Consider the following 57,671-nt stretch of genomic DNA (forward strand, 5'->3'; position numbering starts at 1 on the left):
CACGCGTGAAAGCCCCCCTCCTGTGCCCAGCGCCCCCCCCCCCCTCCTCCCCCCCTTTTTCGTCCGGGGTTTGTTTGTACCCCCCCCCCCCCCGGCCCCCCCCCCCCCCCCCCACGGAACCGGGCCGGTCAGACGAGCGTCACGGTGATGTTGCCGCGGGTCGCCTTCGAGTACGGGCAGACCTGGTGGGCCTTCTCCACCAGCGACCGCGCGGTGGCGGCGTCCACCGCCGGGATCTCGGCGGAGATCTCGACGATGATGCCGAACCCGTCGTCGTTCTTGCCGATGCCGACCTTCGCGGTGACGGTCGAACCGGAGATGTCGGCGCCCTCCTGCCGGGCCACGACACCGAGCGCACCCTGGAAACAGGCGCTGTACCCGGCGGCGAACAGCTGCTCCGGGTTGGTGCCGGCGCCGTTGCCGCCCATCTCCTCGGGCGGGTTCACGACCACGTCGATCTTGCCGTCATCGGTGGCCACCCGCCCGTCGCGGCCGTTCTCGGCGGTGGCGACGGCGGTGTAGAGGACCTCGGACTGCTGAATGGGCATGCGGTTGTCTTCCTCCTCGGTCCGCCGTGACTCGCGCCCACGATCACGACGGATTCCGGAAAGACGCTACCGCATGGCGGAAACCCGGTGAAGGCCGCTCTGCCCGTACGGGGTCAGAGCTTGACGATCATCTTGCCGGTGTTGTCGCCGCGCAGGACGCCGAGGAAGGCCTCCAGGTTGTTCTCGATGCCCTCGACGACCGTCTCGCGGTACTTCAGCTCGCCGGAGCGGACCCACGGGCCGACCTCCTGGACGAACTGCGGCTGGAGGTCGTAGTGGTCGCCGACCAGGAAGCCCTCGATGCGGCCGCGGGTCTGGATCAGGCGGGCGAGGTTCTTCGGGCCGGGGGCGGGCTCGGTGTTGTTGTAGACGGAGATCATGCCGCAGACGGCGATACGGCCGTCCCGGTTGAGGGAGCCGATGGCGGCCTCCAGGTGGTCGCCGCCCACGTTGTCGAAGTAGACGTCGATGCCGTCCGGGGCGGCGGCGCGCAGCTGCTCGCTCACCGGGCCGTCCTTGTAGTTGAAGGCGGCGTCGAAGCCGTACTCGTCGACGAGGAGCTTGACCTTCTCGTCCGAGCCGGCGGAGCCGATGACCCGGGAGGCGCCCTTGAGCTTCGCGAGCTGCCCCACCTGGCTGCCGACGGCACCTGCGGCGCCGGAGACGAAGACCGCGTCGCCCTCCTTGAAGGAGGCGGTGCGCAGCAGACCGGCGTAGGCGGTGAGCCCGGTCATGCCGAGCACACCCAGGTACGTCGACAGCGGCGCCGCCTGCGCGTCCACCTTCACGGCGTTCCCCGCGTCCACCGCGGCGTACTCGCGCCAGCCGAGGAAGTGCAGGACGTGGTCGCCGACGGCGATGCCCTCGGCGTTGGAGGCGACGACCTCGCCGACCGCGCCGCCCTGCATGGGCTTGCCCAGCTCGTACGGGGCGACATACGACTTCGCGGCGCTCATGCGGCCGCGCATGTAGGGGTCGACGGAGACGTACAGGTTGCGTACCAGCACCTGGCCGTCGCCCGGGGTCGGGACCTCCGCCTCGACGAGGGTGAAGTCCTCGGGCTTGGGCCAGCCGACCGGACGGCTGACCAGATGCCATTCGCGGTTGACGGTGGGGAGGGCGGGGGAATCGGTCATGGGGGGCACCTTTCCGGGGAGCACAGATGCTTCAGGGTCTGAAACAACCATGCGACTGAACATTTCAGCTTGTCAAACAAATGGGTACCCTGGTTTCCATGGCCACACCACGCGACACGACCCGCCGACCCGACGCACTCACCCTGGAAGTCGTCGAGCTGATCGGTGAGGTCGTGGCCCGCTTCCACGCCGACTATGAGGAGGCGGCCGCGGACCGCGCCCTGACCGGGGCACAGGCCAGGCTGCTCAGCCTGCTGTCGCTGGAACCGCTGCCGATGCGGAAACTGGCGCAGAAGCTGAAGTGCGAGCCGTCGAACGTCACCGGGATCGTGGACCGGCTGGAGGCCCGGGGACTGGTCGAACGGCGCCCCGACCCCGGCGACCGCCGGGTGAAGGTGGCCGCGGCGACGGAGGAGGGGCGACGGGTGGCACGGGGGCTGCGGGAGTCACTGCGGTTCGCGCGGGAGCCGCTCGCAGGGTTGTCGGAGGGAGAGCGGGTGGCCCTGCGGGACGCGCTGCGGAGGATGCTGGGGGACTGAGGCCGGCGGGGCGGGCCGGCGTTCACCCGCGACCGGCGTCACCCTGAAGGGGACGGGCCCCCGGCCAGGCACGGCACGGCACGGCTCACGGGGGCGCACGCCCGGGATCGCGGGGCTGCGCCCACCACCGGCTGCCCAGCTACGTGCACCACCACAGGAAGCGGTCGCACGTTTCGGTCGGGGTGGGGTCCGGCGAGGCCGTCGGAGTGGGGGTCGTCGTCGGGGGCGGGGCGTCCGGGACCGTTGACGGCGAGCCGGGGGCCAGGGACGTCTCCGGCGCCGCCGCCGGGGGTGCCGACGGGGTCCCGGCCTCGTCCGCCCCCTCCGACTCCTCCGCGCCCGGGGACACCGAAGCCGACGCCGACACCGTTGTCGAAGCGGACGCGTCGGGTGACGGTGCGCCCGAGGCGGTGGTCGTCCTCGACGCCCCCTCGGCCGGCACGGCCGAGGACTCCCCCGCCTCACCGGCCTCCCCCACCTCCCGGCTCGCCCCGCCGTCCGTCGTCTCGCCCCCGGCGGCGGCCGGCTTCGCCGGGGAGCCCGGGGCGTCCGCGCCGAGTTCCGCGAGACTCAGTCCGCCGGCCGCCAGGACGAAGCCCGCGGTGACGAAGAGGGTCCGGCGGCGGCGTCGGCGGTGTGCCGCGGCTTTGCGGTCGCGGCGGCCGGCCCGCCCGCCGCGGGAGGCGTCGTCGGGCGTCCCGTCGGCCGCGTCCGCCTCTCCGGCCGCCCGCGCCGGGCTCTCCTCGCTCTCCGTCACATACGCGCCGGACACGCGGAGTTCTTCGGCCGGCGCGCCGCACCCCGGGCAGGCGAGGGCGCCATTGAGGTGCCGTCGGCACGGGTGGCAGTAGTCCATGACGCGGGAAGGTTAAGTTCCGCAACGGCCGCGTTCCTAGAGGCGCCTGTGAAGGTTGTGTGGGGAAGCGGCCGGGCCCGCTCCGCCCGCACTTTCGAAACTGCCGAAACCGTTATGTGTCCGACCCATTGACACCCCGACCGCACCCTCCTTACTGTCACGCCAGCATTTCGAACGAGTGACGAAATATCGAACACAGCGAAGGGCAGCCGCCGTGCGCATCACCGGAATCAGCACACACGTGGTCGGGACGCCGTGGCGCAACCTGACATACGTCCAGGTGCACACCGACGAGGGCATCACCGGAGTCGGCGAGACCCGGATGCTGGGGCACACCGACGCTCTCCTCGGCTATCTGAAGGAGGCCGAGGCCAACCACATTCTCGGCTCCGACCCGTTCGCTGTCGAGGACCTGGTCCGCCGCATGAAGTACGGCGACTACGGCCGCGCCGGCGAGATCGTGATGTCCGGCATCGCCGTCGTCGAGATGGCCTGCTGGGACATCAAGGGCAAGGCCCTCGGCGTCCCGGTCTGGCAGCTGCTGGGCGGCAAGGTCACCGACAAGGTGAAGGCGTACGCCAACGGGTGGTACACGACCGAGCGGACGCCCGAGGCCTACCACAAGGCCGCGCAGGGGGTCATGGAGCGCGGGTACCGGGCGCTGAAGATCGACCCGTTCGGCACCGGGCACTTCGAGCTGGACCAGCAGCAGACGAACTACGCCGTGTCGCTCATCGAGGCCGTGCGGGACGCCATCGGGCCGGACGCCGAGCTGATGCTGGAGATGCACGGCCGGTTCTCGCCCTCCACCGCCGTCCGGCTCGCGCGTGAACTCGCGCCCTTCAAGCCGGCCTGGCTGGAGGAGCCGGTCCCGCCGGAGAACCTCAAGGCGCTGCGGAAGGTCGCCGAGAAGGTCGACATCCCGGTCGCCACCGGTGAGCGCATCCACGACCGGATCGAGTTCCGCGAGCTGTTCGAGGACCAGTCGGTGGACATCATCCAGCCCGACGTCGGCCACATCGGCGGCATCTGGGAGACCCGGAAGCTCGCCGCCACCGCCGAGACCCATTACACGCTCGTGGCGCCGCACAACGTGGGCGGGCCGGTCCTCACCGCCGCCAGCCTCCAGGTCGGCTTCACCTCCCCCAACTTCAAGATCCTGGAGCACTTCAACGACTTCGCGGACGCGGAGATCAAGAAGGTCGTGAAGGGCGCGCCGCAGGTGAACCCGGAGGACGGGTGCTTCCACCTGTCCGACGCGCCCGGCCTCGGCGTCGAGCTGGACACCGACGCGGCGGCCGAGTTCCCGCAGCAGCAGGCGCGGTTCGACCTGTGGGCCGAGGGCTGGGAGCAGCGCAAGCCCAAGGGGACCGGGGCGTGAGCGGCGCGGTCGTCATCGAGGCGCCGGGCGAGCACCGGCTCGTGCCGCACGAGCCGCGTGAGCCCGGCCCCGGCGAGGCGCTGGTGAGGGTGCACGCGGCCGGGATCTGCGGCAGCGACCGCGAGGTCTACCAGGGCAACCGGCCCGAGGGATACGTGCGTTACCCGCTCACCCCCGGGCACGAGTGGTCCGGGACCGTGGAGCGGGTCGGCGCCGGAGTGCCCGCGTCCCTCGTCGGGCGCGGGGTCGTCGGCGAGGGGTTCCGCAACTGCCAGGTCTGCGACCGCTGCCACGCGGGCGAGACGACGCTGTGCACGGCGGGGTACGAGGAGACGGGGTTCACCCAGCCGGGGGCCATGGCGCCCACGCTGACGCTGCCCGCCCGCCTCCTGCACGCCCTGCCCGACGACGCCGACCTCACCGCCGCCGCCCTGCTGGAGCCCGCCGCCTGCATCGCCGCCGCCGCGCTCAAGGCGAACGCCCGCCCCGGCGAGCGGGTCGCGGTCGTCGGCACGGGGACGCTCGGCATGTTCGCCGTGCAGTTCCTGCGTGCCGCGTCCCCGGGCGAGCTGCTGGTCGTCGGCACGCGCGGGGACCGGGAGGCGCTCTCGCGGCAGTACGGCGCGACCGACTTCCGGACGAGGGACCAGCGCCTCCCGGACGACTTCGACGTCGTCATCGAGACCGCCGGGTCCGCCGGCGCCGCCCGCACCGCCGCCGGGCTGCTCCGCAGGGGCGGGCGGCTGGTGCTGACCGGCATCCCGGCGCCGGGCGCCGACGGGCTCGACCCGACCGACCTGGTCGTACGGCAGCTGGAGGTGCAGACCGTCTTCGGGGCGGCGCCGGACGCCTGGGCGCACACGGTGCGGGTCTTCGCGGCCGGGCTGCTCGACCCGCGGCCGCTGGTGACGCACGAGCTGCCCCTCACGGAGTTCCAGCAGGCCATCGAACTGGTGGGGTCCGGTGACCCGAAGGTCGGCAAGGTGCTGCTGCGCCCCTGACGCCCACCCCTGAACCGTACGCCGGCACGGGGGCGACCTGACGGCCTCCGTACCGGCGTACATCCATCCGCACGGGCTTCTTCCGCGGCTCGGCTCCCCTCTCCGGCCTCCGGCTCATCTCCGGCCTCCGGCCCCCTCTCCGACCTCACGTCCGGCTCCCTCTCCGGTTCCACCGCCGGCTTCTCCTCCCCTGAGCCGCGAACTTCGTCCGACATACCGAACACTAAGGACAGCTTGTGACCGACGCTTCCGCCAAGGCCGCCGCACGCAGGCCCGGTGAGCAGGCGCTCACCGCCCTCGGCCTGGCCGCGCCCGCCCCCGACCCCGCCGACGCCTCGCCGCACTCCTTCCCGGAGGGTGGCCGCTGGCGCACCGAGATCCCCTCCTGCGAAGGGCCGGAGGCGCTGGGAGTGGTGCTGAAGGAGTCCTCGCGGCTGGACGTGCCGATCCACCGGATCAGCCAGGGCAGCGGCGTCTGGATGCTGACCGACGCCGAGATCACCGAGATGGTCGAGGCCACCGCCGAACGCGACATCGAGCTCTGCCTGTTCACCGGCCCGCGCGGCACGTGGGACATCGGTGGCTCCACCCGGACCGACTCGGGCGGCGCGGGTCTGCGCGCCCGCGGCCACGACGCGGTCGCCGGGTGCGTCGAGGACGCCGTGCGGGCGACCGAGCTGGGCGTCAAGTGCCTGCTCGTCGCCGACGAGGGCGTGCTGTGGACGCTGCACCGGGCGCGGACGGCGGGCATCATCCCCGCCGACACCACGCTGAAGCTGTCGGCGCTCGTGGGGCCGGTCAACCCGGCCTCGTACGCGGTGTACGAGCGGCTCGGCGCCGACTCCATCAACGTGCCCAGCGACCTGACTCCGGACCACCTGACCGAAATACGGCGGGTTTCGGCCGCGCCCATGGACATGTACATCGAGGCTCCCGACGACCTCGGCGGCTACGTGCGGATGTACGAGGTCGCCGAGCTGGTCCGGCGCGGCGCCCCGCTGTACCTGAAGTTCGGTCTCTCCAAGGCGCCCGGGATCTATCCGTACGGCCACCACCTTCGGGAACTGACGCTGGCCACCGCCAAGGAGCGGGTGCGGCGCGGCCGGCTCGCGCTGGATCTGCTGGCGCGGCACGGGGCGGACGGGGACATGGCTCCGCTCGGCACACGACTGCCGGGCTCGCTCAACCGGTTCGAGATCTCGTCATAACGTTCCGGAAACTCCCTTCACAAAAGAAGACACAGCCGCGCACAATCCCACACACCTGTTCTCGGTCGTTCCACCCTCAGCTTTTCGCGTGCCGGCACCACCAGACCGAGCCCTGCACCCACATCAAGGATGATGACCATGCGCAACCGCAGAGCCGCACTCGCCGCCGTAGCCTCCGCCGCCTCCCTCGCCCTCACCCTGACCGCCTGCGGCCAGAACAGCGAGGGCGGCAGTGAGGAGGACAAGGGCGGTGGCAAGGGCGGCACCATCGGCATCGCGATGCCGACCAAGTCCTCCGAGCGCTGGATCTCCGACGGCGCCAACGTCGAGAAGGAACTGAAGGCCAAGGGGTACGAGACCAAGCTCGTCTACGGCGAGGACGACCCGGACCAGCAGGTCTCCCAGATCGAGAACATGATCACACAGGGCGTCGACGCCCTGGTCATCGCCGCGATCGACAACAAGTCCCTCAACAACGTGCTCCAGCAGGCCAAGGACGCCGACATCCCGGTCATCTCCTACGACCGGCTGATCCTCGGCACGGAGAACGTCGACTACTACGCCTCGTTCGACAACAGCAAGGTCGGCGAGCTGCAGGGCACGTACATCGTCGAGAAGCTCGGCCTGAAGGACGGCTCCGAGAAGGGCCCCTTCAACATCGAGCTGTTCGCCGGTTCCAACGACGACAACAACACCAAGTACTTCTTCAACGGCGCGATGAGCGTCCTGAAGCCGTACATGGACAAGGGCCAGCTGGTCGTCCGGTCCAAGCAGACCGCCCTCAACCAGGTCACCACCCTGCGCTGGGACGGCGGCACCGCGCAGAAGCGCATGGACGACCTGCTCACCTCCAGCTACCGCAGCGCCCGGGTCGACGCGGTGCTCTCGCCGTACGACGGCATCTCCATCGGCATCCTGTCCGCCCTGAAGTCGGACGGCTACGGCTCCGCGAACAAGCCCATGCCGGTCGTCACCGGCCAGGACGCCGAGGTCGCCTCGGTGAAGTCGATCATCGCGGGTGAGCAGACGCAGACCGTCTTCAAGGACCTCCGCGAGCTCGCCAAGGTCGCCTCGAACATGGTCGAGGCCTCCCTCAACGACAAGGAGCCCGAGGTCAACGACACCAAGTCGTACGACAACGGTGCCAAGGTCGTCCCCGCCTACCTGCTGCAGCCGGTCAGCGTCGACAAGGCCAACTACGAGAAGGTCCTCGTCGAGGGTGGCACCTACTCCGCGGACGACCTCAAGTAACCGGGCCCCCTCAAGGATTGGAAGGCACGACCATGGCGGGACCCGTCCTGGAAATGCGCTCGATCGTCAAGACCTTTCCCGGTGTCAAAGCGCTGTCGGACGTCACACTGACCGTTCGTCAGGGCGAGGTCCACGCCATCTGCGGTGAGAACGGCGCCGGCAAGTCGACCCTGATGAAGGTGCTCTCCGGCGTCCATCCGCACGGCAGCTACGAAGGGGACATCCTCTTCGACGGCGAGACCTGCCGGTTCAAGGACATCCGGGCGAGCGAGCAGCACGGCATCGTGATCATCCACCAGGAGCTGGCGCTGGTGCCGTACCTCTCCATCGCGGAGAACATCTTCCTCGGCAACGAGCACGCCAAGCGCGGACTGATCAACTGGAACGAAACCCTCCGGCACGCCACCGAACTGCTGCGCCAGGTCGGTCTCGACGAGCACCCGGAGACCCGTGTCGCCGACATCGGCGTGGGCAAGCAGCAGCTGGTGGAGATCGCCAAGGCGCTCTCGAAGAAGGTGAAGCTGCTCATCCTCGACGAGCCGACGGCGGCGCTCAACGACGACGACAGCGGCAAACTCCTCGACCTGATCCTCTCGTTGAAGGACCAGGGCATGACCTCGATCATCATCTCGCACAAGCTGAACGAGATCCGCCGGGTCGCCGACTCGGTCACGATCATCCGCGACGGGCGGTCCATCGAGACGCTCGACGTGAAGGCCGAGGAGACGACCGAGGACCGGATCATCAGCGGGATGGTCGGCCGCGACCTGGAGAACCGCTTCCCGGAGCGGACCCCGCACCAGCCGGAGGAGGGCACCGCACCCGCCCTGGAGATCCGGAACTGGACCGTGCACCACCCCATCGACCAGCAGCGCAAGGTCGTCGACGACGTCTCGGTCGAGGTGCGGCGCGGCGAGATCGTCGGCATCGCCGGGCTGATGGGCGCCGGCCGCACGGAACTCGCGATGAGCGTGTTCGGCCGCACCTACGGCCGGTACGCGGGCGGCACGGTCCTCAAGGACGGCACCGAGATCCGTACGAAGACCGTCCCGGAGGCGGTCGGGCACGGCATCGCGTACGTCACCGAGGACCGCAAGCACTACGGCCTCAACCTCATCGACACCATCAACCGGAACATCTCGCTGACCGCGCTGGGCAAGGTCGCCAAGCGGGGTGTGGTCGACGAGCACGGGGAGCGGCAGGTCGCCGAGGACTTCCGCAAGTCCATGAACATCAAGGCGCCGACCGTCTTCGAGCCGGTGGGCAAGCTGTCCGGCGGCAACCAGCAGAAGGTCGTCCTCAGCAAGTGGATCTTCGCGGGTCCCGAGGTGCTGATCCTGGACGAGCCCACGCGCGGTATCGACGTGGGTGCCAAGTACGAGATCTACACGGTCATCGACCAGCTGGCCGCCCAGGGCAAGGCGGTCGTCTTCATCTCCTCCGAACTGCCGGAGCTGCTCGGCATGTGCGACCGCATCTACACGATGGCCGCGGGGCGGCTGACGGGTGAGTTCTCGCGGGCCGAGGCCTCGCAGGAAGCGCTGATGCGTCAGATGACGAAGGACAAAGAGGTAACCCGATGAGCACGGACCTGACCGCCAAGACCCCGGCCCCCGCGCCGCCCGGCAAGGACGGGGCGGCCTCCGGCGGCGGCCTGCTGCAGCTGATGCTCGACGGCATGCGCCGCAACATGCGCCAGTACGGCATGCTGATGGCCCTCGGCCTGATCGTGGTGCTGTTCGCCGTCTGGTCCGACGGCGACCTGCTGCTGCCGCGCAACGTCTCCAACCTGGTGCTGCAGAACAGCTACATCCTGATCCTCGCGATCGGCATGATGCTCGTCATCATCGCGGGCCACATCGACCTGTCGGTCGGCTCGCTGACGGCGTTCATCGGCGCGATGGCCGCCGTGCTCATGGTCGACAACGACCTGCCCTGGCCGGTCGCGGTGGTGCTCTGCCTGGCCATCGGCGCGGCCGCGGGCGCGGTGCAAGGGTTCTTCATCGCCTATCTGGGCATACCGTCGTTCATCGTGACCCTGGCGGGCATGCTGCTCTTCCGCGGTCTGACGGAGATCTTCCTGAAGGGCCAGACCCTCGGCCCGTTCCCGAAGGACCTGCAGAAGATCGCCAACGGCTTCCTGCCCGAGGTCGGCCCGAACACCAACTACCACAACCTCACCCTGCTGCTGGGCTTCGCCCTGATCGCCTTCGTGGTGTTCCAGGAGGTCCGCGACCGCAAGCGGCAGCAGGAGTTCGCCCTCGAGGTGGTGCCGGTCAAGCTGTTCGCGCTCAAGCTGGTCGCACTGGTCTCCGCCGTCCTCGTCGTCACGCTGCTGCTCGCCAGCTACAAGGGCGCCCCGGTCGTGCTGCTCATCCTGGGCGTGCTGGTCGTCGGGTTCGGCTACCTGATGCGCAACGCGATCATCGGCCGCCACATCTACGCCATCGGCGGCAACCTGCCCGCGGCCAAGCTGTCGGGCGTGAAGGACAAGAAGGTCACCTTCCTGGTCTTCCTGAACATGGGCATGCTCGCGGCCCTGGCGGGTCTGGTCTTCGCCGCCCGCTTCAACGCGGCCTCTCCCAAGGCCGGCCTCAACTTCGAGCTGGAGGCCATCGCCGCCTCGTTCATCGGCGGCGCGTCGATGAGCGGCGGCGTCGGCACGGTCCTCGGCGCGATCATCGGCGGCCTGGTCCTGGGCGTGCTGAACAACGGCATGAACCTCGTCGGCATCGGCACCGACTGGCAGCAGGTCATCAAGGGCGCGGTGCTGCTGGCGGCGGTCGGGTTCGACGTGTGGAACAAGCGCAAGGTCGGTTCGTAACGGTCTGGGGCCCCGCCGCTCGAGGCGGGGCCCGCTTCTTCTCACGGAAGTACAGGAGCCGCACACATGGAACTGAGCAGACGCACGGTCATCGCAACGGCGACCGCCGCGGGCATCGCCGCCGCGACCGCCGGCGGCACGGCACACGCCACGGGAGGCAGGAAGCCGGTGAAGGAGCTCTTCGGCAAGCTCGCCGACGGCACGAAGGTGTACCGCTGGTCGCTGGAGAACGGCGGCACGCGGATGAAGGTGCTGTCGTACGGCGGCGTCGTCCAGTCCCTGGAGATCCCCGACCGCCGGGGCCGCCACGAGAACGTCTCCCTGGGCTTCGACAACCTCGACGACTACGTGGCCCGCAGCCCGCACTTCGGCGCCCTGATCGGGCGGTACGGCAACCGCATCGCCAAGGGACGCTTCACCCTGGACGGCAAGGAGTACCAGCTCTCCGTCAACGACGGCGAGAACTCCCTGCACGGCGGCGCCCTCGGCTTCGACTACCGGGTGTGGGACGTCGAGCCGTTCACCGAGGGCTCCGACGTCGGCCTGGTCCTGCACTACACCAGCGTCGACGGCGAGATGGGCTACCCGGGCACGCTCAGGGCGAAGGTGACGTACACCCTCACCCGGCGCGGCGAGTGGCGCATCGACTACGAGGCCACCACCGACAGGGCCACCGTCGTCAACCTCACCAGCCACGTCTACTGGAACCTGGCCGGCGAGGGCAGCGGCACCATCGAGGACCACGAGCTGTCGATCGCCGCGTCCCGCTACACGCCCACCGACGCGGGCCTCATCCCGACGGGCGAGCTGGCGAAGGTCTCCGGCACGCCCTTCGACTTCCGCCGGGCCAAACCGATCGGCCGGGACATCCGCGACGCCCACCCGCAGCTGGTCACCGCCAAGGGCTTCGACCACAACTGGGTGCTGGACAAGGGCATCACGGAGCGCCCCGAGCACATCGCCACCCTGCGCGACCGCGCCTCGGGCCGCACCCTGCACATCGCCACCGACCAGCCCGGCCTGCAGTTCTACTCGGGCAACTTCCTCGACGGCACCCTGACCGGCACCGGCGGCTCCCTCTACCGCCAGGGCGACGCCCTGTGCCTGGAGACACAGCACTTCCCGGACTCGCCGAACCAGCCGTCGTTCCCGTCGACCGTGCTGCGGCCCGGCGAGACGTACCGGACGACGACGGTGCACTCGTTCGACGCGTGAGGGCACACTTTCTTCACACGCGTTGAACGGTGTCTCATCCCCCTTCGTATGTAAGGGCGGTCCGCGCTCCCCGGCGCGGGCCGCCCACCTACGGAGGTCCACTTGTCCGGGAACGTCACCTCGCTGTTCCGCGGCACCGCGGCGCACAGCCCGTCGACGGCGGCGCTGACGCGGGTGAGCGGCGAGGCGGCGGGCGCCGGCCCGGTGGACTTCTGCATCCCCTGCAACCCGTACTTCCCCACCCCGGCGATGTTCGACGAGCTGGCCGGCCGGCTGCGCGAGATCATCACGTACTACCCGAGCGGCGCCGACACCATCACCGCCGAACTGTGCGGCCTGCTCCACCTCCCCCCGCAGTGCGTGGCGATGGGCAACGGCTCCACGGAGCTCATCACCTGGATCGACCACCTGCTGGTCCGGGAGTCCCTCGCCGTCCCCGTCCCCACCTTCGGCCGCTGGACCGACCAGCCCGCGGAGACCGGCAAACGGGTCGACATGTTCCCGCTCCAGGAGGCCGGCGGCTTCGCCCTCGACCTCGCGCGGTACGCCGAGTTCGTCCGGGCCAGGGGGACGCGGACGGTGGTGGTCTGCAACCCCAACAACCCCGACGGCGGCTACCTGCACAAGGAGGCGCTCGTACGGTTCATGGACGCGATGGCCGACCGGGACCTGGTCGTGATCGACGAGTCCTTCCTGGAGTTCGCCGACGCGGAGGCCGAGCCCAGCGTCGTCCACGAGGCGATGCTGCGCCCCAACGTCGTCGTCCTGCGCAGCCTCGGCACGAACTTCGGGCTGCACGGCATCCGCTTCGGCTACCTGGTCGCCGGCCCGGCGCTGGCGGGCCGGGTGCGCGCCATGCTGCCGAAGTGGAACCTCAACTCCTTCGCGGAGCACGTGGTGTTCATGCTGCGCGACCACGGCCCCGAGTACGCGCGGAGCCTGCACCAGGTCCGCCGCGACCGCCTGGAGATGGCCGGTGAGCTGTCCGCGCTGCCCGGCCTGACGGTCTACCCCTCCCAGGGCAACTTCCTCTTCGTGCGCCTCCCCGTGGGCGCGGAGGGCACCGTCGTGCGGGACCGCATGCTCACCGAGCACCGGGTCCTGGTCCGTGAATGCGGCAACAAGATCGGTTCGTCCAGCCGCTTCCTGCGTCTCGTGGTGCGCCCCCGGATGGACGTGCGCCGCCTGGTATCCGGCCTGGAACAGGTGCTCTACGGGGCCCGGAGGGGAGCCGCCGTACCCGAGCCCGCCACCGGTACCGAGCCCGTGACCGGGACTGGGACCGGGACCGGGACCGGCTACAGCTCGGGCACGGCGGCGGTGGACCGCCTGGTGAGCGAGACCAACGGGTCCGGCCTGCGAGGGCTCGCCGCCGCGCCGGCCGCCGGAAGCGGCATGCCGCTCCCCGCCGCGGTGCCGATCGCCGCTCCGGCGGCGGCAGCCGTCGGCCCGATGTCGCTGCCGCTGCCGGTGCCGGTGCCGACGGCACCGCAGCCGGTCCCGCAGGCGGTGCCGGTCCCCCACCCGGCGCCGTATCCCGGACCGGTGCCGGTCCCCCACCCGGCACCGGTCCCACCACCCGCGGCCGCCCCGGCGCCGTATTCCGGGGCGGCCCCGGCTGCCACGGCCGCCCCGTACGCCGTGACCACCGGCCCCACCCCGCCCGGCGTACCGGCCCGCGGTGGCCTCACGGCCGCTCAGGTCAGGGGCACCGACGGCCTGGAGTCGGTCCCGGCGACGGGCCGGCCCGGGCCGGCCCACTGGCCGGACGCGGCGGGCGTGGGCCGGACGGGGTGACCCCCGCCGCTCAGTAGGCGACGGGCCAGCCGCTGCTCCAGTCCAGGAGGTTGATGCCGAGCTTGGGTGTGCCGTTGTCGTTGCCGTCGTAGTAGTGGTAGACGATCAGGTCGCCGTCGACGTCGTTCATGATCGACTGGCCGCCGGGGCCGATGACGCTGCCGTGCGACTCGAGCACGGGCGTGCCGCCGTTGTTCATCATCGAGACGCCGTTGCGGTCGCGGTAGGGCCCGGTGACGCTGGTCGCCCGGCCGACCTTGACCTTGTACGTGGAGCTGGTGCCGGCGCAGCAGGTGTCGTACGAGGCGAAGAGGTAGTAGTACCCGTTCCGCTTGACGATGTACGGGGCCTCGACGGCCTTGGTGCCGCTCGGGCGGGAGGCGAGGGAGCGGCGGGCGGTGTCGGAGGCGAGCTGCTTGCCGGTGGACGGGTCGATGCGGATCATCTTGATGCCGGTCCACCAGCTGCCGAAGGACAGCCACCACTTGCCGTCGTCGTCGACGAAGAGGTTGGGGTCGATGGCGTTGTAGTCGCTGGACGTGTTCGACGTGTAGACGACGCCGTAGTCGGTCCAGCTGCCCGGCTGTCCGGTGGTGGAGCCGGCCAGCCCGATGGCCGAGGTGTTCTCGCCGAACTTGGAGACGGAGTAGTACATCAGGTACTTGCCGCCGTGGTAGGAGATGTCGGGCGCCCAGGCCTCCGGGACGGAGGAGTAGCGCGACCACCAGCCGGGCCGGGAACGGAAGGCGTCCGCGCCGGTGGAGAAGGCGGTGCGGTCGGAGGACGCCTTGCTGCTGATGCCTCCGCCGGTGGCGTAGAGCAGGTACTGGCCGGAGGACGTCCGGATCATGGTCGGATCGTGCGTGACGACGGACCCGGTGACTCGACCCGGGTTCGGGTACGCAGACGCCGTGGTGGGGACGAGCGCGAGGAGTGCGGCGGTGGGGAGAGCGAGGAGTGCGGTTCGCTTGCGACGCGTGGTGGGTCTCATGGACAACGCTCCTGTTCTGGATTTCGAACATCGATCGTGTCTTCGGACGGAACGTAGGGACGAACCCCATGCGCGTCAATGGCCCGCGCAGCAACGGCAACCAACTCGCGGAGAACACCACGGTTCACAGGTGACGAACCGGTGAATACCTGACGGATGGTCAGCACCACTTCGGTCGGTCCCCCGCCTGTCCGGACAACATGGCCTCCCCATCCCCGTGCGCGCGTCCTGAGTCGGAAGTCGGGAGTCGGTCATGAACGGTTTTCCGTGGGAGTCCGTGATCGCCGTGCTCGGCCTCGCCGTGCCCGTGACCGCGGCCCTGTGGGAGTTCTTCCTCGCGGGCCGCAAACGTCTCGGCTACCGCGTGCAGATGGACACCAGCGCCCGGGACTCGGCCACCTCCTCCGGACCGGAGGCCGGGGTGCTCCAGCGCATGCAGTGGGACGGCGTCGGCCTGCACGACCCGTCGGTCGCCCTGCTGCGCATCGAGAACGTCGGCTGGACCCCGATAGTCGAGGAGGACTACGTGGCCCCCGCCAACGACGCGGTGGGCATACGCGTGAGATTCCCGGGCCGCCGCGTGGTCGGCATGGTCGTGACGGAGTGCAGCCACACCGTGCTGCGCGACTTCTTCGCACCGGGGACGCCGGGCTTCGGGGCCTCGGACGGCGTCATCAGACTGCCGAAGGTGAAGCTCAACCGCCGGGCCCACTACAAGGTGCTGGCGGTCCTGGACCGCGTCCCGACGTTCACCGAGACCGACTTCCCCGACCCGGAGGTCACCGCGGGCATCGTCGGCGGGGTACGCGGCGGGACCATCAAGAGGACCGAGTACTACCCATTCGCGTCCCGGCCGGTCCGCTGGCTGCTCGCCGTGCTCGTCCTGGTGAGCGTCGCCCAGTCCGTGTCCACGTTCGCCCGGGGAGAGGACGCCGTGGCCGCGCCGCTGGACTGCGCCGAGGGGACGCTGCACCTGACGGGCTCCACCGCGTTCAAGCTGGTCCTGGAGCAGGCCGCGGAGCAGTACGTGAAGACCTGCCCCGGCGCGCGAATACCGCTCTCCGACGGCCAGTTCGAGGGCAGCGTCCCGGGGCTGGACGCACTCGCCGCGGCCGGGGAAAAGGACATGGAGAAGAACAAGGGCAAGGCGAAGGGTGACGAAGGGCTCGGCAACCGGCTGACGTTCAGCGACGGCCCCAAGTCGCCCGGCCGCACCCGGCTCCTGCCCCGCCCCGTCGCCCTGTCCTTGTTCACCCTGGTCGTGAACAAGGACACCGGCGTGCAGGACCTGTCCCTGCAGCAGGTCCGGGACATCTACGCCGGAAAGGTGACCAGCTGGGAGGAGGTGGGCGGCGAGGAGCTGCCGATCCAGCTCGTCAGCCGCCACCCGGGGTCCGGCACCCGCACCGCCCTCCAGCGGCAGGTCCTGGACGACCGTCCCCTGCCGGCGGTCACGACGAGCGACTGCAGGGGCATGGACCTGAGCCGGCCCCATCGCTGCGAGGTCAACAAGACCGAGACCCTGCTGAACACCGTCGCCTCGACCCGCGGCGCCCTGGGCTACAGCGAGGTCGGTCTCGCCGAGGCCCACGAGGACGTGCGGCTGATCCGCATCGACGGCTACCCCGCGACGCTGGAGGGCGCCGACCAGGGCGCGTACCCTACTGGGAGACGGAGATCGCCTACACCTACGGCGAACCCCCGGCGGACTCGATCGCCGCGGGCTTCCTGCGCTACCTCGCCAACGAGGTCGGCAAGGACATCATCCGCTCCAAGGGCCACCGCCCCTGCTCCGAACTGGACAAGCCGCTGGTGTGCCGGCCGGACGGCTCCTGACCCGTCCGTCAGCCGTCGCCGAGCGCCCGCACGAGCGACCACCAGCCCGGCACGTCGACCTCCGCCCGCACGGTCTTGGCGGGCGGCTCGCGGTCCAGCACCTCCCAGCGGTCGGCGAACGCGTCGACCAACGCCAGGCCGCGGCCGTGCTCGTCGAGCGGGCCCGGCTGCCGCAGGCCGGGCCGGGGCGGTCCACTGCGGGTGTCGGTGACCTCGATCCGGACGCTGCCCGGCACGAGGGAGAGCCGCAGCTCGAAGTCGCGGCCGGCCACCCGGCCGTGGGTCACGGCGTTGGCCGCCAGTTCGGCGACGATCACGGCGACCGCGTCGGAGACGTCCGCGCCGTGCGGGACGCCCCAGTCGTGCAGCTGGGCGAGGGCGAGACGCCGGGCCAGTCGCGCGCCTCGCGGGGTGGAGCTGAGACGCTGGGAGAACACACGTACGGTAATCGGGTCCCGGCGTGCGGGCGGTGCTGTCATGCGCCCAATCTGACGCCCGGCGGGTCCACTTCTCCAGGTGGGCGCCGCGTACGCTGCGGCGGAGTACACGGTCACGGAGTGGACAGTACGGGTCACCGTTCGTGACCATGGCCGGGGGAGGTGACCGACAGTGGTCGATGAGTCGTCGGACAGTCTGCGGACGTTCGGGGCAGTGGTCCAGGGGTTGCGGGAGCACGCGGGGCTGAGCCGGGAGGAGTTCGGGGAACTGGTCCGGTTCTCCAAGCACACGGTGGCGTCGGTGGAACTGGGCAGGCGGATGCCGGATCCCGCGTTCGTGGAGCGCGCGGAGGAGGCCCTCGGGAGGACGGGGGCCCTGCGGAGGGCGGCGACCCATCTGGTGCGGCAGCCGGGGTTGGCGGCGTGGTTCCGGCGGTGGGCTCAACTGGAGACCGTGGCGATCACGCTCTACACGTACGAGTGCCGGATGATTCCCGGGTTGTTGCAGACGGAAGCGTATGCGGGCGCTCTGTTCGCCGCGCAGCTGCCTCCGCTGGACGACGCGGAGATCGAGGCTCGGTGGGCCGCGCGGGCCGAACGGCAGAAGCTGCTGCGAGAGCGTCCGCACACCGCGTTCAGCTTCATCCTGGAGGAGCACGTGTTCCTGCGTCGGACGGGTGGGGTGGAGGTGACGAGGAGGCTCATCGAGCACGTGCTGGCGGTGGCCGGACTGCGTAACGTCGACCTCCAGATCATGCCGATGACGCGCGAGGCTCACTCCGGGATCGCGGGCCCCATGCAGCTGCTGGAAACGCCCGAGAACCGGTGGTTCGCCTACAACGAAGGCCAGCGAGGCGGTCTGTTCGTCAGCGACCCGAAGGAGATCAGCGTCCTCCAGAAACGGTATGCGAGTATGCGTTCGCAGGCTCTCACCGTTCCGGACTCCGTGGGCCTGTTGCAGCGGATGCGAGGAGACCTATGAGCACCGGCGAACTGGTCTGGTTCAAGTCGAGCCACAGCAGCAGCGGCGACGGCGACTGCGTAGAAATAGCCACCCTCCCCCACACCGTCCACGTCCGCGACTCCAAGCACACGCAGGGCCCCCAGCTCCGCCTCTCCCCCGCCGCCTGGGCCGATTTCCTCACGCACGCCACGAAGTGACGGCGGGGGCCTCACAGCGGTCGCATGAGCTCCAGGTCCTCGCCCCACGCGTCCAGCACCGCCCCGTGCCCGGCCGCGCGGGCCACCGCCTCGACCCGCGCGAAGAGACGGCGCTGTGCGGACACGTCACCCGTCGCCGAGACGCGGTGCACGGCGTCGAGCAGCGGGCCCGTGTCCCAGCCCGGCAGCGGGGAACGGGCGAGTTCCCATTCCAGGTACTTGTTGTAGGGGCGGGGGCGGCGGTCGAGGGCGAAGAGCAGCTCCAGCAGGAAGCGGACGCTGTCGGCGGCGTCGAGCCGGGCCGCGAGCGCGTGCCCGTCGCGGTCGTTCTTGACGGAGCGGTAGAGGGAGTTGGCGTAGGCGTCGAGCCACTCGCCCGCGTCCCGGAACGCCTCGCCGGCGTCGAGGCGCGCCTTGGCGGCCAGCATCCGGGCGATGCCGCCGTCGAGGCGGTCCAGCACGACGCGGGCGCGGGCGAGAGCGTACCGCTCGAAGCCGGGCAGGCCGGCGGCCCGGAACTCGTCGAGGGAGAGGACGACCAGGTCGAGTTCCGGGGTGCGGTGCCCCGCGAACCCGGTGAGGGCCGTCGGTACGCCGTCGGCGAGGACGACGTACAGGTCGTGGTCGGAGTACTCGGTGGTCATGCCCTCATGGGCCCGGGAGCCCTTGAGGACGAGTCCGACGACGGCCGGGTCGGCGGAGGCGAGTGCGACGAAGGCGTCGTAGTCGTAGGTGAGGGGCTGCCGAGCGGTCATGTGGGTGATCTCCGGTGCGGGACGGGCGACGGGTATGCCGACCGGGCGGCCCCGTGCCGGCGGGGTCGCCCGTACCGTCTGCGGCGGCGCTCGGCCACCGCCCGGGAGTTCAACGCACACGCGGACTCTACGACCCGCCGTGCCGCTGCCGTCACGCCTTTACGATTGGCCGGTCCCAACGTCGGCGGCCGAACCGGCCCTTGAGGGAGGAGAGTCACGTGAAGGCCCGACGGTGGATCGTCGTCGTGTGGGCGGGGCTGTGTCTGGCCGGTGCCGCGGCCACCGCCGCGCTTGACACCGGGCCGGCCCAGGAGCCGGGGTGGTTCCCCGCCGGGGAGCCGGCACCGACGCGGACGTACGGCGTGGACTGCCGGGAGATCGCCGACGAGGTCGAGCAGGCGCGGGCCGAGGCCGAACGGGAGCGGCTGGAGGCGCCCGCCCGGGGCACCCGGACCGCCACGTCGGTCCGGGTGCCCGAGGCGTGTGCGGCCGAGCTCGAGGAGCGCGGGCTGACCGTGCGCTGACGTCGCGCACGGCACGGGCGTGGCCGTGGCCGCCCGGCACGCGACGATCACGGGCCCGCCCGCCCCCGGCCACCGGTCAGGACTCGGGGCACTCCTTCCACGCCAGGTGGTACACCGTGCTGATGTCCCCGTCCGTCGAGTCCATCGTCATGAAGCTCACCTCGTCGGGGTCGGACGTCCCCGCGCTCACCCGCAGCTCCGTGTTGATGTTGAAGTTGCGCTGGACCCCGCAGGGCGCCCAGACCAGCTGGGCCCAGTCGGTGGTGTCGGTGGCCTGCCAGTTGTCGTTGAGCGGGCCGCTGAAGGGGTGGGTGCGGTACTGGGTGTCCGGGGAGCCCTGGAAGTAGTAGGAGGCCCGCTGGGTGGCCGTCGCGCCGGGCTGGAGGGCGGCGAAGCCTCGGTAGTCCGCGCTCGCCACGGCGTAGGTGAAGCCCTGCGGGACGTGGACGAGCAGGTTGAGCTGGCAGTTCTTGCGGAAGGCCGTGGGCGCGGAGTCGCCGCCGGCCTGGGCGAGGTAGTCGCTGTAGGTGACGGTGAAGGCGGTGTTGTCCTCCGAGACGGCGACCGCGGTCGTGCCCTGCGGGCAGCCGGAGCCGTTCACCGTGGCGACCTTGATGACGATCTTGTCCGGCGGCGGGTCGTCGAACCCGTCGGAGGGCTGGTGCTGCGCGGGCAGCGCGGAGGTGAGGAGCGCGGCGATCGTGCCGCTCAGGAGCAGGCCGGTGGCCATGGGTCTCCCATCCCGGTCGGTGGGGGGTGGATTCGTTGACTGCGTCTGACATGCATTTCTGTAGTGCTCATGTCATTCGCAGTGCGGTCGCATCGTATGCACCCCGGCGGGACACGGACAGATGGCACTCCGGCCATTTAACGCATCACCGGCTCCTTGTGGAGAATGGCCCGGCAGCGCAGCACCAGAAGCACGGCAACAGGAGAGGCTCCCTTGGAGCTCAGCAGGCTCAGCAGACGAGCGTTCAGCGCCCTCGCGGGCACCACCGTCCTCGGTCTCGCGCTCGGCGGCAGCGTGAGCAGCCAGGCGCTGCCCGGCTCCGGCGCTCGCGGCCCCGTGCCCACCGGTCCGCCGCCCGGACCGCCCGGCGCCGACGGCGTGCGCCACCGGGTCGCCCTGGACCGGTACTCCCTGCTGGTCGACGGCAGACGCCTCGCCCTGTGGTCCGGCGAGATGCACCCCTTCCGGCTGCCGAGCCCGTCCCTGTGGCGGGACGTCCTCCAGAAGATGCGGGCGTACGGCTACAACGCGGTCAGCGTCCGCCTCGCCTGGAACCAGCACTCCCCCGCCCCCGGCGCGTACGACTTCACCGGTGTCCGCGACCTGGACCTGTTCCTGCGCACGGCCGCCGAGACCCGGATGTACGTCGTCCTCCAGCCCGGCCCGTACATCGGCGCCGACGTGGACGCGGGCGGCCTGCCCGGCTGGCTGACGGCCGCCGAGGGCCGGGCCCGGACCCTCGACGCCGCCTATCTGCGCCACGCCGACGAGTGGCTGAGCCGCGTCAACGCCGTCGCCGCCCGGCACCAGTACACCCGGGGCGAGGGCACCGTCCTGCTCTACCGGGTCGACGCCCCGCGGCGCGCCCGCCTGACCCGCCTGCACGACAGGCTCCGCGCCGACGGCATCGACGTACCCCTGCTGCACACCGACACGCCGGCCCCCTGGGGCGAGGTGGAGCGGACCCGGGACGCCGCCGAGGCGCGGCGCGTCCATCTCGACCACCTCGCGCGGGGGATCACGCTGCACAACGTCCACACGGCGTTCGGCGGCACCTCGTGGGGCTGGCTGCCCGCGCCGTCCGCGCCCACGCCCACCTACGACCCCACCGCGGCGATCGACGAGGGGCGCCGGCCCACGGACAAACTCGCCCCGCTCCACCAGCTGGGCCAGCTGCTGCGCCACATCCCCGACTTCACCCGGCTGGAGGAGGCGTCCGACGTCAGGGCCGGGGACCCCCGGATCCAGGTGCGGCACCTGGCCAACCCGGACACGGGCACCCACGCGTACGTCCTGCGCAACGACTCCGCCACCGGCGTCACCTCGAAGGTGCCGATGGGCGGGACCGACGTGGAGGTCACCGTCCCCGCCCACGACGCCAAGCTGCTCGCCACCGGACTCCACGTGGGCGCGGGACGGAAACTGGCGTACGCCACCGTGCAGCCCATGCTGTCCTTCAGCGTCGGGCGGCTGGACATCGCCGCCTTCGTCGGCCGGGCCGGCGAGATGGCGCACCTGGTGCTGGACTGCCCGCACGAGCCGTGGCCGACCCGGCTGGACGAGGAGGCCGCCTGGGCGTACGACCACGGAAAACTGCACGTCACGGTACCTCTCGAGGAGAACCGGCTGACCCGGGTGCGGGTGCGCAGCGGCAAGTCCGACCGCACCCTGCTGCTCCTCTTCGCCGACGACGCCGCCTCCCTGCGGCTGTGGCCGTACGAGACCCCGTCGGGCCGGGTCCTCGTGCACGGCCCGGCGCTGCTGCGCGACGTCGCCCTGGACGGTGCCACGATCCGGCTGACCGGCGACACCGTCGAGGAGTGCCCTCTCGAGGTGTGGGCGCCGCGCGGCATCACGGACGTGACCTGGAACGGCGACGCGGTCAGTACGACGGCGAGCCGCGCCCACAGCCTGCTGGCCACCTGGCTGCTGCCCGGCGTGCCCGAACTGGTGCTGCCCGCGCTGGACGGCTGGCGGCGCCGCACCGAGAACCCCGAGTCCCGCCCCGGCTACGACGACTCGGGATGGACGGTCGCCGACCGGCGGACGTCGTACAGCACGACCCCCGTGCCCGACGGGCAGCCCGTGCTCTTCGCCGACGACTACGGCTTCCACTACGGCGACGTCTGGTACCGGGGCCGGCTCAGCGGCGCCACGGGCCTGGAGGAGGTGTCCCTCGCCTACAGCACGGGTGCGCGGGGGATGCTGATGGCCTGGCTGGACGGGGAGCCGCTGGGCACGCACCGCATGGACCGGGAGGCGGACGGGACGGGCACCTGGACCGCCACGGCCCGCTTCCGGCTGCCCGGGGGACTGCGGCGGGCGCTGCGGAGGGAACCGCGGGAGAGGCCCGGCACCGGTGACTCCCCCGTCCTGTCCGTCCTCGTCCGGCGCACGCAGCACGACCAGGACGCGTACAAGGCGGCCCGCGGGCTGACGTCGGTCGCGTTCGAGGGGGCGTCACCGAAGGTGAGGTGGCGGATCCAGGGCGCCACCGCGCCCGACCCCGTGCGCGGGCCGCTCAACCACGGCGGGCTGTTCGGGGAGCGGCACGGCTGGCACCTGCCCGGCTACGACGACGGCCGCTGGGAGTCCGTGTCCCTGCCCCGGGCGGACCGGCGCCAGGGCGTGACCTGGTACCGGACCGCCTTCCGGCTGGACGTCCCGCCGGACGTCGACGCCTCGGTCGGGCTCGTCCTCGGCGACGACCGGGACCGCGACTACCGCGCCCAGGTCTTCCTCAACGGCTGGAACATGGGCGAGTACGCGGTCGACCCGACGGGCGCGCCGCACACCTTCGTCCTGCCGAACGGCATCCTGCGCACCCGCGCCGCCGCCAACACCCTGGCCCTCGCCGTCCTGGCCGGCGGCGACACCGCCTCGGGGCCGGGGACGGTACGGCTGAAGCTGCTGGGCGGCGCGGCCGGAGGGGTGCCGGTGACACCGGTCACCTCCCCCGGCCCGCGCCGCTGACCCCGGCGGGCCTGCCTCAGCGCAGCCGGATCACGTTCCAGGACAGCGGCTCCAGCACGGCGGCCAGCCCGCCGTCCCGCAGCCGGGTGCCCTCGACCTGGTGCGGGACGACCCGCTCGGGCTCGGCGAGCGTGTTGCGGGCGTCGGGGTCGGCGTCCGCGAGGGCGCTGTGCTCGACGACCTCGGTCAGGTCCAGGCCGCTCAGGGCGACGTCGAGCGGCAGCGACTCGGTGCGGGAGCGGTTGACGGCGAAGACGGTGACCGAGCCGTCCTCGGCGCGCACGGCGGTGGCGTGCAGCAGGTCGGCCTCGCCGTACTTCTTCGTCTCGTACGTCGGTGAGTCCACCCGGACGTCGAGGACCTCGCCGCGGCCGTACTTCGACGCCTGCGCGAACGGGAAGAAGGTCGTCTGGCGCCAGGCCGGGCCGCCCGGCTCGGTCATGATCGGGGCGATGACGTTGACGAGCTGGGCGAGGCAGGCGACGGTGACGCGGTCGGCGTGCCGCAGCAGGGCGATGAGGAGCGAGCCGAAGACGACCGCGTCGGTGAGGCTGTAGTTGTCCTCCAGCAGGCGGGGCGCCTCGGGCCAGTCCAGGGCGCTGACCTCGGCCTCGGTCTTGGCCATGTACCAGACGTTCCACTCGTCGAAGGAGAGGTTGATCCTCTTCTTCGACTTGAGGCGGGCGCCGATGTGGTCGCAGGTGGCGACGACGTTCTCGATGAACGACTCCATGTCCACGGCCGAGGCGAGGAAGGAGTCGATGTCGCCGTCGAACGGCTCGTAGTAGGCGTGCAGGGAGATGTGGTCGACCAGGTCGTACGTCTCCTTGAGGACCGTCGCCTCCCACTCGGCGAAGGTCTCCATGGACTGGCCGGAGGAGCCGCAGGCGACGAGTTCGAGGTCCGGGTCGATCTGACGCATGGCACGGGCGGTCTCGGCGGCGAGGCGGCCGTACTCCTCGGCGGTCTTGTGGCCGGTCTGCCAGGGGCCGTCCATCTCGTTGCCCAGGCACCAGAGTTTGATGCCGAAGGGGTCCTTGTCGCCGTGCTCGGCGCGCAGGTCGGAGAGGGCCGTGCCGGAGGGGTGGTTGGCGTACTCCTGGAGTTCGAGGGCCTCGGCGACGCCGCGGGTGCCGAGGTTGACCGCCATCATCGGCTCGGCCTGGGGGCCGATCTTCTTGAGGAAGTCGATGTACTCGGAGAGGCCGAAGCGGTTGGTCTCCGTGGAGCGCCAGGCCAGGTCGAGGCGGCGGGGGCGGTCCTCCACCGGGCCGACCGAGTCCTCCCACTTGTAGCCGGAGACGAAGTTGCCGCCGGGGTAGCGGATGGCGGTGACGCCGAGCTCCCGGACCAGGTCCAGCACGTCCTGGCGCAGGCCGGCGTCGTCGGCGGTGGGGTGGCCGGGCTCGAAGATGCCGGTGTACACGCAGCGGCCGAGGTGTTCTACGAAGGAGCCGAAGAGGCGGGGGTTGACCTCACCGACGGTGAAGGCGGGGTCGAGGGTGAAGCGGGCGGTACGCAATGTAGTCCTTCCAGGGGGTGGGTTTCGGCTGCGGGTGATCTGGCTGCGGTTGGTCTGGCCGCGGGTGGTCCGTGGGTGCTCGCGCGGTCACCCGCGCCCGGGACGGACGGCCGGCCATCCGTCCCTCGTCCAGTCCAGGGGGTTCAGGCCGAGCTTGGGCGTGCCCTCGTCCTGCGCGTCGTAGTAGTGGTACGCCAGCCAGTCCCGGCCGCGGTCGCGGAAGACGGACTGGCCGCCCGTGCCGATGTAGCGGCCGTGGCCCTCCAGGAGGAGGTCGCCGCCGCCTTCCAGCATCGGGGTGCCGTCGCTGTCGACGTAGGGGCCCGTGATGTCCGTGGCCCTGCCGACCTTGATCTTGTACGTGCTGTTCACACCGGAGCAGCACGCGTCGTACGACGCGAACAGGTAGTAGTAGCGGCCGTGCTTGACGATCTCCGGGCCCTCGACGGCGTACGGCTCGTCGGGACGGGTGGCGAGGTGGTGGACCTCCGCGCCCCGGACGGCCTTGCCGGTGCGCGGGTCCAGCTCGACCATGCGGATGCCGCTCCAGTACGAGCCGAAGGACATCCACAGGCGGCCGTCGGCCCGGACGACCGCCGGGTCGATGGCGTTCCAGGTGTCGGTGGTCTCGGAGGAGAAGACCTTGCCGTGGTCCGTCCAGCTGCCGGGCAGGCCGGTGCGGGAGGTGGCGACGCCGATCGCGGAGTGGTTGGTGCCCCAGGAGGAGACCGCGTAGTAGAGCCAGTAGCGGCCGTCGCGGTAGGAGAGGTCGGGGGCCCACGGGTCGCCGGTGTCGTTGTACTCGTACCACCAGGCCGGGGGCTCGGCGAAGGCGTTGCCCGCGTCGTCCCAGTGCCTGCCGTCCTCGGAGAGGCGGGCTCCGATGACGCCGCCGGTGGAGTAGGCGACGTAACCGCCGCCCTTCAGGCGCAGGACGGTGGGGTCGTGGATGATCTGCTGGCCGGTGATGGGACGCGGGTCGGGGTGACTCTGCGCCGCCTGCGCCGCGCCCGGCACCAGGGCCATCAGGGCGGCCGTCGCCACGGCGGCGAGTGTTCTGCGCACGGTCACTGTCCCGCCAATCCCGTGTGGGCGACGCCCGCCACGATCTGCCGCTGGAAGAAGACGAACACGATGATCAGGGGCAGGCCGGCCATGAGGCCGCCGGCCATGAGCTGGGCCCACTGGATGCCGTAGGAGTTCATGACGGTCGCGATGCCGTTCGGCATGGTCATCAGGTCGGGATTGTTGGTCACCATGTAGGGCCACAGGAAGTTGTTCCAGGAGCTGATGAAGGTGAAGATGCCGACCGCCGCGAGCGAGGGGCGGGAGAGCGGCACGATGATCGTGAAGAAGACGCGCCAGCGGCCGGCGCCGTCGATGAAGGCGGCCTCCTCCAGTTCGCGCGGGATGCCCTGGAAGAACTTGTAGAGGATGTAGACCATCGCGGCGGGCGCGCACTGCGGCAGGATCATGCCCCAGTAGGTGTCGACCATGCCCATCTGCTGGACGGTGGTGAACAGGGGGACGCCGAGCACGGCCGGGGAGACCATGAGGCCGGCCATGACGACGCCCATCAGGACGCCCTTGCCGCGGAACTCGGTGCGGGCGAAGCCGTACCCGGCGAGCGCACTCACCAGCAGCACGATCGCCGTCACGCAGACCGACACGACCAGGGAGTTGACGAACCAGTTGGTGATGTTGCCGGTCTCGAACAGGGCCGTCCAGGCCTGGCCCGTCCAGTCCTCGGGCAGCCAGTGGGTCGGCACCTCGACGGCCTCGGTCTCCGACTTCAGGGAGGTGAACAGCGCCCAGGCGAGCGGGGCGAGGAACACCGCGGAGACGGCGGCGCCGAGGAGGGTGAGCACGATCTGGCTGGGCGACCAGGCCTTGCGGGGCTTGGTCCGCGTCGGCGCTGCGGCGGTGGTCATCGGCCGCCCTCCTCACGGTTGCGCAGCAGCCACATCCGGGCGAGGGCGACGGCCGCGATGAGCACGAAGAAGATGATGGAGATCGCGGAGGCGTAGCCCACGCGGTAGCTGGTGAAGCCCTGTTCGAGGGTGTACTGCACGAAGGTGCGGGTCGATTCCTCCGGTCCCGGCCCGAAGTCCTGCATGACGACGGCCTGGTCGAAGACCTGGAGCGAGGCGAGGATCTGGAGGGCGACGACGAGGCCGGTGATGTTGCGCAGCATCGGCAGCGTGATGTGGACCGTGCGGTGCCAGGCGTTCGCGCCGTCCAGCTTGGCGGCCTCGTAGAGGTGCAGCGGGATGCCCTGGAGGGCTGCGAGGTAGAGCAGGAAGCTGAAGCCGACCGTCCACCACAGGGTGGTGATGACGACCGCGAGCAGCGCGTACGACTTGTCGGTCAGCCACGGCGTCTCGAGACCGAAGACGTGGTTGATCATGCCGGTGCCGGGGTTGAACAGCCACTGCCACAGGTTGGCGGCGACGGTGGACGGCAGCAGGAACGGCATGAAGAAACACAGCCGCCACAGCCACTTGCCGCGCTCGATGTGGTGGGCGAGCATCGCGAGGAGGAAGGCGAGGACCGTGATGCAGGGCACGACGAGCAGCGTGAAGTACGCGCTGTGGCCGAGCGCGTCCCACATCAGGGGGTCCTGGAGGGCCTCGCGGTAGTTGTCCAGGCCGACGAAGCTCGCGCTGTCGCCGGAGATGTTGGCGTCCGTGAAGCTGAGGTAGAGGCCGCGCAGCAGGGGCCAGACGACGAAGAGCGCGAACAGGGCGAGGAACGGGGCGACGAACCAGCCGCCGTGCTGGAAGCCCTGCCTGCGGCGGACGGTGGCGCCGGCCGCGGCGGTCTTCGCGCGCGCCGGGCGGATGATCGATTCAGCGCTGGTCGTCGTCATGCGGCCGCACCTCCCTGCGCGGCGGTCTTGCCGTCCATCGGGTTCTTCGTGCCGAGCAGGTCGGTGAGCGCGCCCTTCATGCGGCGGGCGGCGGCCTCGGGCTTCAACGAGCCCATCGTCGAGGAGACGACGATCGGGCCGACCCGCTGGGCGAGGATGCCGGTGGACCCGGCGAACCACACCTTCGGCTCGGTGGCCTGGTGGTCCATCGCGCCGGCGTACTCGCTCTGCGGGTTCAGCTCCTTGTACGCGGCCGTGGACAGGGTCGGCGTGTAGGCGGGGATGTGTCCGCCGGCCGCCCACTGCTGGGCGTGCTTGACGACGTAGGCGGCCAGCTGGTGCGCGGCCTCGTTGGTGGCGCCGCCGCGGCCGGCCTGGTGCGGGAGCACGAAGGAGTGCGACTCGGCGTGGGTGGCCTGCTTGCCGAAGACGGGGGGCAGCGGGGCGGCGCCGTAGTCCAGCTTCGCGCCGGAGAAGACCGGCACCGACCAGTTGCCCTCCCACGCGAACGGGGAACCGTTGACGAACTGTTCGGCGCCCGCGCCGCCCCCGAAGCTGGGGTCGGCGTACCCGTCGGCGACGTGCCGGCGCAGGAACTCCAGGACCTGGACGGCCTTGTCGGTGTCGAAGGTGACCTCGGCGTTGGCGTCGTCGAACCAGGTGCCGCCGAGCTGGGTGTAGAAGGCGACGAAGAACCACCACTGGAAGTTCTGGTCGTTGTGCCAGAAGCCCATGGTCTGCAGGCCCTTCTTGGTGGCCTTCCTGGCCTCCTTCAGCACGTCGAACCACTCGTCGGTCGACGTCACGGGCACCATCCGGCCGTCGGCGCCGAGCAGTCCGGCCTTCTTCAGCACGTCCTTGCGGTAGAAGCAGAGCTGGACGTGGATGTCGAGCGGGAGGGCGTAGAGCTTGCCGTCGATGACGGCGCGCTTCCACAGGTCGGGGTTGAAGTCCGCCTCCTTGACGCCGTACTTGGCGAGCAGGCCGACGTCCCAGGGGTCCAGGAGGCGGCCCGGTGAGAAGCCGGTGACGCGGCCCAGGTGCATGACGCCGAGGTCCGGCGCGCGGTTGCCGGCGGCCGCCATGGCGAGCTTGGTGTAGAAGGGGCTGCCCCACTGGAGGGTGGAGTCCTTCACGTCGATGCCGGGATTGTCCTTACGGAAGGAGTCCAGCATGGCGATCATGTTGTAGCCGTCGCCGCCGCTGAAGAGGTTCCAGTAGCTGACGCGGGTGTCCGCTCCGGAGGCGAGCGCGTCGGCGCCCGTACCCAGGGCCGCGAAGCCGAAGCTGCCCGCGACCGTCAGGCCGCCCGCCGCGGCCAGAAAGTGCCTGCGATCCAGGCCAGGTCGTCCCATGCCCTGCCCCATCTGTCATGAACGAAAGGTGTACGTCCGACGTGTTCGAGATATCGAATAGCGCTCGTAACTTCGAACGGGACCGTAGGTGTGCGGCGCTTTCGCGTCAATGGTTCGGACAAGAAGTCGGGCCAGGACTTTCCGCGCGGCTCCATCGCATGACGCGGACACTCCCCTCCGCGTAGGCTCGTACGGCCTTGAACCCGGGCCTCGGGCACGCGCCTTGAACACGGACCTTGAACCCGGGCCTCGGGCACGGGCCTTGAACACGGGCCTCGGGCACGGGCCTTGAACACGGGCCTCGGGCACGGGCCTCGAGGACGGCCAGGACAGGGCGGTGAGGGAGAGCGGGGGGACGCGGTGGAGTCGGCGGACGCGGCCACGGGCCCGGCCTCGTTCCTCAGCGAGTTCTACACGTCCTTCTGGTGGATCCCGGCCTGCGTCCTGGCCGCCGCCCTGGCGATCAAACTGCCGACGATCATCCGCCTCTGGAAGGACCCGCTGCTGCGCGCGGTCGGCGGTCTGCTGCTGCTCGCCTGCGCGGTGTTCGTGTTCGTCGCGCCCTCGACCATCGTCTGGGTCAACCGCGTCACCGGCGTGCCCAACATCTCCGCGCCCTGGGTGTACTCGCTGCTCACCGCGTTCTGCGGCTCCTGCCTGGTGCTGATCATCGCCTGGCGCGACGGCCTGTCCGAGCGCTCCGCCTCGACGCGCCGGGCCACCCGCTGGGTCGTCACCGCCTACGGGAGCGTGATCGTCGCGCTCTGGGTGCTGTTCCTCCTCGCGGACGTGCCCGTGGAGCGCACCCGGGACCTGGACACGTACTACGCCAACACGCCGTTCATGCGCGAGGAGATCCTGCTGTACCTCGTCGCGCACACCACCGCCGTGCTCATCACCTCGAAGCTGATCTGGAACTGGATCCGCACCGGCGGATTCGACGCCTGGCTGCGCTGGGGGCTGAAGTTCCTGGGCGTCGGCTACGCGCTGAACCTGGCCTTCGACGCCGCCAAGCTCACCGCCGTCACGGCCCGCTGGACCGGCAACGACCTGGACTGGCTCAGCCTGGACGTGGCCCCGGCCCTGGCCTGTCTGTCCGCTGTGTCGATCGCGGTCGGTTTCATCCTGCCGCACGCCGGCCAGTACCTGCACGAACGCTGGCGGATCCGCCTGGCCCACCGCCAACTGCGGCCGCTGTACCGGCTGATGCGGACCGTGCACGGATCCGGAGTGCCGTTCGTCCTGCGCGCCAGCCCCGAGCTGCGCCTGACCCGCCGCGAGACCTTCATCCGCGACGTCCTGCTGCCGCTGGCCCGGCGCACCGACGAACGGCAGCGCGAGCGGTCGTACGCCGCCGCCCTCGGCCTGGGGTTCCCCCCGGAGCGGGCGCGGGCGCTCGCCGCGGCGGTGGCGATCCTCGACGCGGTCGACGCCGGCCCCCGCGCGGACGACGGCGACGGTACCCACGACCCCGACACCACGGAGCTGCTCCGCGAGATCGGGGCCGTCTCGCGCGCCCTGCGCCACCCCGACGCGGTCCGGGAGGTCCGCGTCCGCGCCGCGGCACCGGAGGGCACCGTGACGGCCACCGAGTGACCGTGCCGCACGCGGAACTGGCCCGGACAGCACCCGTCTTGGCATATTGCACACATGACCGAGCAACACCGAGGGGAACAGGGAGACCGCGGTGCGTACCAGGAAGGAGATGCGTCGCCTCGCTGACGCCCTCATCGACCCCATCCGGGTACCGGTCCCGGCGGACCCCGAGGTCCTGTTCGACGCGCTCGTCGCCTCCGTCAGCGCATGGCGGGGACGTGAGGTGGTCGTCCACCGTGCGGCGTTCCCGCCGCACACCGCGAGCGGACTGTGGCTGGAGCGCGAGAGCCACGACGACGTGGTGGTGGACGAGCGTGCCGCCGTGTGGCACCAGATCGTGATCCTCTGCCACGAGGTCTGGCACATGAGCCGCCGGCAGGCGGACACCGACCCGGCCGCCGTCGGCGTACGGCCCGCGCCGGTCGCCGCGCGCACCGACTTCTCCCTGGCCGAGGAGCAGGAGGCGGACCGCTTCGGCATGCTGATGGGCCGTCGGCTGCGCACCTGGCTGGAGGCCTCCACCGACTCGGTGTACGCCGCGGAGGGCGGCGATCCGAACGCCCCGCAGGACCTCGCCGGACGCATCGGGGCCGCCCTCAACCACCGCGGGACGACTAGATGAACGCCGTGATCAACTACGGCAGCTGCGGCGTGCTGTGGCTCGGCCTGGTGGTGAAGGCCCCCGACCTGCTGCGCCACCGCCGCGATCCGTACCTGCGCGCCATCTGCGCGGTGCTGGGCCTGGCCGGGCTCTGCTTCCTGCTCGGGGCACCGCCGACGGTCGGCGCCGTCAACCGGCTGAGCGGTGTGCCCAACCTCGCGGCTCCGCTCACCTACGCGGCGATCACCGGGTACTGCGCCGCCTCCCAGGTCCTCGTCGTCCACTGGCGCGGCGGACCCCGGGTGCGGCGCACCGCCCGCCGGTGGACGCTCGCCTACACCGTCGTGCTCCTCGGCGTCGCGATGACGTTCGCCCTGGGTGACGCGCCGGTGGAGCGCCGCACCGACCTGGACACCTACTACGCGACGACTCCGTTCATCGCCCAGATGATCGTGCTGTACCTGGTCGCGCACCTCACCGCGGCGACCGTCACCACGGTGTCGGCGCTGCGCTGGGCGCGCCACGTACGGGGCGGGCTGCGTGCGGGCCTGACGCTGCTCGGCGCCGGTTCGCTGTGCGGCGCCGGTTACAGCCTGGCCAAGCTCGTCGCGGTGGGCGCGCGCTGGTCCGGGCGCGACTGGTCGGCGCTCGGCACCACCGTCTCCCCGGCGGCCGCCGGCCTGGGTGCCCTGCTGACGGTCGTCGGGGTACTGGTCCCGCTGGCGGCGCCCCGGGTGACCGAGTGGCGGCGGGCCCGGCGGACGTACGTCCGGCTCGGGCCCCTGGAGCGGGCGCTGGACGATCTGCTCACCCGCCGGTCGCTGCGGCTGCGCCGGCCCCGGTTCGCGTCCCCCACCACCCGGCTGGTGTGGCGCCGGACCAGTATCCACAACGCGCTGAGCCACCTCGACGCGTACGTCGACCGGGACCTGTACGACCGTACCCGCGCCGGTGTGCTGGGGGCGACGGGCGACCCGGAACGGGCCGAGGCCGCCGCCTGGGCGGCGGTGATCACCGCCGCGGTACGGTGCGAGGCGGACCGGGCGGGCGGGTTCCCGCCGCAGGGCGGCACCGGCCGGTTCCCCGGCCGGGTGCCGGACCCGGCCGCCCTCGACCGGATCGCCGACGTGCTGGCCGGCACCGCACCGGTGCCGTCGGTCCCCGCCGTGCCGAGCGGCAGGACCACGGCGGGAGCCGTATGAGCCGGGTCCCCGGCGAGAGGAGTCTGCCGGTATGAGTCTCGTCGTGTATCTCGCGGCCCTCGTGTTCGGGGTGACCTCCGTACTGCTGTTCCGCCGCCCGCGCACCGCCATGCGGAACCCGCTCACCCTGTCCACCTGCGCGGCGATCGTCCTCGGCGCCCTGGTCTTCGTCTGTGCCGCCCCGGCCACCCTCGCCACCGTCAACGAGCTCACCGGCGTACCCAACTTCGGGGCACCGCTGACCTACGGCATGCTCTCCGCGTACAGCTGCGCCGTGCTCGTGCTGCTGATCAACTGGCGGGGAGGGTCCCGCGAGCGGGTGCGGCGCATGGTGCTGCGCAGCATGGCCGCCTACGGTCTGCTGGTGGTCGCCATCGTCGTGCTGTTCGCCCTCGCCGACGCGGACACCGAGCGGCTGACCGACCTTGACACGTACTACGCCGGCACCCCGTTCATGCGGGAGATGATCCTGCTGTACCTGCTCGGGCACACCGCGGCGATGGTGGTGATGTGCGCCGTGTGCGTCAAGTGGGCCCGCGAGGTGGGCGGGCCGCTCCGGACCGGGCTGCGGCTGATCCTGCTGGGGGCGCTGCTGGACGTGGTGGGCTTCCAGCTGGCCAAGTACCTGGCGATCGTGGCCCGTTGGTCGGGCAACGACCTCGACTTCCTGTCCACGACGGTGGCTCCGCCGATGGCCTCGCTGGCCGCGCTGCTGTGTTCGGCCGGGTTCGTGCTGCCGAGGCTGCTGCCGCCCGTGGTCGCCCACTGGCGGGGGCTGGGCGACTACCGGCGGCTGGAACCGCTGTGGCACCTGGTGAAGTCGGTGTCCACCGCTCCCGAGCCTCCCACCGTCCGGTGGCAGCTCCCCCAGGCCCGGCTCCAGTGGCGTGAGGTGTCCATCCACGACGCCCTGCTCGCGCTGGCGCCGTACTTCGACCACCGGGTCCGTGAGCGGGTGCGGGACACCGCCCTGCGCGCGGGCCGCTCCGCCCACGAGGCCCGGCTGGCGGCGGAGGCGGCCATGCTCGCCGACGCGGCGCGCCGGGCCGCCGCCCGCGAGGAACCACCCGATACGGGCGGTACGTACCGTCTGCACGCCACCGAGGTCTCCGGTCCCAGCGGGCTGGTGGAACTGGCGCAGGCGCTGGTCCGCCCGCCCACCACGACCGCCGCGCCGAACGGCGCGGTGACGCCTTCCACGACCGGACCCATGGCCGAACCCGAGGAGCCCCATGTCGCGTAGAGCTGTCGTCATAGGTGCCGGCCTGGCCGGGACGCTGGCCGCCGCCGTCCTGTCCACCGCGGGCGTGGACGAGGTGATCGTGCTGGACCGCGACGAACTGCCCGAGGGACCGGAGCACCGCCGGGGGCTGCCGCAGGGGCGGCACGCGCACCTGCTCATGGCAGGCGGGCTGGCCGCCATGGAGGAACTGGTGCCGGGCGTGAGCCTGCGCAAGCGGCTGCTCGCCGCCGGAGCCCACGAGATATCCCTCAGCTCCGGCATGCTGGCCCGCACACCCGAGGGCTGGCTGCGGCGGTGGCGGCGCGAGGGGCCCGTCATGCTCACGTGCAGCCGGGCGCTGCTGGACTGGACGGTGCGGGCCGCGGTGCTCGAACAGCGCCCGGTCGAGGTGCGCAGGGCGGCGGTGGTGGGGCTGACGGGTTCCGCAGGCCGGGTGCGAGGGGTACGGGTCTCGGCCGCCGACGGGGACACGGACCTCGACGCGGACTTCGTCGTCGACGCGAGCGGACGCGGCACCCGGGTCGTCACCTGGCTCGACGGGCTCGGTCTCTCCGGTGTCCGGGAGCACACCGTGGACTCCGGTCTGGTCAACGCGACGCGTATCTACCGGGTTCCTCAGGGCGCGGAGCGGTTCCCGCTGACGATCGTGCAGGCCGACCCGTACGTGTCCCGGCCGGGGCGGAGCGCGATGGTCCTTCCGATCGAGGACGACCGGTGGATGGTGAGCTGCGGCGGCACGCGCGGCGGTGAACCGCCCGCGGATCCCGATGGTTTCCTGCGGTACACGCTCGAACTGCCGGATCCCGTCGTGGGGCGGCTGATCTCCGGTGCCGAACCGCTCACCGACGTGCATCTGAGCCGGTCCACCAGCAATGTGCGCCGGTACCTGGAGAAGTCCGCCCGGTGGCCCGACGGTTTCGTCGTCCTGGGGGACGCGTTGGGCACCTTCAACCCGGCGTACGGGCAGGGCATGTCGGTGGCCGCGTTCGGCGCGCAGGTCCTCGGCCGGGAACTGGACCGGGCCGGCGGTCTCGACGCGCCCGGGACGGCCCGGCGGGTGCTGCGGGGGGCGGCGCGCTCGGTGGACGCGGCGTGGTCCATGGCCGTCGGCCAGGACGTCCTCTACCCGGGGGTGCGCGGCGGGCGGCCGAACCTCGCCGACCGTGTCGTCTCCGCGTACACGCGGCGCATGACGAAGGCGGCCACGGGCTCGTACGCGGCGGCCTCGGCCATCTGGGACGTCACCAGCATGCGCACGCCCCCGACCCGCATGTTCCACCCCGGCGCGGTCCTGGCCGCGCTCGCGGGATCCCCGCTCCCCCCGCTGACGGAGCCGCCGCTGACGCCGAGTGAGCGGGCGGTGCTCCGCGGGCTGGACCGCACGGGGCTCTGAACGGCCGGCCGGCCGCGGGGCGGTCGGCCCCAGGGCTGCCGGCCGGGCGACCTGGGGGCGACCGGCCGGGCGACCTGGGTCGCAACCTGCGGGCGACCGGCCGGGCCCTCCCGCCGGGCCCGGCGCCGTCCTCAGCCCGCGAACGCCGGCTGGGCCACCCCCTGGCCCGCGCCCGGCACCACCAGGACCGAGCCCGCCAGCGGGTGCGGGGCCGTCAGCCCCACCCGGGCCGTGGTGATGTACAGGTCGGTCAGGCCGGGGCCGCCGAACGCGCAGGCCGTGACCCGGGGGACCGGGAGCGGGATCACCCGGTCCAGGTCACCGGAGGGGGTGTAGCGGCGGACCGCCCCGCCGTCCCACAGGGCGACCCACACGCAGCCCTCGGCGTCGACACACAGGCCGTCGGGGAAACCGGCGCCGTCCTCGATGACGGCCAGGGTGCGGCGGCCCGTGATCCGGCCGTCCGCGCGGCCGTCGGCGGGTACGTCGAAGACGTCGATGCGGCGGGTCGGCGTGTCGGCGTAGTACATCAGCCGGCCGTCGGGGCTCCAGCCGGTGCCGTTGCTGACCGTCACGTCGTCCAGCACCGGTGTCACCGTGCCGTCCCCGGCGACCCGGGACAGCGTGCCGCCGCCGGGTGCCTCGTCGTAGCGCATGGTGCCGGCCCACAGCGTGCCGTCGGGGGCGACGGCGGCGTCGTTGCCGCGGCGGCCGGGGACGACCTCCCGGTGCAGCCAGCGGAAGGTGTCGTCGGGGTCGAGGAGGCCGATCCCGTCCCGCAGGTTGAGGACGAGGCCGCCGCCCGCGCGGGGCTTGACGGCGCCCACGTGCTGGTCGGTGCGGCGGACCGTGCGCCGGCCGGTCGCCGGGTCGTAGGTGTGGACGCGGGAGTTCAGGATGTCGATCCACAGGAGGCGGCCCGTCGCGGGGTCCCAGGTGGGCCCCTCGCCGAGGGACGCCTCCGCCCGGACGGCCACCTCGTACGCCGTGCCGGGCGTGGCGGTGCCGCGCTCCGTCATGCCGTGCTCCCTCATGCCGCGCTCCGGTGGCCGAGGCGCTCGGAGAGGTCGGCGGCGCCCTTGACGGCGAGCTGCTCCAGCTCGGCGAGGCGCTCCTCGCTCCAGCGGATCATGGGCACCGAGATCGACAGCGCGGCGACCACCCGGCCGGCGCGGTCGCGGACCGGGGTGGCCACGCAGGAGACGTCCGGGTTGGACTCGCGGTTCTCCACCGCGATGCCCCGCTCGCGGATCTCCGCCAGGGCCTCGCGCAGGGCGGCCGGATCGGTGATGCTGTTCGGGGTCATCGCGGTCAGTTCGGCGCCGTCGGGGAACCGGGCGGCGACCTCCGGCTCCGGGAGGGAGGCCAGCAGCATCTTGCCGACGGACGTGCAGTGGGCGGGCAGCCTGCGCCCGGCCGCCGACACCATGCGCACCGCGTGCGTGGAGTCGACCTTGGCGATGTAGATGACGTCGGTGTCCTCCAGGATCGCCACGTGCACGGTCTCGTCGCAGGTCTCGGCGACGGTCCGGGCGACCTGCTGTCCCTCGGCGGCGAGGTCGAGGTGCTCGGCGTAACGGGCGCCGAGCTGGTACGGGCGCACCCCGAGCCGGTACCGTCCGGGCTGCCCGGCCACGGGCACGATGTACTTCCGCGCGGCGAGCGTGGTGACCAGCTCGTGCACGGTGGTGCGCGGCAACTGGAGCCGGCGCACGATGTCGGGGGCGGAGAGCGTGCCGTCCCCGTCGAGGAAGAGCTCCAGTATGTCGAGAGCCCGGGTCACGGCTGGTACGAGACGTCCCATGTCCGGCCCCCTCCCTAGGTGTCTCAGGCGCCTGCGGCGACAACCTCGATGTTCGAGATTTCAACAGACGATCGGAATGGCGAACACAGGCTACTCATATCGCGTTTGCCGGGGCAATGGGCAGGGGCCCCCGCGTGCGCCCCTCGCCCAGGGGGCGCGGCACTCCGTCCATGGGCCACGATGGTCTCCATGCCCACTGGAGGACAGCCCGCCGGCCCGTTCACCCCGCTCGACTTCCAACTGGTGCTGCTGCGCCGCATGGCCGATCACAACCCCGGCCCGGTGGAGGACGCCCGGCACGAACTGGGCCTCTCCCTCGCGGACATGCGCGAGGCCAACAAGTGCTGGCAGGCGATGGCCCGCTCGCCGCGCTCCCGCCCGGCCCTGTCGCGGTACCGCTGCGTGCTCGGCGAACCGGAGTCCCGGACCCCGCGCAGGGTCGGCGACCTGGACTGCGAGGCGTGGCGGTGGCCGGTCCCGCTCTGGCCCGACCTGCGCTTCGAGGTGCTGACGCCGGCGGCCGGCGGTGCGGTGTGGAACGAGTGGCTGGTCCGCGCGCCGGGCGCCCCGGCGCCCGTCCTCCGCACGGTGGAGGACCTCACTCCCTGGTCCTGCACGGTGGACGAGGCGGCTCGTGCCTTCGCCCCCGCCCGTCCCCTGGAGGGCACGGCCCCGACCCTCCTCCACTCCGTGGGGGGGAACCCCCGGGGCTCGCCTTCACGGCCCTGGACGCGTCCGGCGTACGGCGCGAGGTGGTCGCGGAGTTCACGTGGGGGCTGCTGCAGCGTACGGCGGTCAGCGGGCCGCGGCCTTGAGGATCTCCTCCACCACGCGCGGCTCCGACTCCGGGTGCAGCCACAGGAACAGGTTCGGTTCGACCAGCTCCAGCTCCATCACGCGGGGCTGGCCGTCCTCCCCGTCCACGATGTCGACCCGCGCGTACAGCAGCTCGGGCGCGCCCGGTACGGAGGCCAACGCCTTCCTGGCGAGGGCGGTGTCGACGAGGGTCGGGGTCCAGCCGGTCAGCCCGGGGTGGGCCACCTTGCGCTGGTCGTAGGGCGTGCCGGGCGCGAGGACGGGCCCCTTGCGGCTCACGTGCAGCAGGTTCCCCCCGAAGAACTGCAGCGCCCGCTCACCGGCGGTGTCGATGCCGCGCACGTACGGCTGCACCATCGCCGTGAACCCCTCGGCGTGCATCCGCTCCACCTGCCGTAGGGCGGTGGCGTGCTCGTCGGGTGTGTAGCGGGCGGCGAAGCGGGCCCCGGCGCCCGTGGTGGGCTTGACGACGTACTCGTGGTCGTCGGGCAGGTCGGGCACCTCACCGGGCGCGGTGTATCGGGTGGGGACGGTGGGCACACCGGCCGCCGCCAGGTCGCCGAGGTAGCGCTTGTCGGTGTTCCACCGCACGACGCCGGCCGGGTTCGCCAGCCGCGTGGCCGCCCCGCACTTCTCGGCCCACTCCGTGAACTCCCCCGCCCGCCAGCTGTAGTCCCAGGTGGAACGGATCACGGCGAGATCGAAGGACGCCCAGTCGACGCCGTCGTCGTCCCACACCTCGGCGGACGCCCGCGCCCCCGCCTCCTCCAGCGCCCGCACGAGCACGGGCAGATCGCGGTCGACGCTGACCTGGGGGCCGGGACGGCAGGTGACGAGTGCTATTCGGGGCATGGGGACCATCTCTACCGTTCCTCCGGATCCCAGTCCAGCAGCCGGACCTTGGCGACCGTGCGGACATGGCGGCGCATCGCGGCGGCGGCCTGCCGGGGCCGGCGGTCGGCGACGGCGTCCAGGATGGCCCGGTGCTGGGCCAGGGATCGGCCGGGGCGGCCGGGCTGGCGCAGGGACTCGGTGCGGCTCTCGGCGATCTGGTGGGCGATGGAGCGCATGAACTCCGCGAGGAGGCTGCTGTGCGCCGCCGCCGTCACCGCCGCGTGGAACAGCCGGTCGCCCTCGGCCCCGTGGGCGCCGCGCTCGATCTCCTCGGCCATCACGGTCAGCGCGGACCGCATCGCGGCCAGGTCGTCCTCCGTGCGGCGTTCGGCGGCCAGTTCGGCGAGCTTCGTCTCCAGCGCCTCGCGGGCCTCCAGGACGTCCGGGAGCCGCCGCCGGCGTTCGACCATCTCCTCGACGGGCTCGACGTCGAGGCTGTCCCGCACGAGGTACGTCCCGCCGCCGTGCCGCGCCTCCACCAGTCCCTGGACCTCCAGGACGACGATGGCCTGCTTCACCGAGGCCCGGCTGACGCCGAGGCGCTGGGCGAGGTCGCGTTCGGGCGGAAGCCGGTCGCCGGCGCGCAGGCCGCCGTCGGTGACGTACTGGCGCAGCCGCTCCAGCACCTGTTCGTACAGGCGCTGCCTGGTCATGGGGCGCAGGGCGTCGGTCAAGAGATCCCCCCTCTCGCCGGGAGCGTAACACCGGGCGGCGCGTGGCCGAGTGGCTGAGCCAATTCCTGCGCGACCCCTTGACGCCGGACCGGGCCGGGCCCACGCTGACCGACCAACCGCACCGCCCAAGTGGCTCAGCCACTCAGCCAGTCAGGCCACCCGTCGGGAGCCCCCGCATGTCCCCCGAACTCATCTCGATCCTCGTCCTCGTCGTGGTGTTCGTCATCGCGACCACCCGTTCCGTCAACATGGGCGCGCTCGCCTTCGCCGCCGCCTTCGGCGTGGGCACGCTCGTCGCGGACCTCGACGCGGACGGCATCTTCGCCGGCTTCCCCGGGGACCTGTTCGTCGTCCTCGTCGGCGTCACCTATCTGTTCGCGATCGCCCGGGCCAACGGCACCACCGACTGGCTGGTGCACGCGGCCGTCCGGCTGGTGCGGGGGCGGGTGGCGCTGATCCCGTGGGTGATGTTCGCGCTCACCGGCGCGCTCACCGCGATCGGCGCGGTCAGCCCGGCCGCCGTCGCGATCGTCGCGCCGATCGCGCTGAGCTTCGCCACCCGGTACGGGATCAGCCCGCTGCTGATGGGCACGATGGTGGTGCACGGCGCGCAGGCCGGCGGGTTCTCGCCGATCAGCATCTACGGCTCGATCGTCAACGGCATCGTCGAGCGCGAGGGGCTGCCGGGCAGCGAGGTCACCCTCTTCCTCGCCTCGCTGATCGCCAACCTCCTCATCGCGGGCGTGCTGTTCGTGCTGTTCGGCGGGCGGAAGCTGTGGGCGCGGGGGGCGGTGACGCCGGAGGACGGCGGCGCGGTGGGCAAGGAGGCGGAGCCCACCGGCACAGGCACCGGCACAGGCACCGCGGCCGGGACCGGAGGCACCGCCCCCACCGCCGTGGCCGTCCGCCCCGGCCGGGACACGGACGTTACCGGCGGCGGCCCTCGCCTCACCCCCGCCCGGATCGCCACCCTCACCTCCCTGGTCGCCCTCGTCGTGGCCGTCCTCGGCTTCGACCTGGACGCGGGTCTGACCGCGGTCAGCCTGGCCGTCGTGCTGAGCACCGCCTGGCCGGACGACAGCCGCCGCGCGGTCGGCGAGATCGCCTGGTCCACGGTCCTGCTGATCTGCGGTGTCCTCACCTACGTCGGCGTACTGGAGGAGATCGGCACCATCACCTGGGCCGGCGAGGGCGTCGGCGGCATCGGCGTCCCGCTGCTGGCCGCGGTGCTGCTCTGCTACATCGGCGCGATCGTGTCGGCCTTCGCCTCCTCCGTCGGGATCATGGGCGCGCTGATCCCGCTGGCGGTGCCGTTCCTCGCGCAGGGCGAGATCGGGGCGGTCGGCATGGTGGCGGCGCTCGCGGTCTCGGCGACGGTCGTGGACGTCAGCCCGTTCTCGACGAACGGCGCGCTGGTGCTGGCCGCGGCACCGGACGTCGACCGCGAGCGGTTCTTCCGGCAGCTGATGGTGTACGGAGGGATCGTGGTGGCGGCCGTGCCCGCGCTGGCCTGGCTGGTACTGGTCGTACCCGGCTTCGGGTAGGCCCACCTCGGAAAACCGGTAACCGTGAGCAACAGCTAAGGAGTACGACGCGTGTCCACTCTCTTCCCGGCCCTCTCCCCGGCCGCGACCGGCGCTCCGGCCGACCGGCCCGCCCTGCGGTTCGGCGAGCGCTCCCTGACGTACGCCCGACTGGCCGCCGCGGCGAGCGGCACGGCCGGCCGGATCCGGGGGGCCGGACGCGTCGCCGTCTGGGCGACCCCGGAGATGGAGACCGCCGTCGCCGTGGTGGCGGCACTGCTGGCCGGGGTGCCCGCCGTGCCGCTCAACCCGAAGTCCGGCGACAAGGAGCTCGCGCACATCCTCTCCGACAGCGAGCCGTCGCTCGTCCTGGCGCCCCCGGGGTGCGAACTCCCGCCCGCCCTGGGCGCCCTGGCGCGCGTCGACGTCGACGTGCACGCCACCGGGCCCGTCCCCGAGGACGGCCACGCCGACGACGGCGCCCCCGCCCTCGTCGTCTACACGTCCGGCACCACCGGCCCGCCCAAGGGCGCCGTCATCCCCCGGCGCGCGCTGGCGACGACGCTGGACGCGCTCGCCGACGCGTGGCAGTGGACCGCCGACGACGTGCTGGTGCAGGGGCTGCCGCTGTTCCACGTGCACGGACTGGTGCTCGGCGTCCTGGGACCGCTGCGGCGCGGCGGGTCCGTGCGGCACCTGGGCAGGTTCTCCACCGAGGGCGCGGCGCGGGAGCTGAACGACGGCGCGACGATGCTGTTCGGGGTGCCGACGATGTACCACCGGATCGCCGAGTCCCTCCCCGGCGACCCGGAGCTGGCGAAGGCGCTGGCCGGGGCCCGGCTGCTGGTCTCCGGGTCGGCCGCGCTGCCGGTGCACGACCACGAGCGGATCGCCGCCGCGACCGGCCGGCGGGTGATCGAGCGGTACGGCATGACGGAGACCCTCATGAACACCAGCGTGCGGGCGGACGGCGAGCCGCGCGCCGGGACCGTGGGCGTGCCGCTGCCCGGGGTGGAGCTGCGGCTCGTGGAGGACGACGGCACACCGATCACGGCGTGGGACGGGGAGAGCGTCGGCGAGATCCAGGTGCGCGGCGCGAACCTGTTCACCGAGTACCTCAACCGCCCGGACGCCACCGCCGCCGCCTTCACCGAGGACGGTTTCTTCCGCACCGGCGACATGGCGGTGCGCGACCCCGACGGCTATGTCCGCATCGTCGGCCGCAAGGCCACCGACCTGATCAAGAGCGGCGGGTACAAGATCGGGGCCGGTGAGATCGAGAACGCGCTCCTCGAGCACCCGGGGGTGCGCGAGGCGGCCGTCACCGGGGAGCCCGATCCGGACCTGGGCGAGCGGATCGTGGCGTGGATCGTCCCGGCCGAGCCCGCCGCGCCGCCCACGCTGGACGCGCTGGCCGACCACGTCGCGGGCCGGCTGGCCCCGCACAAGCGGCCCCGTGTCGTGCGGCACCTCGACTCGCTCCCCCGCAACGACATGGGGAAGATCATGAAGCGGGCGCTGGCTCATGACTGAACGGCTGTCCGCGCGGGAGTTCCTCGGTCTCCTCACCGAGGACTTCGCCGAACTCCCCCACCCGGCAGGGGGGTCGCCGCGGCCCGACGGCCCCCTCGGCTGGCACGGCTACGACGCCGCCCGCGCCCGCGCCGCCGAGCGCACCGGCGAGGAGGAGTCCGTCGTCTGCGGGACCGGGCACGTCCAGGGCGTGCGGGCCGTGCTCCTCGCCTTCGAGTTCGGCTTCCTCGGCGGCTCGCTGGGCAGCGCCACCGGCGACCGGCTGGAGGCGGCGTACACGTACGCCCGTGAACACCGGCTGCCGGTGGTGCCGCTGGTCGCCACCGGCGGCAGCCGGATGCAGGAGGGGATGCTCGCGCTGACCCAGCTCCAGCGGGTGGCGCGGCAGTCGGCGCTCACCCGGGAGGCCGGGCTGCCGCAGATCGCCGTCCTGCGCGACCCGGCCACCGGCGGCGGCTGGGCGACCCTGGGCGCGGGCGCCGACGTGACCCTCGCGCTGCCCGGCGCCCAGGTCGGCTTCGCCGGGTCCCGGGTCCGGCCGCCGGACGCCGACCCCGCGGCGTACACGGCCGAGGCGCAGGTGGCGGCGGGCAGCGCGGACGCCGTCGTACCGCCCGGGGAGCTGCGCGCGACGCTGGGCCGGTGGCTGCGGCTGCTGACGGCGCCGTCCGGCGAACCGGCGCCGGTGCCCGAGCCGCTGGGCTCGCGGGAGCCGCCGGTCAGCGGGTGGGACGCGGTCCGGCGGGCCCGCGCTCCCGAACGGCCGCGCGCCCGGGCGTACCTGGACGCCTACTTCGCCCACCGTGTCGCCCTCTCGGGCGACCGCTGCGGCGGCACCGACCCGGACGGCATGCTCTGCGGCTTCGGCGAGCACGCGGGGCGGACGGTGGCGTACGCCGCCCAGACCGGGACGGCGACGCGTCCCGCCGGGTACCGCACCGCCGCCCGGCTGATCCGCCTCGCGGACCGGCTCGGCGTTCCGGTGCTGACCCTGGTGGACACGCCGGGTGCGGCGAACGACGCGGAGGCGGAGCGGCAGGGCGCGGGTGCGGCGATCGCCGACCTGTTCGCGGCGGTGGCGTCGGCGCGCACACCGGTCACCACGCTGGTGATCGGCGAGGGCGGTTCGGGCGGGGCGCTGGCGCTGGCAGCGCCGGGCAGCACCTGGGCCACCCCGGACAGCTACTTCTCGGTCATCGCGCCGGAGCTCGCGGCGGCGATCCTGAAGCGCCCGCCGGAGGAGGTGGAGGCGACGGCCGGTCACCTCCGGCTGCGCCCCCAGGACTTGGCGGAACTCGGCGTGATCCGAACAGGCGATCAGTTGTTCCCTGGAACAGGTGATCGTCGCTCTGACGAGCGTATGTGACTACCGGGACCAACGATACTTACGGTGCGCAGGCAACGGGCTGCAGACCGTGGTTGACGCACATGTCCCAAGCAGTAGTAGGTCCCACACAGCACAGCGCAAGGAGCTGCACGATCATGAACCTTCTCACCGACATCCTCGCCGGCCTCGTCCACTTCGTCGGCTGGCTGGTCTGACGGTCCGGGAGACCAGGCGGCGCCGCCTCCCCGTCCCAGGGAGGCGGCGCCGTCCGCGTGTCAGCGCACGGCCACGGCCCGCACGATCTCCTGCGTGACCGAGCCGCCCCGGTCGTCGCGCGCGGAGGCCCGCAGCGAGACGTGCCCGGCGTCGCGGGGCACGCTCAGCGTCCCGTGCCAGGACGCCTCCCCGCCACCGCCGCGCAGCCGGACGTCCTGCCAGGTCTTGCCGTCGTCGTACGACACCTCCAGCTTCCCGCCGCCGATCGTCCCGGTGTCCGGGGCGCCGGCCACGTGTTCCGCGCCGATCCCGACCCGCAGCTTCTTCCCGCCGCGCACCTCGCCCGCGAGGTCGGTGTCCACGTCGAAGGAGAGGTTGATCAGCGGCAGGTGGGTCCAGCGGTCCTCCGGCGTGGCGGCCGAGCGGAAGGTCCACTCCGCGCGGCCCTCGGTCGCCGGCGACCAGCGCCCGGCGTCGAGCGCCGTCTCGGTGACGAGCGTGTACGTGCGCTCGTCGGCCGGCGCGTCCGACACGTACGCGGCGGAACTCGGCCCCTGGTCCACCAGCTCCCCGTCCAGGTACACGGACGTCGTCTGCGTCATCCCGCTGCCCTCGCTCCACACGTCGCCGAAGCCGGTGTGGTCGGGGCCGGAGTCGCCCCAGCCGGGCGCGTTGAACTGGAGCCGGTCGCCGATCCGCTGCTGGCCCCAGCCCAGCCCGGTGCCGAGGTAGGGGTGCCACACCGGCTTGAACCAGTTCAGGTCGGTGCGCGAGCCCCCCTCGTACCGGACCGTCCCCGACCGCTGCTCCAGCGCGCCGTCGGCGGTCGTCACGGACTCGTGCCACAGCTGGCCGGGCCCGGTCGACACGTACTCGGTGCGCTCGGCCGGGAAGTCGATCCGCTCCCGGAAGCCGAGGCCGACCGGGAAGGCGTCGGTGATCGAGTACCGGAACTCGCCGCCGCTCGCCGCCTCGGCCGCGTGGTACTTCGTCCGCAGCACGGCGAGGTCGCGGCGCCCGGGCTCGTAGGTGAGATCACGGTCGGGCACGGCGCCGCGGTGGCCTTCGGAGAGGTCGTACGTGTAGGGCGTGTTGCGCGTCCCGGTCATGTGGACCCGCCCCGCGTCCCGCAGCCGCTCCGCGTCCGCCGCGTCCACCGTGGCGATCTGCAGCGGCCGGTCGGCGTTGTCGGGCGTGCCCCACCACGACATCAGCCGTCCGGGGGCGTCGTCCGTCACGAACAGCGCCTTCGCGCCCGCGTCCTGGGCGGCCTGGGCGAGGGCGGCCGGTTCGGTGCCCTCGGTGAGCCGGGCGAGGACCGCCTTGCCCCGGACGCCGTCCGGGAAGGGCCCGTCCCCGACGTCGACCAGCGGCAGCCGGCTGCGCCCCTCGATCAGGGTGCCGCCCGACTGGACGACGGCCTCACCGATCCCCTTGACCTCCAGCACCGGCTTGCCCAGCCGCCACACGGTCCGGTACTCGAAGTCGCCCTCGGTGACCTTCTCGCCGGTGGGCGCGGCGAAGACGCTGTCGTACGTCAGGGGAACCTGGACCGCGCCGAACATGTCGGAGCCGTTCGCGCCGCGGTCGTACTCCATGAGCAGCTGCCGGGTCTCGGTGCGCTGGTCGACGTCGGCGCTGATCTCGCGCAGCTCGCGTCCGTCGAGGGTGATCTCGCGGTCCCGGTCGACGACGACCTCGGGCGCCGCGAGGAAGCCCAGTCCGAGCGAGTCGGCGCCGTGGCTGCCGCGCACGTCGAGGAAGGAGGTCAGGCTGTACGTCCCGGGGGCGAGGCGCAGCTCCAGGGTGCCGGAGTCACCGACGTGCGCGGGGACGGAGTCGGCGCCCTCGGCGAGGCGCTGGACGACCAGGTCGGCCGGGGTGGCGGCACCCGCCCGGTCCTTGACGTGCACGGTGAGCGTGTACCGCTCCTCCTCCTTGACCAGCCCGAACGCGGTGTGCGCGAGCGGCGTGCCGTCCGCGCCGGCGGCCACGATCCGGCCGCTCGTCGTCCCGACCGGGGCCTTGGCGCCGTCCCCGGTGACGGTGGTGGAGGCGGTGCCGTGCGCGGGCACGGTGAGCGCGGTGTCGGCGAGGGTGGCGACGCCCTCGGGGGCGCCCCGCACGGACAGCTTCAACTCGACGTCGGTGTCGGAGGAGTTGGTGTAGGTGACGGTGCGGGTGACCGGCTCGTTGGCGTCGTACGGCCACGAGTGGAAGCCGAGGTCGGCGCTTCCCGTCGCGGTGACCTCGGCGCCGATCGCGTCCGGCACGCTGACCCGGCCCGCGCCCAGCCGGTAGGCGGAGGCGTCGAGCTGCTTCGACGTGGACATCAGCGCGTCCTTGAGCTGCGCGCCGGTCCAGTCGGGGTGTTCCTCGGCGAGCAGGGCGGCCACGCCGGCGACGTGCGGCGTCGCCATCGACGTACCGTCCATGGAGGTGTAGTCGCCGCTGCCCTCGGCGAGCCGGGAGCGGGCGGCGAGGATGCCGACGCCCGGGGCGGACAGGTCGGGCTTGAGGGCGTTGTCCCCGTACCGGGGTCCGGCGCTGGTGAACCAGGCGGCCTGATCGGCGGGGTCGACGGCGCCCACGGTCAGGGCGGAGTCGGCGGCGCCGGGCGAGCCGATGGAGGACGGGGAGCCGGTGTTGCCGGCGGCGATGACGAACAGGGCGCCGGTCTCGCGGGACAGGGTGTTGACCGCCTGTGCCATGGGGTCGGTGCCGTCGCTGGGCTCGGTGGAGCCGAGGCTCATGGAGACGATGTCCGCGTCCACGTCCCGGGCGGCCCACTCCATGCCGGCGATGATCTCGGACTCGCTGCCCGTGCCCTGGTCGGACAGGACCTTGCCGACCGCGAGGGTGGCGCCGGGTGCGACGCCCTTCTCCTCGCCGTCGGAGGCCGCGCCGCTGCCGCCGACGGTGGAGGCGACGTGCGTGCCGTGGCCGTTGCGGTCGGCGACCTCCTCGCCCGCGATGAAGCTCCGGCTCTCGGCGACCCGCCCGGCGAGGTCGGGGTGGCCGGCGTCCACGCCGCTGTCCAGCACGGCCACGGTGACGCCCTTGCCGGTCAGCCCGGCCTGCCAGGCCTCGGGCGTGCCGATCTGCGCGTTGGACTCGGCCATCGCGGCGGTGACCCGCCCGTCGAGCCACACGCCGTCGATGCCGGCGCCGCGACGGGTGAATTCCCGCCAGAAAGCACGCCCCTTGCCGGCCTCGACGGCGGCGCCGCGCACGCTGGGCAGCGCACGGGTCCGCTCGGTGCCCCTCGGGGTGGCGGCCCGTACGCCCTTGTCGTAGGTCACGATCAGCGGCAGTTCGCCGGTCTCGGAGTCGGCGAGTCCCTGTTCCAGCAACTCGCCGACGTCGAAGAGCCGTTCGTCGAGGCTGCCGTCGCGCAGGTACGGCAGGGCCTCGTCCGGTACGACGGTGGTCCGGCCGCCGGACCGGCGGGTGTGCACGGCGCCGGTGGCGCCCTCGGGCCGCTCGACCGTCACGGTCTGCCGACCGCCGCCGAGGTCGGCGACGGTCACCCGGTCGCCGGTGACGAGGGTGACGGTGCGGGCGGCGGCCGCGGCCGTCCGGGCCGTGGTGGCCGGGGTGCGCGCCGTGTCCGGGGGAGGCTCCTGCGCCGCCGCCGTCCCGGCCGGCAGCAGCGCGATCACGAGCCCCGCCGACAGGAGGGTCGCTCCGCGTCTGACTGGTCCTCTGTTCATCCACGCCTTCCTTCGTATCGTCGTACAGTTCCGCGACGAGTGCTGCGAGCAGTCTCAGGGGCCCTGTGGGGCACGGCAGTTGACGAGAGGTGGCGGATTGACGCCCTGGCGGGTTTCCGCCAGAGGCGCGAGGGACCAGCGGTGGAACACGGGACACGGCCAAGTACCGTCCGTCACAATGGTGTTTCGCACAGGCACGTACGGCACACGGGGAGCGAGCGACGGCATGGACGGGTTGGTCGAGTTCAAGACCGAGGACGGCGTGCGCGTGGTCGTCGAGGGCGTCGAGGACGAGGACGGGGCGCGGCTGGTCTCGCGCGGCGACGGGCCGGCCCGGGCGGCACGCACCTTCGAGAGCTCCCTGGACGGCGTCCGGGCGGCGGCCGAGTCCGCGCTGCGGGTCTTCCGGGACGGCTCGCTCAGGCCCGACTCGGTGGAGCTGGAGTTCGGGGTGAAGCTGAGCGCGGAGGCCGGCGCGGTCATCGCCAAGGGGTCGGCGGAAGGCCACCTGGTCGTGAGACTGAACTGGTCGCCGGAGCCGGGGCCCGAACGCCCCGCGCACCCCCGGGGCCCGGAAGCCGCCGGCCGGTCATGAGCGGCGCCGCGTGGCATGCCCGCGTCGAGTGCGGCAAGGAGGTCGGCGCCGGATTCCTCGTCACCGCCCGCCGGCTGCTCACCTGCGCCCATGTCGTGCGGTGGAGCGAGAGCGCGCCGGTCACCGTGACCTTCCCCGGCCGCCGGGAACTGGGCGAGCTGTCCGCCACCGTCGCCGTGCACGGCGGCTGGCGGGGCGGCGCCGCCGACCCCGGCGACCTCGCCGTACTGGAACTGGACCGCGAAGTCCCGCTCACCCCGGCCGCGTTCGCCCGGCCCGGCGCGGAACGGACCGGCCCCGCCCCCGAGCTGGTCGCCTACGGCTTCCCCAAGGGGTACGACGAGGGCATGCTCGCCTCCTACCGCGCCCTGCCCGGCCCGCTCATCTCGGACGAATGGGTCCAGCTGGAGGCCCTCACCGGGCACGGGCAGCCACTGGCGGGCGGGTTCAGCGGGGCGGCGGCGACACTCGCCGACGGCACGGTCGTCGGTATGGTCTCCGCGGTCGCGGGCGCCAAGGACGTGCGGGTCGGCCGGATGCTGCCGGTCGAGGTCATGGCGCGCTACTGGCCGGAGCTCGGCGAACTCGTGCCCACGCCCGGCCACCGGGCGGACGCGCGCAGACGGCTGTACGCGCTGGTGCGCCAAGCCGAGGACACCGGCCTGAGCTGCGATCCGAACCGGCTGTACGTCTCCGCGACGGACGCCTTCGACCCGCCGCCCCCGGACGGGGGTTTCGCCTCCCTGTGGGAAGCCGCAGCCTACGTGCAGTGGGAGGTGCCGGAACCGGGTGCCGTGGCCCGGTTCGCCGACCGGCTGGAGGAACGGCTGGCCCACCGGCCGCACACCCCTCCGCCGCGCCCCGCGACGTGGTCGCCCATCGTCGTGGAGATCGACCACAGCGGAGCCGGCCCCGACCAGGTCACCGTCGAGGTGTCCGCGTACCGGGACGGACAGCGCCGCCCGGTGGGCACGCGCCGGCTGGCCCGCGGCGCGGTGCGGGCGTACGTGCAGGAGCGCATCGACGAGGCGTTCACCCAGCTCGATCCCGGCGCCGACGAGCTGCTCACGTTCGTACTGCCGCGCGAGTGGCTGAACGCGCCGGTGGCGCACTGGGCCTGCGGCGAGGACGACCCCACACCGCTCGGCTGCGCGTACCCGCTCGTGGTGACCGACCGCCACCGCCACCGCAGCGGACGGCTCCGCCACCAGCTGCGCAAGAAGTGGCGCAAGCTCGGGGCCGGCACGGGCGGCACCCTGCACCGCGTCGACTGCGGCACCCGGGAGCGGCCGGCCGGCCTGCGCAAGCGGCTGCGGGACGACGCGGAGCTGGCCGGTTTCGCCACCAGTCCCGAGACGGCACGGGAGTACTTCGAGGTCGGTGTCAACGTCCCCGTCCCCGTGCTGCTGTGGCCGCGCACGGGCTGCCCGCGCGACGGGCACGACGGCCCCTGCTCCGGCACGGCGTTCCTCGACGAACTCGCCGTGTCCGTGGCGGATGTGCCACCGTCCGAGCTTCCCCGCCTGGTCATGGAGCTGCGCGAGACGGCGGAGGCGGCCGACGCCCCGGACGAGCACTGGGCGCGGGACGTCCAGCTGCTGTGGGACGACCCCCGCTGCTTCGCCGAACCCACCGCCCTGCTGCACTCACCCGTCGGCTGAACCACCCGCCGGCCGAACCACCCACCACACCGAACCACCCACAACACCGGACCGCCCGCACCACACCGAACCGCCCGCCACACCGAACCGCACACCGAACCGCCCGCCACACCGACCGCACACCGCGGAACCGCCCGCCGAACCCCACACCGCCGACCCACCGCCGCCGGACACCACCGCGGAACCGCCCGCCGCACCCAACCACCCACCGCACCACCTGAGGCACCGCCCGCCGTTCCACCGACGCTCCACCCGCCGCCGAACAGATCGCTCGGAGAGAAGAACCATGCCCCTGTGGCCCGTCTACACCGGCGCGCCGGCCCCTCACGACGGCATCACCAAGCTGCCCCCTCCCCCGCCCTGGCGTGCCTTCGACGGCCGCCCCGTGCTCGACCCGCCGGACGAGGACGGCGACGCCGCCACCGCCTCGCCCGACCGCGCCCACCGTGCCGCGACCTACCAGGCCACCGAGCACACCGTGCAACTGGTCAACGCGGCCCTGTACCTGCGGCGCCCGCTGCTGGTCACCGGCCCGCCCGGCACCGGCAAGTCGTCCCTCGCCTACGCGGTCGCCCGCGAACTGCGGCTCGGCCCGGTCCTCAGGTGGAACATCACCAGCCGCAGCACCCTCCACGACGGCCTCTACACGTACGACCCGCTCTCCCGCCTGTACGCGGCCCGCCACACCGCGGACCGGCCCGGCGACCCGGCGGCCGGGGCGGGCATCGAGAACCACCTGCGCCTCGGCCCGCTCGGCACCGCCCTGCTCCCCTACGCCCGCCCGCGCGCGCTGCTCATCGACGAGATCGACAAGAGCGACCTCGACCTGCCGAACGACCTGCTGCACGTCCTGGAGGAGGGGCAGTACGAGATCCCCGAACTCGTGCGGGCCTCCCGGGACACCCCCGACGGGCGTGCCGAGGTCCTCATCGACGGCACCGACCAGCGGGTTCCGGTGGAGCGCGGCCGGGTCCGCTGCAAGGCCTTCCCCTTCATCGTCCTCACCAGCAACGGCGAACGCGAGTTCCCGCCCGCCTTCCTGCGCCGCTGCGTCTCGCTCCGCCTGCGGCAGCCGGACGACGACCAGCTCTCCGAGATCGTCCGCGCCCACCTGGGCGAGCCCGACGGGTACGCGCAGCGGCTGATCGACCGGTTCCTGTCCCGGGTGGGCAGCGGCGAACTGGCCACGGACCAGTTGCTCAACGCGATCTACCTGGCCCGTTCCTCCGGTCTGGGCACCGACTCGCTCGACGAGCTGGCCCAGCAGCTGATGCCGTACCTGGGCCGGTCCCCGCAACCCGACGCCTTCTGATGCCGTCCGACCGCTCCGGCTCGCCGGAACCCCTGCACCGCCTGGCCGACATCCTCGGCCGGGCGGCCTCGGGCGTCCGCCCGACCCCGCTGGAGCTGGCCGAACTCCTGTGGCTGGCCGGGCAGATGGACCCCCCGGCGCAGGACCCGCCGGACACGGTGGACCCGTCGGACCCGGCGGCCCCGACGACTGAGACGGACCCCCCGGAGCCGACACCGCCCGCGCCCGACCCGGCACCGGAGCGGGACCGGCAGCCGCGACCGGAGCACCGGCCCCCGCCCGGCCTGCCGACGGGACCGCCTCCCGTACCGCGGGCCCCCCGCACCCCCCTGCGCCTGCCGTCCCCGGCCCCCGCCCCGGGGACGTCGGCGGCCGAACCGCACAGCGCCCTGCTCGCGCCCGCCCCGCCGATGCTGCCCCACCCCCTGGCGCTGCAACGCTCCCTGCGCCCGCTGAAGCGCCGTACCGACGCCCCGGTGGGGCGCGAGGTGGACGAACACGCGACCGTCGACCGCATCGCCCGGCTGGGCGCCGGACCCGAGTGGTGGCTGCCGGTACTGCGGCCCGTGCGGGAGCGCTGGCTGCGGCTGGACCTGGTGCACGACGCGGGCCCCACGATGCCCGTCTGGAACCCCCTGGTGCGCGAACTGCACACCGCCCTCGCCCAGTCGGGCGTCTTCCGCACCGTCACCCTGCACCGCGCGGAACCCGACGGCACCGTCCGCGGCGACGGCACCCACGCGCCCGCCGACGGCCGTACGGTCACGCTGCTGATCAGCGACTGCATGGGGCCGCAGTGGCGTGCGGGCCCGGCCGGCACCGCGTGGTTCGGCACGCTGCGGCGCTGGGCGCACCGGACACCCCTGGCCGTCCTCCAGCCGCTCCCCGAACACCTGTGGCGGGACACCGCCCTGCCGCCGGTGCCGGGCCGGCTGTCGGCCCCGCACCGGGCCGCGCCCAGCGCGTCGCTCGCCTTCACGCCGTACGACAGCGCCGCGCCCCGCGCGCCCGAGGACGCCGTACACCTGCCCGTACTGGAACCGGGACCCGAGTGGCTGGCGAACTGGGCCGCGCTGGTGGCGAGTCCGGGCGGCACCGAGTACCCGGGCGCGGCCGCCGCACTGCACCGTCCGCTGCCGGCCGACGCCGACGACCGCACCGACCTGACGCGGCTGTCCGCCGAGGAGCTGGTCCTGCGCTTTCGCGCGAGTGCGTCGCCGGAGGCCTTCCGGCTGGCCGGCCACCTCGCGCTCGGGCGCCCGGACCTGCCCGTGATGCGGCTGGTGCAGGCCGCCGTGGAGCCGCACCCGCTCCCCCGGCACCTGGCCGAGGTCATCCTCAGCGGCCTGCTCACCACGGTCCCCGGGCCGCCCGGCTCGTACGCGTTCCGCCCCGGTGTACGCGACCTCCTGCTGCGCGGTCTGCCCCGTACCGCCCGCGACCGCACCCACGAGCTGCTGCTGCGGACCGGGGGCCTGATCGACCAGCGGGCGGGACGCTCACCCGGCGAGTTCCGCGCGCTGATCCCCGCCCGGGACGGCACCGAGCGGGCCGACGGGAGCGAGCCGTTCGCGGCGATCAGCCAGGAGAGCGCGCGGCAGCTGGCGGCGCGGCCGCGCCCCCCGGCCGCGTCGCCCTTCCCGCCCGCGCTGGGCGCCCGCTACCGGCCGGTGCGACGGCTCACGCCGACCGGGAGGATGTGGCTGGCCGAGGACACCGGGACGAACCGGACGGTGACGGTCCGGCTGCACGACGCGGACACCGACCCCGCCTCGCGCCGGGCGTTCCTGCGGGACGCGGGCCGCCTCACGGAGATCGCCCACCCGAATCTGGTGACCGTCCTCGACCGCGGCATCGAGGACGACATCCCGTACGTCGTCATGGAGCATCTCGACGGCATCGCCCTGAACGCCCTCGTACGGTCGGGCGGCGGACGGCTGCCGGTGCCGCTGACGGTGTCGGTGGGGGCGCAGCTGGCGCGGGCGCTCACCGCCCTGCACCGGGCGGGCGTCACGCACGGCGGTCTGGAGGCGTCCCGGGTGGTCCTCCTGCCGGACGGCACGGTCCGGCTCAGCCTCTTCGAACCGGGGCGCACGTCCGGCCCGGCCGGCCGCTCCGAGGACCTGCGAGCCCTGTGCGACGTCCTGCTGCTGCTGACGTCGGGGACCTCGCGCCTGACCCTCCCGGTCGACTCCCACCGCCTCGACAGGCTCCCCGGCGCCCTGCGCATCCACTACGCGCACGCCTTCGACCAGCTGATGTCCGCCTCGGCCGCGTCGCAGGCCCAGGGCCTCGGGCTGCTCGCCGACCCGCAGCTGCCCGCCCGGGCGGCCGAGGCGTACGAGCGGCGCCGGTACCGCGTCCTCGGACCGCTACGGGTCGACCTCCCCGACGGCTCCCCCGACCTGTCGCCGGACGTCCGCGCGCTGCTCGCCATGCTGCTGCTCAAGCACGGCCGCACGGTGACCCACGAGGAGCTGCGGTGGGGGCTGTGGGACCCGGGCGACGAGCCGCGCGACCCGCGGGCCGAGGTGACCCGGCTGGCCACACGTCTGGCGGAGGTCCTGGGCCCCGGCGTACTGGCGCGGCCCGCCCACGGCTACGCGCTGCACACCAGCGCCGACCAGGTGGACGTGGTGCACTGCGACGAGCTGGTGCGACGCGCCGACGCGGCGGGACAGGAGGGCGCGCACACCGATGCCCGCGTCCACGTCACCGAGGCGCTGGCGCTCTGGCACGGTGCCGAGCCGCTCGCGGACGTGCCCGGCCCCGCCGCCCGCACCGCCCGCACCCGCCTGACGCGGCTCCGCCTCGCCCTGCACACCAAGCGCGCCGAACTCGACCTGTCCCTCGGCGAGTACGACCGGGCCTCCGCCGACCTGGCCGGCCTGCTGCACGCCCACCCGCACCGGGAGGACTTCCGCCGCCTGTACCTGATCGCGCTGCGCCGCCAGGGCCGGGGCGAGGAGGCCCTGGCGGTGTACGAGGAGTACGAACTGTCCGGGGGGCGCAGCCCCGCTCTGCTGGCCCTGGGCCGGGAACTGCGCGAGGAGCACGACGAGCCGGCGGACGACGCTCCGTGGCAGGCGTACGAGGAACCGCCGCACGCGGACGGAACGCACGGCGCCGTGTCCGCGCCGGACGAGCTCGCGGAGGGCCCCTTCCCTACGGAGGACGGTCTGTGGACGCCACTGCTGGGCACGGAGGAGGGCCCGACCGAGGAGGCACTGGAGACGGCCGAAGTGATCGCCGCGAGCGCCCCGTGGGGGGACGGTCCCTTCTACGACCCGGACCTCGAGCCCGAAGTGGCCCGGGAGCAGGCCGAGATCCTGATGGAGGCCTACGCGGATGCCGAGGCGGAGTTCGAGGAGTCCGAGAGGGAGTCCGAGAGGGACGACGCCGACTTCGACACCGACTTCCGCGACTGCGCCCGCTACTCGTTCGCCGACGCCCCCCGGGGCGCCGAGGCCCGCACGGCGCTCCACCGGGTGGTCACGGACCTGCTGACGGACAGCGGACTCGCCGGCGACTCCTACGAACTCCTGGACGACCGGGAGGGCCTCCTCGTACTGCTGGCGCCACGGGTGGAGGCCTCCCGTCTCCTCCGGGCGACCGTGGAGGGCCTGCCCGGGCGGCTGGCGCACGTGGGCGGCCTGCGGCTGCGGGCGGAGTTCTGGCAGGTGGAGTTCCGGCCGGACGGCAGCGAGGAGCAGGCCTTCCGCGCGGACGCCGAGTCGGTCGGCGCGGCACTGGACGCCTCCGGCGCCCAGGCGATCGTCGCCCTCGCGGACTCCCTGTACCACGACGTGTCGTTCGCGGAGGGACAGGACGGCCCCGCCTTCGCCCCGGGCCTGTTCCGGCCGCTGGCCGACGGCACGGGCTGGTACCGCCCGGTCGGGGGTACCGGGCCCCGCAGCGGCTCGGCGCCGCCCCCGGGGAGCGGGCGCTGATCGCTTCCCCCCGCCGCCGGGCGGTCCGCCGGCCACCGGGTCGCCGGGCAGTCCGCCGTCCATCGGCCACCGGGTCGCCGGGCAGTCCGCCGTCCATCGGCCGCTGGGGGGTGCCGAGCGGGACCGGCGGGACCCGCGACCGCCGCTCACCGCGGCCGGGAAACCGCCGGCCGCCCCCCATTCAGCGGCCCCCCGCCCGGCCCCCTCCGAGGGGCGCCCGGCCCGGCCCCCGCGCACGATGCCTGAGAGGCGGGGCCGCCGGGCGGCCCCGCACGGTCCGTGCTCTCGGGAGGCTCCGCCATGACCGCCAGTACCGCCAGTCTGGAGCAGCTGCGCCGCTGCCACTTCGCCGTCGACCTGGGCGCGGCGCGGACCCGCGTGTACGTCAAGGGCGTCGGGCTCGTCGTCGACCAGCCGTCCGCCGCCGCGGTCAACACCCGTACCGGCGCGCTCATCGCGGTCGGTGAGTTCGCCGAGAAGATGACCGGCCGCACCCCCGGCTACATCCGCGTCGTCCGGCCCATCTCCGGTGGCACGGTCGTCGACATCGAGATGGCCCAGCGCATGCTGCGGCACCTGCTGGGCGACAAGATCCGCCGCGCCCTGCGCCGCAAGCCCCGGCTGCGGGCCGCCGTCTGCACCCCGCACGGCGCCGATCCGCTGGCCCAGCGGGCGTCGGTCGAGACGCTGGTCGGGCTCGGCGCGCGCCGCGTGGAACTCGTCGACACGCTGATCGCCGCGGCGGTGGGCTGCGGACTGCCCGTCGAACAGCCCGAAGCGACGATGGTCATGGTGTGCGGGGCGCACGCCACGCAGGTCGCGGTGCTCTCCCTGGGCTCGATCGTGGCGGCCGAGCGCATCCCGGTCGGCGGTGAGGCCGTCGACAACGCGATCGTGCAGCACCTGCGCCTCCAACACGAACTGATGCTGCCCAGCCAGTCCGTGCGCCCGCTGCAGCTCACCCTGTCCGACAACGGGCTCACCCCGCAGGGTCCGTCCTCCACCGAGATCCACGGCCGGGACGTGGCGACCGGCCTGGCGCGCAGCGTGCGGGTCGACACCGCCGCCGTGCGCAACGCCATCCAGACGCCGCTGACGGCCGTGTTCGACGGCATCGGCAAGGTGCTGCGGGACTGCCCGCCGGACCTGGTGGCGGACCTCGCCGACCGCGGGATCATGATGGTCGGCGGGAGCGCGCTGCTGCCCGGCTTCGACCAGATGCTGCGCAAGGCCACGGGCATGCCGGTGCACATCGCGGAGCGGCCCGACGTGTGCGCGGTCCAGGGCCTCGGCACCATGCTGGAGGGCCGGGTCGAGCCGCTGGCCCTGCACACGACGTCGTCCGACTGATCCCCTGCGGGAAGCCGGCACAGACGGAGCGGACGAAGCGGACGCAGCTGACGAAACAGCCGGAGCAACCGGGATGGCCGAGGAAGCCGGCCGGACGACCTCGCGGAAGGCGCCACCAGGCTGACCGCCGCCGCCTCGGCGGTCCCGACCGCCACCGTCCCCGGCCGGAACGGCATCACCCGCCATCCTCACCCGGGCCGGGCCGGGCCGGGCCAGCCGTCCGACGCGACCGCCGCCTCGCCGGACGGCCGGCAGGCAGGGCGGGTGGGACAGGGAGGGACAGGGAGGGAGAAAGGCCCGCCGGAGACGGCGGGCAGCGCCTTTACCCATCCCGGAGCCGGTCATTCCCCGGCCCCGGGTGTAGTCCGTCGTCCGGCGGGCAGGTGCACCCACAGCGCCGCAGGACCACCGAGGACCGGGACGGGACTCGGGCCCCGTTCGGCCCGGCGGCCGACGGGGGCTGTGTGACGTTGCGACGTCTGCAAGGACCGACCGACGAGGACGGACAAGGCGGTGACATGAGCCCAGCGGCACCACCACCTCTGGCGGGGAGGCCGGCCACCCTGGTCATCGACGGGCATGTGGACGCGGGCCGGGCGCTGCTCGTTCCGCGGGGCGAGCTCGTCCACGGCTGCACGGTCGTCCTGGCCGAGACCCTGGCCGCGCTGCCGGCCGATGTCGAACGGGTCGACATGGACATGGGCGACGTGGTGTTCATGGACACGGCAGGCCTCCAGTTCCTGGACCTGCTGGGCGGCTACAGCCACCGGCAGTCGGTACCCGCGACGGCGACGAACTGGCGCGGCCAGCCGCTGCGGATCCTGGAACTGGCCGGCCTGGACACCACCGACCCGCTGCACGCCACGGCCCACCGGCCGGAGCCGCGGCCCGCGCCCCTCGCGCCCCCCGCCGCTCCCGCCACCCCCTCCGAGCGGCTGCACGTCCTGCAGGAGGAGGTGGACCAGCTGCGCCAGGCGATCGCCTCCCGCCCGGTCATCGACCAGGCGCGGGGCGTACTCATGGCGCTGCACGCATGCACGTCGGAGGAGGCGTGGCACATACTGCGGGAGGCCTCCCAGCTGTCCAACACCAAGCTGCGCACGGTCGCCGCGGCGGTCACCGCCGGCGCCGAGAGCAACGGCCCGCCCCCGCCGGCCGAGGTACGCACGGCCCTGCGGACGGCCCTGGGCCGCCTCGGGCACTGAGAGCGGACGGCGGGGGTCCAGCGGCGCCCCACCGGCCCCGGCAGTGTGGTGCCACCGGCCCGGGCGGGGTACCCGGGCGGCAACCCCGTTCGACCGGAGGAGGCACCACGATGAGCGAGCAGACCCCGTCCCAGGCGGAGGGCGAACGCGACGA

General features: G+C 72.8%; 45 protein-coding genes and 2 pseudogenes (1 of these 47 running past the window's edge). 30 read left to right on the forward strand and 17 right to left on the reverse strand.

Features of this window, described 5'->3' with window-relative positions; translation table 11 throughout:
* Positions 1 to 128: 128 nt before the first annotated feature.
* Complete coding sequence (locus ACZ7G3_RS04975; protein ID WP_470923251.1) at positions 129 to 548, reverse strand: organic hydroperoxide resistance protein; 420 nt, start codon at positions 546 to 548, stop codon at positions 129 to 131.
* 113 nt (positions 549 to 661) lie between these two features.
* The gene (locus ACZ7G3_RS04980; protein WP_426598796.1) at positions 662 to 1,684 is read right to left on the reverse strand and encodes an NADP-dependent oxidoreductase; all 1,023 of its coding nucleotides are present in this window, start codon (positions 1,682 to 1,684) and stop codon (positions 662 to 664) included.
* A gap of 98 nt (positions 1,685 to 1,782) precedes the next feature.
* On the opposite strand from ACZ7G3_RS04980, the gene ACZ7G3_RS04985 reads away from it, so the two are divergent.
* A complete protein-coding gene (locus tag ACZ7G3_RS04985) occupies positions 1,783 to 2,223 on the forward strand; it encodes a MarR family winged helix-turn-helix transcriptional regulator (protein ID WP_426598795.1) in 441 nt (146 codons plus the stop codon).
* A 139-nt stretch (positions 2,224 to 2,362) separates the two neighbouring features.
* Here the strand turns inward: ACZ7G3_RS04985 and ACZ7G3_RS04990 are convergent, their stop codons facing one another.
* Complete coding sequence (locus ACZ7G3_RS04990; RefSeq protein WP_470923253.1) at positions 2,363 to 3,079, reverse strand: SCO2400 family protein; 717 nt, start codon at positions 3,077 to 3,079, stop codon at positions 2,363 to 2,365.
* 214 nt (positions 3,080 to 3,293) lie between these two features.
* On the opposite strand from ACZ7G3_RS04990, the gene ACZ7G3_RS04995 reads away from it, so the two are divergent.
* The 8 genes from ACZ7G3_RS04995 to ACZ7G3_RS05030 all read left to right on the forward strand — a co-directional run bounded on the left by ACZ7G3_RS04995 (position 3,294) and on the right by ACZ7G3_RS05030 (position 13,756).
* Positions 3,294 to 4,460: a mandelate racemase/muconate lactonizing enzyme family protein gene (locus ACZ7G3_RS04995; RefSeq protein WP_398130430.1), complete on the forward strand. Its 1,167-nt coding sequence runs from the start codon at positions 3,294 to 3,296 to the stop codon at positions 4,458 to 4,460.
* Entirely contained in the window at positions 4,457 to 5,461 is a 1,005-nt protein-coding gene (locus tag ACZ7G3_RS05000; RefSeq protein ID WP_426598793.1) for a zinc-dependent alcohol dehydrogenase, read from the forward strand. The genes ACZ7G3_RS04995 and ACZ7G3_RS05000 overlap by 4 nt, the downstream gene beginning before the upstream one ends.
* A gap of 236 nt (positions 5,462 to 5,697) precedes the next feature.
* Entirely contained in the window at positions 5,698 to 6,669 is a 972-nt protein-coding gene (locus ACZ7G3_RS05005) for a glycosyltransferase family protein (protein WP_426598792.1), read from the forward strand.
* Positions 6,670 to 6,807: 138 nt separating this feature from the next.
* Positions 6,808 to 7,920 (forward strand): multiple monosaccharide ABC transporter substrate-binding protein, encoded by a 1,113-nt coding sequence (gene chvE, locus ACZ7G3_RS05010; RefSeq protein WP_426598791.1) that lies wholly within the window; start codon positions 6,808 to 6,810, stop codon positions 7,918 to 7,920.
* Positions 7,921 to 7,952: 32 nt separating this feature from the next.
* Entirely contained in the window at positions 7,953 to 9,503 is a 1,551-nt protein-coding gene (gene mmsA / locus ACZ7G3_RS05015; protein WP_470923256.1) for a multiple monosaccharide ABC transporter ATP-binding protein, read from the forward strand.
* Positions 9,500 to 10,744 carry a multiple monosaccharide ABC transporter permease gene (gene mmsB, locus ACZ7G3_RS05020; protein WP_426598789.1) on the forward strand — a complete coding sequence of 415 codons (1,245 nt, stop codon included), beginning with the start codon at positions 9,500 to 9,502 and terminating at the stop codon, positions 10,742 to 10,744. Before mmsA ends, mmsB begins: the two co-directional genes overlap by 4 nt.
* A 66-nt stretch (positions 10,745 to 10,810) precedes the next feature.
* Positions 10,811 to 11,959, forward strand: coding sequence for an aldose epimerase family protein (locus ACZ7G3_RS05025; RefSeq protein WP_470923258.1), 1,149 nt, complete (start codon positions 10,811 to 10,813; stop codon positions 11,957 to 11,959).
* A gap of 102 nt (positions 11,960 to 12,061) precedes the next feature.
* Positions 12,062 to 13,756 (forward strand): pyridoxal phosphate-dependent aminotransferase, encoded by a 1,695-nt coding sequence (locus tag ACZ7G3_RS05030; protein WP_470923260.1) that lies wholly within the window; start codon positions 12,062 to 12,064, stop codon positions 13,754 to 13,756.
* 10 nt (positions 13,757 to 13,766) lie between these two features.
* On the opposite strand, the gene ACZ7G3_RS05035 is transcribed toward ACZ7G3_RS05030, so the two are convergent.
* A complete protein-coding gene (locus ACZ7G3_RS05035) occupies positions 13,767 to 14,747 on the reverse strand; it encodes an arabinan endo-1,5-alpha-L-arabinosidase (RefSeq protein ID WP_470923262.1) in 981 nt (326 codons plus the stop codon).
* A 589-nt stretch (positions 14,748 to 15,336) separates the two neighbouring features.
* On the opposite strand from ACZ7G3_RS05035, the pseudogene ACZ7G3_RS05040 reads away from it, so the two are divergent.
* Positions 15,337 to 16,350 (forward strand): annotated as a pseudogene (locus ACZ7G3_RS05040) (substrate-binding domain-containing protein); the annotation flags it as partial.
* A 241-nt stretch (positions 16,351 to 16,591) separates the two neighbouring features.
* Here ACZ7G3_RS05040 and ACZ7G3_RS05045 read toward each other — a convergent pair.
* Complete coding sequence (locus tag ACZ7G3_RS05045) at positions 16,592 to 17,062, reverse strand: ATP-binding protein (protein WP_470923264.1); 471 nt, start codon at positions 17,060 to 17,062, stop codon at positions 16,592 to 16,594.
* 130 nt (positions 17,063 to 17,192) lie between these two features.
* Between ACZ7G3_RS05045 and ACZ7G3_RS05050 the strand changes: the two genes are divergently transcribed.
* Positions 17,193 to 18,002 (forward strand): helix-turn-helix domain-containing protein, encoded by an 810-nt coding sequence (locus tag ACZ7G3_RS05050; protein WP_470923266.1) that lies wholly within the window; start codon positions 17,193 to 17,195, stop codon positions 18,000 to 18,002.
* On the forward strand, positions 17,999 to 18,181 hold the full coding sequence (locus ACZ7G3_RS05055) for a DUF397 domain-containing protein (RefSeq protein ID WP_470923268.1): 183 nt from the start codon (positions 17,999 to 18,001) through the stop codon (positions 18,179 to 18,181). Before ACZ7G3_RS05050 ends, ACZ7G3_RS05055 begins: the two co-directional genes overlap by 4 nt.
* 11 nt (positions 18,182 to 18,192) lie before the next feature.
* Here ACZ7G3_RS05055 and ACZ7G3_RS05060 read toward each other — a convergent pair whose 3' ends face one another.
* A complete protein-coding gene (locus ACZ7G3_RS05060) occupies positions 18,193 to 18,936 on the reverse strand; it encodes a hypothetical protein (protein WP_470923270.1) in 744 nt (247 codons plus the stop codon).
* Positions 18,937 to 19,154: 218 nt separating this feature from the next.
* Here ACZ7G3_RS05060 and ACZ7G3_RS05065 point away from each other — a divergent pair, with 218 nt between their 5' ends.
* Positions 19,155 to 19,460, forward strand: coding sequence for a hypothetical protein (locus ACZ7G3_RS05065; protein ID WP_426519583.1), 306 nt, complete (start codon positions 19,155 to 19,157; stop codon positions 19,458 to 19,460).
* A gap of 76 nt (positions 19,461 to 19,536) precedes the next feature.
* Here ACZ7G3_RS05065 and ACZ7G3_RS05070 read toward each other — a convergent pair whose 3' ends face one another.
* Positions 19,537 to 20,190: a DUF4360 domain-containing protein gene (locus tag ACZ7G3_RS05070; protein WP_470923272.1), complete on the reverse strand. Its 654-nt coding sequence runs from the start codon at positions 20,188 to 20,190 to the stop codon at positions 19,537 to 19,539.
* Positions 20,191 to 20,355: 165 nt separating this feature from the next.
* On the opposite strand from ACZ7G3_RS05070, the gene ACZ7G3_RS05075 reads away from it, so the two are divergent.
* Positions 20,356 to 23,163, forward strand: coding sequence for a beta-galactosidase (locus ACZ7G3_RS05075; protein WP_470923274.1), 2,808 nt, complete (start codon positions 20,356 to 20,358; stop codon positions 23,161 to 23,163).
* A 16-nt stretch (positions 23,164 to 23,179) separates the two neighbouring features.
* On the opposite strand, the gene arfA is transcribed toward ACZ7G3_RS05075, so the two are convergent.
* From arfA to ACZ7G3_RS05100, 5 genes are all read right to left on the reverse strand, one after another.
* A complete protein-coding gene (gene arfA, locus ACZ7G3_RS05080) occupies positions 23,180 to 24,685 on the reverse strand; it encodes an arabinosylfuranosidase ArfA (protein ID WP_470923276.1) in 1,506 nt (501 codons plus the stop codon).
* An 87-nt stretch (positions 24,686 to 24,772) separates the two neighbouring features.
* Positions 24,773 to 25,756 (reverse strand): arabinan endo-1,5-alpha-L-arabinosidase, encoded by a 984-nt coding sequence (locus ACZ7G3_RS05085; RefSeq protein WP_470923277.1) that lies wholly within the window; start codon positions 25,754 to 25,756, stop codon positions 24,773 to 24,775.
* The gene (locus ACZ7G3_RS05090) at positions 25,753 to 26,616 is read right to left on the reverse strand and encodes a carbohydrate ABC transporter permease (protein ID WP_426598778.1); all 864 of its coding nucleotides are present in this window, start codon (positions 26,614 to 26,616) and stop codon (positions 25,753 to 25,755) included. Before ACZ7G3_RS05090 ends, ACZ7G3_RS05085 begins: the two co-directional genes overlap by 4 nt.
* On the reverse strand, positions 26,613 to 27,554 hold the full coding sequence (locus ACZ7G3_RS05095; RefSeq protein ID WP_470923279.1) for a carbohydrate ABC transporter permease: 942 nt from the start codon (positions 27,552 to 27,554) through the stop codon (positions 26,613 to 26,615). The genes ACZ7G3_RS05090 and ACZ7G3_RS05095 overlap by 4 nt, the downstream gene beginning before the upstream one ends.
* A complete protein-coding gene (locus tag ACZ7G3_RS05100) occupies positions 27,551 to 28,909 on the reverse strand; it encodes an extracellular solute-binding protein (RefSeq protein WP_470923281.1) in 1,359 nt (452 codons plus the stop codon). Before ACZ7G3_RS05100 ends, ACZ7G3_RS05095 begins: the two co-directional genes overlap by 4 nt.
* 360 nt (positions 28,910 to 29,269) lie before the next feature.
* Between ACZ7G3_RS05100 and ACZ7G3_RS05105 the strand changes: the two genes are divergently transcribed.
* The 5 genes from ACZ7G3_RS05105 to ACZ7G3_RS05125 all read left to right on the forward strand — a co-directional run bounded on the left by ACZ7G3_RS05105 (position 29,270) and on the right by ACZ7G3_RS05125 (position 34,944).
* On the forward strand, positions 29,270 to 30,505 hold the full coding sequence (locus tag ACZ7G3_RS05105; protein ID WP_470923283.1) for an MAB_1171c family putative transporter: 1,236 nt from the start codon (positions 29,270 to 29,272) through the stop codon (positions 30,503 to 30,505).
* 91 nt (positions 30,506 to 30,596) lie between these two features.
* Complete coding sequence (locus ACZ7G3_RS05110; protein WP_470923285.1) at positions 30,597 to 31,127, forward strand: toxin; 531 nt, start codon at positions 30,597 to 30,599, stop codon at positions 31,125 to 31,127.
* Positions 31,124 to 32,308 carry an MAB_1171c family putative transporter gene (locus tag ACZ7G3_RS05115; RefSeq protein WP_470923287.1) on the forward strand — a complete coding sequence of 395 codons (1,185 nt, stop codon included), beginning with the start codon at positions 31,124 to 31,126 and terminating at the stop codon, positions 32,306 to 32,308. Before ACZ7G3_RS05110 ends, ACZ7G3_RS05115 begins: the two co-directional genes overlap by 4 nt.
* A 31-nt stretch (positions 32,309 to 32,339) precedes the next feature.
* Positions 32,340 to 33,551 carry an MAB_1171c family putative transporter gene (locus tag ACZ7G3_RS05120; RefSeq protein ID WP_470923289.1) on the forward strand — a complete coding sequence of 404 codons (1,212 nt, stop codon included), beginning with the start codon at positions 32,340 to 32,342 and terminating at the stop codon, positions 33,549 to 33,551.
* A complete protein-coding gene (locus ACZ7G3_RS05125) occupies positions 33,541 to 34,944 on the forward strand; it encodes an NAD(P)/FAD-dependent oxidoreductase (protein WP_470923291.1) in 1,404 nt (467 codons plus the stop codon). The genes ACZ7G3_RS05120 and ACZ7G3_RS05125 overlap by 11 nt, the downstream gene beginning before the upstream one ends.
* 131 nt (positions 34,945 to 35,075) lie before the next feature.
* On the opposite strand, the gene ACZ7G3_RS05130 is transcribed toward ACZ7G3_RS05125, so the two are convergent.
* Positions 35,076 to 35,963, reverse strand: coding sequence for an SMP-30/gluconolactonase/LRE family protein (locus ACZ7G3_RS05130; protein WP_470923292.1), 888 nt, complete (start codon positions 35,961 to 35,963; stop codon positions 35,076 to 35,078).
* A gap of 11 nt (positions 35,964 to 35,974) precedes the next feature.
* The gene (locus ACZ7G3_RS05135) at positions 35,975 to 36,748 is read right to left on the reverse strand and encodes an IclR family transcriptional regulator (RefSeq protein ID WP_426598769.1); all 774 of its coding nucleotides are present in this window, start codon (positions 36,746 to 36,748) and stop codon (positions 35,975 to 35,977) included.
* Between the two features lie 189 nt (positions 36,749 to 36,937).
* Here ACZ7G3_RS05135 and ACZ7G3_RS05140 point away from each other — a divergent pair.
* Positions 36,938 to 37,563, forward strand: a pseudogene (locus ACZ7G3_RS05140) (hypothetical protein).
* Here the strand turns inward: ACZ7G3_RS05140 and ACZ7G3_RS05145 are convergent.
* The gene (locus ACZ7G3_RS05145; RefSeq protein WP_470923294.1) at positions 37,544 to 38,416 is read right to left on the reverse strand and encodes an ATP-grasp domain-containing protein; all 873 of its coding nucleotides are present in this window, start codon (positions 38,414 to 38,416) and stop codon (positions 37,544 to 37,546) included. The pseudogene ACZ7G3_RS05140 and the gene ACZ7G3_RS05145 sit on opposite strands and share 20 nt — an antisense overlap.
* Positions 38,417 to 38,427: 11 nt before the next feature.
* Positions 38,428 to 39,132 (reverse strand): FadR/GntR family transcriptional regulator, encoded by a 705-nt coding sequence (locus ACZ7G3_RS05150; RefSeq protein ID WP_470923296.1) that lies wholly within the window; start codon positions 39,130 to 39,132, stop codon positions 38,428 to 38,430.
* Between the two features lie 176 nt (positions 39,133 to 39,308).
* Here ACZ7G3_RS05150 and ACZ7G3_RS05155 point away from each other — a divergent pair, with 176 nt between their 5' ends.
* The 3 genes from ACZ7G3_RS05155 to ACZ7G3_RS05165 are packed head-to-tail and all read left to right on the forward strand — an operon-like array spanning position 39,309 to position 43,554.
* Positions 39,309 to 40,676: an SLC13 family permease gene (locus ACZ7G3_RS05155; protein ID WP_470923298.1), complete on the forward strand. Its 1,368-nt coding sequence runs from the start codon at positions 39,309 to 39,311 to the stop codon at positions 40,674 to 40,676.
* 51 nt (positions 40,677 to 40,727) lie between these two features.
* The gene (locus tag ACZ7G3_RS05160) at positions 40,728 to 42,188 is read left to right on the forward strand and encodes an acyl-CoA synthetase (protein ID WP_470923300.1); all 1,461 of its coding nucleotides are present in this window, start codon (positions 40,728 to 40,730) and stop codon (positions 42,186 to 42,188) included.
* On the forward strand, positions 42,181 to 43,554 hold the full coding sequence (locus ACZ7G3_RS05165; RefSeq protein ID WP_470923302.1) for a carboxyl transferase domain-containing protein: 1,374 nt from the start codon (positions 42,181 to 42,183) through the stop codon (positions 43,552 to 43,554). Before ACZ7G3_RS05160 ends, ACZ7G3_RS05165 begins: the two co-directional genes overlap by 8 nt.
* A gap of 236 nt (positions 43,555 to 43,790) precedes the next feature.
* Here ACZ7G3_RS05165 and ACZ7G3_RS05170 read toward each other — a convergent pair whose 3' ends face one another.
* Entirely contained in the window at positions 43,791 to 47,444 is a 3,654-nt protein-coding gene (locus tag ACZ7G3_RS05170; protein ID WP_470923304.1) for a S8 family serine peptidase, read from the reverse strand.
* 226 nt (positions 47,445 to 47,670) lie between these two features.
* Between ACZ7G3_RS05170 and ACZ7G3_RS05175 the strand changes: the two genes are divergently transcribed.
* The 7 genes from ACZ7G3_RS05175 to ACZ7G3_RS05205 all read left to right on the forward strand — a co-directional run.
* Positions 47,671 to 48,039, forward strand: a complete 369-nt coding sequence (locus tag ACZ7G3_RS05175; RefSeq protein WP_470923968.1) for a CU044_2847 family protein — start codon at positions 47,671 to 47,673, stop codon at positions 48,037 to 48,039.
* A complete protein-coding gene (locus ACZ7G3_RS05180; protein ID WP_470923305.1) occupies positions 48,036 to 49,700 on the forward strand; it encodes a VMAP-C domain-containing protein in 1,665 nt (554 codons plus the stop codon). Before ACZ7G3_RS05175 ends, ACZ7G3_RS05180 begins: the two co-directional genes overlap by 4 nt.
* 286 nt (positions 49,701 to 49,986) lie before the next feature.
* Positions 49,987 to 51,012, forward strand: coding sequence for an AAA family ATPase (locus ACZ7G3_RS05185; protein WP_426598760.1), 1,026 nt, complete (start codon positions 49,987 to 49,989; stop codon positions 51,010 to 51,012).
* Positions 51,012 to 54,962 (forward strand): SAV_2336 N-terminal domain-related protein, encoded by a 3,951-nt coding sequence (locus ACZ7G3_RS05190; RefSeq protein ID WP_470923307.1) that lies wholly within the window; start codon positions 51,012 to 51,014, stop codon positions 54,960 to 54,962. Before ACZ7G3_RS05185 ends, ACZ7G3_RS05190 begins: the two co-directional genes overlap by 1 nt.
* Positions 54,963 to 55,262: 300 nt before the next feature.
* On the forward strand, positions 55,263 to 56,312 hold the full coding sequence (locus ACZ7G3_RS05195) for a rod shape-determining protein (protein WP_426598758.1): 1,050 nt from the start codon (positions 55,263 to 55,265) through the stop codon (positions 56,310 to 56,312).
* 518 nt (positions 56,313 to 56,830) lie between these two features.
* Positions 56,831 to 57,517 (forward strand): STAS domain-containing protein, encoded by a 687-nt coding sequence (locus ACZ7G3_RS05200; protein ID WP_470923308.1) that lies wholly within the window; start codon positions 56,831 to 56,833, stop codon positions 57,515 to 57,517.
* Between the two features lie 110 nt (positions 57,518 to 57,627).
* A protein-coding gene (locus ACZ7G3_RS05205) for a hypothetical protein (protein WP_470923310.1) crosses the window boundary here: on the forward strand, positions 57,628 to 57,671 show its beginning. It continues 121 nt past the right edge of the window; only the first 44 of its 165 coding nucleotides appear in the window; the start codon lies at positions 57,628 to 57,630; the stop codon falls past the right edge of the window.

It is taken from the genome of Streptomyces sp. NPDC037271, from assembly GCF_055603605.1.

Bases quoted from the DNA above. Each gene is read 5' to 3' on its own strand.
- ACZ7G3_RS04975 (WP_470923251.1), bottom strand. From the start codon at position 548: ATGCCCATTCAGCAGTCCGAGGTCCTCTACACCGCCGTCGCCACCGCC.
- ACZ7G3_RS04980 (WP_426598796.1), bottom strand. From the start codon at position 1,684: ATGACCGATTCCCCCGCCCTCCCCACCGTCAACCGCGAATGGCATCTG.
- ACZ7G3_RS04985 (WP_426598795.1), top strand. From the start codon at position 1,783: ATGGCCACACCACGCGACACGACCCGCCGACCCGACGCACTCACCCTG.
- ACZ7G3_RS04990 (WP_470923253.1), bottom strand. From the start codon at position 3,079: ATGGACTACTGCCACCCGTGCCGACGGCACCTCAATGGCGCCCTCGCC.
- chvE (WP_426598791.1), top strand. From the start codon at position 6,808: ATGCGCAACCGCAGAGCCGCACTCGCCGCCGTAGCCTCCGCCGCCTCC.
- mmsA (WP_470923256.1), top strand. From the start codon at position 7,953: ATGGCGGGACCCGTCCTGGAAATGCGCTCGATCGTCAAGACCTTTCCC.
- mmsB (WP_426598789.1), top strand. From the start codon at position 9,500: ATGAGCACGGACCTGACCGCCAAGACCCCGGCCCCCGCGCCGCCCGGC.
- ACZ7G3_RS05025 (WP_470923258.1), top strand. From the start codon at position 10,811: ATGGAACTGAGCAGACGCACGGTCATCGCAACGGCGACCGCCGCGGGC.
- ACZ7G3_RS05035 (WP_470923262.1), bottom strand. From the start codon at position 14,747: ATGAGACCCACCACGCGTCGCAAGCGAACCGCACTCCTCGCTCTCCCC.
- ACZ7G3_RS05045 (WP_470923264.1), bottom strand. From the start codon at position 17,062: ATGACAGCACCGCCCGCACGCCGGGACCCGATTACCGTACGTGTGTTC.
- ACZ7G3_RS05055 (WP_470923268.1), top strand. From the start codon at position 17,999: ATGAGCACCGGCGAACTGGTCTGGTTCAAGTCGAGCCACAGCAGCAGC.
- ACZ7G3_RS05060 (WP_470923270.1), bottom strand. From the start codon at position 18,936: ATGACCGCTCGGCAGCCCCTCACCTACGACTACGACGCCTTCGTCGCA.
- ACZ7G3_RS05070 (WP_470923272.1), bottom strand. From the start codon at position 20,190: ATGGCCACCGGCCTGCTCCTGAGCGGCACGATCGCCGCGCTCCTCACC.
- ACZ7G3_RS05075 (WP_470923274.1), top strand. From the start codon at position 20,356: ATGGCCCGGCAGCGCAGCACCAGAAGCACGGCAACAGGAGAGGCTCCC.
- ACZ7G3_RS05090 (WP_426598778.1), bottom strand. From the start codon at position 26,616: ATGACCACCGCCGCAGCGCCGACGCGGACCAAGCCCCGCAAGGCCTGG.
- ACZ7G3_RS05095 (WP_470923279.1), bottom strand. From the start codon at position 27,554: ATGACGACGACCAGCGCTGAATCGATCATCCGCCCGGCGCGCGCGAAG.
- ACZ7G3_RS05100 (WP_470923281.1), bottom strand. From the start codon at position 28,909: ATGGGACGACCTGGCCTGGATCGCAGGCACTTTCTGGCCGCGGCGGGC.
- ACZ7G3_RS05115 (WP_470923287.1), top strand. From the start codon at position 31,124: ATGAACGCCGTGATCAACTACGGCAGCTGCGGCGTGCTGTGGCTCGGC.
- ACZ7G3_RS05120 (WP_470923289.1), top strand. From the start codon at position 32,340: ATGAGTCTCGTCGTGTATCTCGCGGCCCTCGTGTTCGGGGTGACCTCC.
- ACZ7G3_RS05125 (WP_470923291.1), top strand. From the start codon at position 33,541: ATGTCGCGTAGAGCTGTCGTCATAGGTGCCGGCCTGGCCGGGACGCTG.
- ACZ7G3_RS05130 (WP_470923292.1), bottom strand. From the start codon at position 35,963: ATGACGGAGCGCGGCACCGCCACGCCCGGCACGGCGTACGAGGTGGCC.
- ACZ7G3_RS05135 (WP_426598769.1), bottom strand. From the start codon at position 36,748: ATGGGACGTCTCGTACCAGCCGTGACCCGGGCTCTCGACATACTGGAG.
- ACZ7G3_RS05145 (WP_470923294.1), bottom strand. From the start codon at position 38,416: ATGCCCCGAATAGCACTCGTCACCTGCCGTCCCGGCCCCCAGGTCAGC.
- ACZ7G3_RS05155 (WP_470923298.1), top strand. From the start codon at position 39,309: ATGTCCCCCGAACTCATCTCGATCCTCGTCCTCGTCGTGGTGTTCGTC.
- ACZ7G3_RS05165 (WP_470923302.1), top strand. From the start codon at position 42,181: ATGACTGAACGGCTGTCCGCGCGGGAGTTCCTCGGTCTCCTCACCGAG.
- ACZ7G3_RS05170 (WP_470923304.1), bottom strand. From the start codon at position 47,444: ATGAACAGAGGACCAGTCAGACGCGGAGCGACCCTCCTGTCGGCGGGG.
- ACZ7G3_RS05175 (WP_470923968.1), top strand. From the start codon at position 47,671: ATGGACGGGTTGGTCGAGTTCAAGACCGAGGACGGCGTGCGCGTGGTC.
- ACZ7G3_RS05180 (WP_470923305.1), top strand. From the start codon at position 48,036: ATGAGCGGCGCCGCGTGGCATGCCCGCGTCGAGTGCGGCAAGGAGGTC.
- ACZ7G3_RS05185 (WP_426598760.1), top strand. From the start codon at position 49,987: ATGCCCCTGTGGCCCGTCTACACCGGCGCGCCGGCCCCTCACGACGGC.
- ACZ7G3_RS05190 (WP_470923307.1), top strand. From the start codon at position 51,012: ATGCCGTCCGACCGCTCCGGCTCGCCGGAACCCCTGCACCGCCTGGCC.
- ACZ7G3_RS05195 (WP_426598758.1), top strand. From the start codon at position 55,263: ATGACCGCCAGTACCGCCAGTCTGGAGCAGCTGCGCCGCTGCCACTTC.
- ACZ7G3_RS05200 (WP_470923308.1), top strand. From the start codon at position 56,831: ATGAGCCCAGCGGCACCACCACCTCTGGCGGGGAGGCCGGCCACCCTG.